The 56,259-nt window shown below is 73.9% G+C and carries 52 protein-coding genes and 2 tRNA genes (2 of these 54 only partly in view); 32 read left to right on the top strand and 22 right to left on the bottom strand.

Translation table 11 applies throughout. The annotated features are described in order from the left end of the window. The 6 genes from mscL to LG324_RS06230 form a co-directional block, all read right to left on the bottom strand. On the bottom strand, positions 1-258 hold the 5' portion of the coding sequence (gene mscL / locus LG324_RS06205) for a large conductance mechanosensitive channel protein MscL (RefSeq protein ID WP_207024979.1). 126 nt of this gene lie to the left of the window's left edge; 258 of the gene's 384 nt are visible here — the first part of the coding sequence; its start codon is at positions 256-258; its stop codon lies off the left edge, out of view. A gap of 129 nt (positions 259-387) precedes the next feature. Then, positions 388-1,050, bottom strand: a complete 663-nt coding sequence (locus LG324_RS06210) for an SAF domain-containing protein (protein ID WP_404352533.1) — start codon at positions 1,048-1,050, stop codon at positions 388-390. Between the two features lie 39 nt (positions 1,051-1,089). Continuing rightward, positions 1,090-1,443, bottom strand: coding sequence for an FmdB family zinc ribbon protein (locus LG324_RS06215; RefSeq protein WP_404352535.1), 354 nt, complete (start codon positions 1,441-1,443; stop codon positions 1,090-1,092). A gap of 173 nt (positions 1,444-1,616) precedes the next feature. Then, on the bottom strand, positions 1,617-2,456 hold the full coding sequence (locus tag LG324_RS06220) for an ABC transporter permease (RefSeq protein ID WP_404352536.1): 840 nt from the start codon (positions 2,454-2,456) through the stop codon (positions 1,617-1,619). Then, complete coding sequence (locus LG324_RS06225; RefSeq protein WP_030528687.1) at positions 2,453-3,352, bottom strand: ABC transporter ATP-binding protein; 900 nt, start codon at positions 3,350-3,352, stop codon at positions 2,453-2,455. The genes LG324_RS06220 and LG324_RS06225 overlap by 4 nt, the downstream gene beginning before the upstream one ends. Positions 3,353-3,470: 118 nt before the next feature. Continuing rightward, positions 3,471-5,015 (bottom strand): potassium/proton antiporter, encoded by a 1,545-nt coding sequence (locus tag LG324_RS06230; protein ID WP_404352538.1) that lies wholly within the window; start codon positions 5,013-5,015, stop codon positions 3,471-3,473. Between the two features lie 47 nt (positions 5,016-5,062). Between LG324_RS06230 and LG324_RS06235 the strand changes: the two genes are divergently transcribed. Beyond that, positions 5,063-7,678, top strand: a complete 2,616-nt coding sequence (locus tag LG324_RS06235; protein WP_404352540.1) for a penicillin acylase family protein — start codon at positions 5,063-5,065, stop codon at positions 7,676-7,678. Positions 7,679-7,693: 15 nt separating this feature from the next. On the opposite strand, the gene LG324_RS06240 is transcribed toward LG324_RS06235, so the two are convergent. After that, entirely contained in the window at positions 7,694-8,263 is a 570-nt protein-coding gene (locus LG324_RS06240; protein WP_404352542.1) for a 5-formyltetrahydrofolate cyclo-ligase, read from the bottom strand. 23 nt (positions 8,264-8,286) lie between these two features. Between LG324_RS06240 and LG324_RS06245 the strand changes: the two genes are divergently transcribed. Genes LG324_RS06245 through LG324_RS06270 form a run of 6 tightly spaced genes read left to right on the top strand, consistent with a single transcriptional unit; the run spans position 8,287 to position 13,619 of the window. Continuing rightward, the gene (locus tag LG324_RS06245; RefSeq protein WP_404352544.1) at positions 8,287-9,669 is read left to right on the top strand and encodes a UTP--glucose-1-phosphate uridylyltransferase; all 1,383 of its coding nucleotides are present in this window, start codon (positions 8,287-8,289) and stop codon (positions 9,667-9,669) included. Then, positions 9,669-10,889, top strand: coding sequence for a gephyrin-like molybdotransferase Glp (gene glp / locus LG324_RS06250; RefSeq protein WP_404352546.1), 1,221 nt, complete (start codon positions 9,669-9,671; stop codon positions 10,887-10,889). Before LG324_RS06245 ends, glp begins: the two co-directional genes overlap by 1 nt. Before the next feature lie 55 nt (positions 10,890-10,944). Continuing rightward, a complete protein-coding gene (moaC, locus tag LG324_RS06255; RefSeq protein ID WP_245616152.1) occupies positions 10,945-11,376 on the top strand; it encodes a cyclic pyranopterin monophosphate synthase MoaC in 432 nt (143 codons plus the stop codon). After that, entirely contained in the window at positions 11,373-11,870 is a 498-nt protein-coding gene (locus tag LG324_RS06260) for a molybdenum cofactor biosynthesis protein B (RefSeq protein ID WP_404352548.1), read from the top strand. The genes moaC and LG324_RS06260 overlap by 4 nt, the downstream gene beginning before the upstream one ends. Before the next feature lie 38 nt (positions 11,871-11,908). Further along, positions 11,909-12,592 (top strand): GNAT family N-acetyltransferase, encoded by a 684-nt coding sequence (locus tag LG324_RS06265; RefSeq protein WP_030528695.1) that lies wholly within the window; start codon positions 11,909-11,911, stop codon positions 12,590-12,592. A 25-nt stretch (positions 12,593-12,617) separates the two neighbouring features. Next, positions 12,618-13,619, top strand: a complete 1,002-nt coding sequence (locus LG324_RS06270; protein ID WP_404352550.1) for a hypothetical protein — start codon at positions 12,618-12,620, stop codon at positions 13,617-13,619. A 180-nt stretch (positions 13,620-13,799) separates the two neighbouring features. Here LG324_RS06270 and LG324_RS06275 read toward each other — a convergent pair whose 3' ends face one another. Further along, positions 13,800-15,098: an AI-2E family transporter gene (locus LG324_RS06275; RefSeq protein ID WP_404352552.1), complete on the bottom strand. Its 1,299-nt coding sequence runs from the start codon at positions 15,096-15,098 to the stop codon at positions 13,800-13,802. 149 nt (positions 15,099-15,247) lie between these two features. On the opposite strand from LG324_RS06275, the gene LG324_RS06280 reads away from it, so the two are divergent. After that, positions 15,248-15,320, top strand: a tRNA-Ala gene (locus tag LG324_RS06280). Positions 15,321-15,381: 61 nt separating this feature from the next. On the opposite strand, the gene LG324_RS06285 is transcribed toward LG324_RS06280, so the two are convergent. The 4 genes from LG324_RS06285 to LG324_RS06300 form a co-directional block, all read right to left on the bottom strand. After that, positions 15,382-16,464, bottom strand: a complete 1,083-nt coding sequence (locus LG324_RS06285; protein WP_404352553.1) for a tyrosine-type recombinase/integrase — start codon at positions 16,462-16,464, stop codon at positions 15,382-15,384. Then, on the bottom strand, positions 16,461-16,676 hold the full coding sequence (locus LG324_RS06290; RefSeq protein ID WP_404352554.1) for a helix-turn-helix transcriptional regulator: 216 nt from the start codon (positions 16,674-16,676) through the stop codon (positions 16,461-16,463). The genes LG324_RS06285 and LG324_RS06290 overlap by 4 nt, the downstream gene beginning before the upstream one ends. A gap of 38 nt (positions 16,677-16,714) precedes the next feature. After that, positions 16,715-18,184, bottom strand: coding sequence for a replication initiator (locus LG324_RS06295; RefSeq protein ID WP_404352555.1), 1,470 nt, complete (start codon positions 18,182-18,184; stop codon positions 16,715-16,717). A gap of 465 nt (positions 18,185-18,649) precedes the next feature. Further along, complete coding sequence (locus tag LG324_RS06300) at positions 18,650-19,894, bottom strand: MFS transporter (RefSeq protein ID WP_404352557.1); 1,245 nt, start codon at positions 19,892-19,894, stop codon at positions 18,650-18,652. Between the two features lie 950 nt (positions 19,895-20,844). On the opposite strand from LG324_RS06300, the gene LG324_RS06305 reads away from it, so the two are divergent. Continuing rightward, positions 20,845-21,384, top strand: coding sequence for a DinB family protein (locus tag LG324_RS06305; RefSeq protein ID WP_404352559.1), 540 nt, complete (start codon positions 20,845-20,847; stop codon positions 21,382-21,384). Between the two features lie 20 nt (positions 21,385-21,404). On the opposite strand, the gene LG324_RS06310 is transcribed toward LG324_RS06305, so the two are convergent. Both LG324_RS06310 and LG324_RS06315 read right to left on the bottom strand, forming a co-directional pair. Further along, positions 21,405-24,962 carry a TM0106 family RecB-like putative nuclease gene (locus tag LG324_RS06310; RefSeq protein WP_404352560.1) on the bottom strand — a complete coding sequence of 1,186 codons (3,558 nt, stop codon included), beginning with the start codon at positions 24,960-24,962 and terminating at the stop codon, positions 21,405-21,407. Positions 24,963-25,015: 53 nt separating this feature from the next. Then, entirely contained in the window at positions 25,016-26,575 is a 1,560-nt protein-coding gene (locus LG324_RS06315) for a dolichyl-phosphate-mannose--protein mannosyltransferase (protein WP_404352561.1), read from the bottom strand. Between the two features lie 56 nt (positions 26,576-26,631). On the opposite strand from LG324_RS06315, the gene rsmI reads away from it, so the two are divergent. The 4 genes from rsmI (at position 26,632) to LG324_RS06335 (ending at position 31,112) form a co-directional block, all read left to right on the top strand. Further along, the gene (rsmI, locus tag LG324_RS06320; protein WP_404352562.1) at positions 26,632-27,468 is read left to right on the top strand and encodes a 16S rRNA (cytidine(1402)-2'-O)-methyltransferase; all 837 of its coding nucleotides are present in this window, start codon (positions 26,632-26,634) and stop codon (positions 27,466-27,468) included. A 107-nt stretch (positions 27,469-27,575) separates the two neighbouring features. Beyond that, positions 27,576-28,283, top strand: coding sequence for a succinate dehydrogenase cytochrome b subunit (locus tag LG324_RS06325; RefSeq protein ID WP_030528934.1), 708 nt, complete (start codon positions 27,576-27,578; stop codon positions 28,281-28,283). Between the two features lie 11 nt (positions 28,284-28,294). Beyond that, positions 28,295-30,295 carry a fumarate reductase/succinate dehydrogenase flavoprotein subunit gene (locus LG324_RS06330; RefSeq protein WP_030528933.1) on the top strand — a complete coding sequence of 667 codons (2,001 nt, stop codon included), beginning with the start codon at positions 28,295-28,297 and terminating at the stop codon, positions 30,293-30,295. A 79-nt stretch (positions 30,296-30,374) separates the two neighbouring features. After that, a complete protein-coding gene (locus tag LG324_RS06335; RefSeq protein WP_030528932.1) occupies positions 30,375-31,112 on the top strand; it encodes a succinate dehydrogenase/fumarate reductase iron-sulfur subunit in 738 nt (245 codons plus the stop codon). A gap of 75 nt (positions 31,113-31,187) precedes the next feature. On the opposite strand, the gene LG324_RS06340 is transcribed toward LG324_RS06335, so the two are convergent. Next, positions 31,188-31,934 carry a CPBP family intramembrane glutamic endopeptidase gene (locus LG324_RS06340; RefSeq protein ID WP_404352564.1) on the bottom strand — a complete coding sequence of 249 codons (747 nt, stop codon included), beginning with the start codon at positions 31,932-31,934 and terminating at the stop codon, positions 31,188-31,190. 203 nt (positions 31,935-32,137) lie between these two features. On the opposite strand from LG324_RS06340, the gene LG324_RS06345 reads away from it, so the two are divergent. Next, positions 32,138-32,902 carry a hypothetical protein gene (locus LG324_RS06345; protein WP_404352566.1) on the top strand — a complete coding sequence of 255 codons (765 nt, stop codon included), beginning with the start codon at positions 32,138-32,140 and terminating at the stop codon, positions 32,900-32,902. 64 nt (positions 32,903-32,966) lie between these two features. On the opposite strand, the gene LG324_RS06350 is transcribed toward LG324_RS06345, so the two are convergent. After that, positions 32,967-33,152: a hypothetical protein gene (locus tag LG324_RS06350; RefSeq protein ID WP_030528930.1), complete on the bottom strand. Its 186-nt coding sequence runs from the start codon at positions 33,150-33,152 to the stop codon at positions 32,967-32,969. Positions 33,153-33,267: 115 nt separating this feature from the next. On the opposite strand from LG324_RS06350, the gene LG324_RS06355 reads away from it, so the two are divergent. Beyond that, positions 33,268-33,879, top strand: coding sequence for a TetR/AcrR family transcriptional regulator (locus LG324_RS06355; protein ID WP_404352567.1), 612 nt, complete (start codon positions 33,268-33,270; stop codon positions 33,877-33,879). Between the two features lie 38 nt (positions 33,880-33,917). Then, complete coding sequence (locus tag LG324_RS06360; RefSeq protein WP_404352568.1) at positions 33,918-34,685, top strand: hypothetical protein; 768 nt, start codon at positions 33,918-33,920, stop codon at positions 34,683-34,685. Between the two features lie 17 nt (positions 34,686-34,702). Here LG324_RS06360 and LG324_RS06365 read toward each other — a convergent pair whose 3' ends face one another. Both LG324_RS06365 and LG324_RS06370 read right to left on the bottom strand, forming a co-directional pair. Then, entirely contained in the window at positions 34,703-35,305 is a 603-nt protein-coding gene (locus LG324_RS06365) for a DUF4126 domain-containing protein (RefSeq protein ID WP_404352569.1), read from the bottom strand. 207 nt (positions 35,306-35,512) lie between these two features. Further along, positions 35,513-36,682, bottom strand: a complete 1,170-nt coding sequence (locus LG324_RS06370; RefSeq protein ID WP_030528926.1) for an RtcB family protein — start codon at positions 36,680-36,682, stop codon at positions 35,513-35,515. Positions 36,683-36,945: 263 nt separating this feature from the next. On the opposite strand from LG324_RS06370, the gene LG324_RS06375 reads away from it, so the two are divergent. The 7 genes from LG324_RS06375 to LG324_RS06405 all read left to right on the top strand — a co-directional run bounded on the left by LG324_RS06375 (position 36,946) and on the right by LG324_RS06405 (position 45,734). Next, the gene (locus LG324_RS06375; RefSeq protein WP_404352572.1) at positions 36,946-37,596 is read left to right on the top strand and encodes a GNAT family N-acetyltransferase; all 651 of its coding nucleotides are present in this window, start codon (positions 36,946-36,948) and stop codon (positions 37,594-37,596) included. 204 nt (positions 37,597-37,800) lie between these two features. After that, positions 37,801-39,600, top strand: coding sequence for a methionine--tRNA ligase (gene metG, locus LG324_RS06380; RefSeq protein ID WP_030528924.1), 1,800 nt, complete (start codon positions 37,801-37,803; stop codon positions 39,598-39,600). 6 nt (positions 39,601-39,606) lie between these two features. Continuing rightward, positions 39,607-40,461 (top strand): TatD family hydrolase, encoded by an 855-nt coding sequence (locus LG324_RS06385; protein WP_030528923.1) that lies wholly within the window; start codon positions 39,607-39,609, stop codon positions 40,459-40,461. A gap of 306 nt (positions 40,462-40,767) precedes the next feature. Then, positions 40,768-41,916 carry a transglycosylase family protein gene (locus tag LG324_RS06390; RefSeq protein ID WP_404352573.1) on the top strand — a complete coding sequence of 383 codons (1,149 nt, stop codon included), beginning with the start codon at positions 40,768-40,770 and terminating at the stop codon, positions 41,914-41,916. A 125-nt stretch (positions 41,917-42,041) separates the two neighbouring features. Then, complete coding sequence (gene rsmA, locus LG324_RS06395) at positions 42,042-42,929, top strand: 16S rRNA (adenine(1518)-N(6)/adenine(1519)-N(6))-dimethyltransferase RsmA (RefSeq protein WP_404352574.1); 888 nt, start codon at positions 42,042-42,044, stop codon at positions 42,927-42,929. Between the two features lie 55 nt (positions 42,930-42,984). Beyond that, positions 42,985-43,914, top strand: coding sequence for a 4-(cytidine 5'-diphospho)-2-C-methyl-D-erythritol kinase (locus LG324_RS06400; protein WP_030528920.1), 930 nt, complete (start codon positions 42,985-42,987; stop codon positions 43,912-43,914). Then, positions 43,914-45,734: an ABC-F family ATP-binding cassette domain-containing protein gene (locus tag LG324_RS06405; protein WP_404352576.1), complete on the top strand. Its 1,821-nt coding sequence runs from the start codon at positions 43,914-43,916 to the stop codon at positions 45,732-45,734. Before LG324_RS06400 ends, LG324_RS06405 begins: the two co-directional genes overlap by 1 nt. A 9-nt stretch (positions 45,735-45,743) precedes the next feature. Here LG324_RS06405 and LG324_RS06410 read toward each other — a convergent pair whose 3' ends face one another. Beyond that, positions 45,744-46,295: a PadR family transcriptional regulator gene (locus LG324_RS06410; protein WP_404352577.1), complete on the bottom strand. Its 552-nt coding sequence runs from the start codon at positions 46,293-46,295 to the stop codon at positions 45,744-45,746. Positions 46,296-46,330: 35 nt separating this feature from the next. Here LG324_RS06410 and LG324_RS06415 point away from each other — a divergent pair, with 35 nt between their 5' ends. Next, the gene (locus LG324_RS06415) at positions 46,331-47,143 is read left to right on the top strand and encodes a hypothetical protein (protein WP_404352579.1); all 813 of its coding nucleotides are present in this window, start codon (positions 46,331-46,333) and stop codon (positions 47,141-47,143) included. Positions 47,144-47,162: 19 nt separating this feature from the next. Here the strand turns inward: LG324_RS06415 and LG324_RS06420 are convergent, their stop codons facing one another. Next, complete coding sequence (locus LG324_RS06420) at positions 47,163-47,660, bottom strand: MarR family winged helix-turn-helix transcriptional regulator (RefSeq protein WP_207024950.1); 498 nt, start codon at positions 47,658-47,660, stop codon at positions 47,163-47,165. An 81-nt stretch (positions 47,661-47,741) separates the two neighbouring features. Between LG324_RS06420 and LG324_RS06425 the strand changes: the two genes are divergently transcribed. After that, complete coding sequence (locus LG324_RS06425) at positions 47,742-48,548, top strand: methyltransferase domain-containing protein (protein WP_404352580.1); 807 nt, start codon at positions 47,742-47,744, stop codon at positions 48,546-48,548. Positions 48,549-48,563: 15 nt separating this feature from the next. On the opposite strand, the gene LG324_RS06430 is transcribed toward LG324_RS06425, so the two are convergent. Next, positions 48,564-49,175 (bottom strand): TetR/AcrR family transcriptional regulator, encoded by a 612-nt coding sequence (locus tag LG324_RS06430; protein ID WP_030528914.1) that lies wholly within the window; start codon positions 49,173-49,175, stop codon positions 48,564-48,566. A gap of 174 nt (positions 49,176-49,349) precedes the next feature. Between LG324_RS06430 and LG324_RS06435 the strand changes: the two genes are divergently transcribed. The 6 genes from LG324_RS06435 to LG324_RS06460 all read left to right on the top strand — a co-directional run bounded on the left by LG324_RS06435 (position 49,350) and on the right by LG324_RS06460 (position 54,831). After that, positions 49,350-49,428: transfer RNA gene (locus LG324_RS06435), tRNA-Gln, on the top strand. Between the two features lie 259 nt (positions 49,429-49,687). Next, positions 49,688-49,936 (top strand): hypothetical protein, encoded by a 249-nt coding sequence (locus LG324_RS06440; RefSeq protein WP_030528913.1) that lies wholly within the window; start codon positions 49,688-49,690, stop codon positions 49,934-49,936. 282 nt (positions 49,937-50,218) lie between these two features. Next, positions 50,219-51,697 (top strand): MFS transporter, encoded by a 1,479-nt coding sequence (locus LG324_RS06445; protein ID WP_404352582.1) that lies wholly within the window; start codon positions 50,219-50,221, stop codon positions 51,695-51,697. Positions 51,698-51,711: 14 nt separating this feature from the next. After that, positions 51,712-52,254 carry a universal stress protein gene (locus LG324_RS06450; RefSeq protein WP_404352583.1) on the top strand — a complete coding sequence of 181 codons (543 nt, stop codon included), beginning with the start codon at positions 51,712-51,714 and terminating at the stop codon, positions 52,252-52,254. Between the two features lie 100 nt (positions 52,255-52,354). Continuing rightward, positions 52,355-53,830, top strand: a complete 1,476-nt coding sequence (glmU, locus tag LG324_RS06455; RefSeq protein ID WP_404352584.1) for a bifunctional UDP-N-acetylglucosamine diphosphorylase/glucosamine-1-phosphate N-acetyltransferase GlmU — start codon at positions 52,355-52,357, stop codon at positions 53,828-53,830. A 56-nt stretch (positions 53,831-53,886) separates the two neighbouring features. Beyond that, positions 53,887-54,831 (top strand): ribose-phosphate diphosphokinase, encoded by a 945-nt coding sequence (locus tag LG324_RS06460; protein WP_404353129.1) that lies wholly within the window; start codon positions 53,887-53,889, stop codon positions 54,829-54,831. A gap of 26 nt (positions 54,832-54,857) precedes the next feature. Here the strand turns inward: LG324_RS06460 and LG324_RS06465 are convergent, their stop codons facing one another. Continuing rightward, positions 54,858-55,415: a CGNR zinc finger domain-containing protein gene (locus tag LG324_RS06465; protein WP_030528908.1), complete on the bottom strand. Its 558-nt coding sequence runs from the start codon at positions 55,413-55,415 to the stop codon at positions 54,858-54,860. A 107-nt stretch (positions 55,416-55,522) separates the two neighbouring features. Between LG324_RS06465 and LG324_RS06470 the strand changes: the two genes are divergently transcribed. Beyond that, positions 55,523-56,259 carry the 5' portion of an EamA family transporter gene (locus tag LG324_RS06470; RefSeq protein ID WP_404352585.1) on the top strand. Its footprint extends 235 nt past the window's final position, so only the first 737 of its 972 coding nucleotides appear in the window; the start codon lies at positions 55,523-55,525; the stop codon falls past the right edge of the window.

Genomic DNA, 56,259 nt, shown 5'->3' on the forward strand with positions numbered 1-56,259 from the left:
CTTGACGACGAGGAAGTACACGACCGCGGCCATGAGGACGAAGGCCACCGTGGCCGTGACGAACGGCCCCACGGTCGTCCAGCCGCCCGGCTGCCAGTCGTCGAACTTGAACTCGGCGCCGCCGGTGACCTTGCCGATGAGCTCGACGACGATGTCGGTGAAGGCCTTGACGACCGCCGCGAACGCCGTGCCGATGATGAACGCGACGGCGAGCTCGACGAGGTTGCCGCGCAGGAGGAAGTTCTTGAAGCCCGTCATGGTGCTTCCCTTTCGCAGAAGTTGACGCGGCCACCGTATTGCGCTCCCGCGCAGCCCGCGACCCCCGTCCCGTCGTGTCGCGGCGCTGGATCGGTCGCGGGGCGCCGACGACCCGGCCGCCACGCCCGTTCACCCGCCGGTCGCCAGCAGGGTCACGGTGACGAGCCCGTCGGTGCCGCCGTGCCCGGTGAGCACCCGGTCGGCCGCCTCGGGCGTCAACGAGAGCACCGCCCCGGGTGCGGTCGGGGGCGCAGGCCCGGCCCCGAGGCCGACCTCGTCGGGCGGTGGGTCGACCGACAGCACGACCGCGTCGCGCGCCAGGACGGGACCACCCGGTCCGGGGTGGACCGCGACGACGCCGCCGGGGGTGAGCAGCCCGGCCGACCCCGGGTCGGCGAGGGCGACGTGCAGCGCGACGCGCCCCGAGGGCAGGCCCTCGGTGACACCCCGCGGGACCAGGCGCGTGGCGGTGACCGCCTCGCCGGCGGCCAGCGCCGCGGCGACCCGCCGGCCCGTCACCGCGCCGACGTCGGTCAGCGCCCCGGGCTGCCGCGCCGCCACCGGCACCCGGATGGACGTGACGTCATCGGTGCGAAGGACCGACCCGGCCGCGACCTCGCGCGCGGCGACGAGCACCGGGACGGTCGGCGGCGGGGGAGGCCGCACGACGTGCAGCACGGCGAGCACCGCCCCCGCGAGGCAGGCGGCCGCGAGCACCCGGCGCAGCACCGAGCGCCGCCAGCGGGCGGCGCGTCCGGGGCCGAGGAGGCCGGGCAGGAGGGCGAGGGGCATGCCGCGACGCTAGGTCGCGGCGCCCGGCGCCGGGAGGGGTCAGGCCGAGGTTGTGGACGACGACGCGCCCGCGGAGGCCCCTGTGGACGACGAGGTCGACGAGGAGGACGACGACGTCGTCCCGCCCGAGGACGAGCCCTCGGACGTCGAGGACCCGGAGGAGCCCGAGCTCCCCGTCGAGGACGACCCGGAGGACGACCCCGTCGAGCCGCTGCCCGAGCGCGAGTCGGTGCGGTAGAACCCGCCGCCCTTGAAGACGATGCCGACCGCGTTGAAGACCTTGCGCAGGCGCCCGCCGCACTCGGGGCACTCGGTGAGCGAGTCGTCGCTGAAGGACTGGACGGCCTCGAAGCGGTGGTCGCACTCGGTGCACGCGTAGGCGTAGGTCGGCACGGTGGTCCTCCTCGGACGACATCGGGGCGCCGCCGGACCCCTCACGGTGGTGCGGGTCTCGCGGCGGCGCGGTCCCCCCAAGGATACGGCCCGCGCCGCGTCCCCGGTGCCGCACCCCGACGGGCCCCCGGCCCCGTACACCGGGTCCGGGGGCCGCCGGCCCTGCCAGGGGTCTACTTCACCTCGGCCCGGGTGACCCACACCATCCCGACGAGGAGGGGCAGGAGCACCCAGACGCCGACCGAGGTGCCGAGCTGCGCCCACTGCTCGCCGGTGAGGCTCCCGCCGAACAGCGGCTGCATCGTGCGGTTGAGGTCGAGCCACTCGCCGGCGCTCGCCGCGGCGGACCACAGCGACCCGAGGATGGACCAGCCGGTCGGGAGCACGTAGTAGAGGACGACCGCGGCCGGGGTGTTGCGCAGGAGCATCCCGAAGGCCAGGCCCTGGAGCAGGCCGAGGAGCACGTAGCCGCCCGCGCCGAGCAGCACGGTGCCCTCGACGCCCCAGTCGCCGGTCGCGCCGCGCAGCCCGATGGCGGCGGCGTGCACCGCGGCGGCGAGCGCGAAGGAGAGGACGACCGCGACGACGCCGACCGCGAGGGCGGCGACGACCTTGGCCCACGCGACGCGGGCGCGGCGGGCCTCGAGGGTGAAGGTGACGAGGGCGGTGCGCTGCGACCACTCGGAGGTCACGGCGAGGATGCCGACCACGGGCAGCAGCAGCGCCATCGGCATCGCCGTCGCCTGGAGGTAGGCGCCGTACGGGTGGTCGCCGCCCTGCTGGACGAACAGGACGGTGAGCGCCCCGGCGATCACGACGCCGATCGCGACGAGCAGCCATCGCCCGGCCCGGGTGTCGGTCATCTTGCGCAGCTCGGCCCGGACCAGCCGGTCGAAGGGGATGCCCCGCGCGGGGCGCGGCCCGGCGAGCGGCTCGGGCAGGCGCGCGACGTGCGGCGTGCTGTCCGCCGGCGCGCGGCGGGTCGTCGTGGTGGTGGCCGTCGTGGTGCTCACGCCGCCACCTCCTCGCGGGCGGCGCCGGCCGTGAGCTCGAGGAACATCTCCTCGAGCCCGCGCTCGTCGCCGGCGCGCAGCTCGCGCAGCGCCACTCCGGCGCCCAGGGCGACCCGCCCGACGGTGTCGGCGTCGGTCTCGGCGACGAGCCCGCCGGTGGCCGACGGCGAGACGGCCACGCCGGCCGCCCGCAGCGCCTCGGCGAGGGCCGCGTCGTCGACCGAGCGCGCCACCGTGCCCGTGCCCGAGAGCAGCTCGTCGGTCGTGCCGGCGGCGACGACCCGTCCGTTGCCGATGACGACGAGGTCGTCGGCGACGCGCTCGATCTCGTTGAGCAGGTGCGAGCTGAGCAGCACCGTGCCGCCGCGCGCGGCGTACCCGCGCAGGACGTCGCGCATCCAGCGGATGCCGGCGGGGTCGAGGCCGTTGGCGGGCTCGTCGAGGACGAGGACCTCGGGGTCCCCGAGCAGGGCGTGGGCGAGGCCGAGCCGCTGGCGCATCCCGAGCGAGTAGTTGCGCACCCGGCGCAGGGACTCCTTCTCGGTGAGGCCGACGACGTCGAGCATCTCGTCGACGCGGCGGCGGTCGACGCCGGTGAGGATCGCGCCGAGCGTCAGCACCTCGCGGCCGGTGCGGCCCGCGTGCTGCGCCGAGGCGTCGAGGAGGAGGCCGACGTGGCGGCCGGGGGTCGGCAGGGCGGCGTACGGGCGGCCGAGGACGGTCGCGGTGCCGCTGCTCGCCGGGGTGAGACCGGCGACGACGCGCATCGCCGTCGTCTTGCCCGCGCCGTTGGGGCCGAGGAAGCCGGTGACCCGGCCGGGGCGCGCCGAGAACGACACGTCGTCGAGGGCGGTGAAGGCGCCGTAGCGCTTCGTGAGGTGGTCCACGGTGATCATGGGGACGACCCTTCCGCGGGCGGCCGGTCGCGGCCATGGGGGTCGGGCCCGATCCGACCCCGAGACCACCCCTGAGCCGACCCCGGGGTCCGCCCGGCGACGCCCCGGGGGCGCCGGCTCAGTCCTCGGCCCAGCCGGCGAGGCGGCCGCCCCGGCTCACGGCGTGCAGGCGCTCCTCGACCCGGGCGCGCACCGCGGTCGGGGTGATGACGAGCAGCTGGTCGTCGTGCCGCAGCACGTCGCCGTCCTTGGGGACGAACGAGGCGTCGTCGCGGACGACGAGCGCGACGTTGGCCCCGGCGGGCAGCCGCAGCTCGAAGACGCGCACGCCGGCGAGGCGCGACGCGGGGCCGATGTCGATCTCGAGCATCTCGGCCCCGAGGTCGGTGAGGGGCGTGGCCTCGACGGCGAGGTCGACGCGGTGGTGCAGCGCCCCCACCCCGAGCCGGCGCGCGACCCACGGCAGCGTCGGCGCCTGGATGATCGTGAAGACGACGACGAGGACGAAGACGAGGTCGAACATCCACTCGACCCCCGGCGTCCCCATCGTCACGGGGACGGTGGCGAGGACGACGGGGACCGCGCCGCGCAGGCCGGCCCACGAGAGGAAGGCCTGGACGCGCCACGGGATGCCGAAGGGCGTGACCGACACGAGGACCGAGAGGGGCCTCCCGAGGAGCAGGACCGCCGCCCCGACGACGAGGGCAGGCACGAGCTGCTCGGCGAACCCGCTCGGGCTGGCGAGCAGCCCCAGGAGCACGAAGAGCCCGATCTGGGCGAGCCAGCCGATGGCCGTCGCGAACCCGGTGACGGCGGGGCGGTGGGGCATCGGCAGGTTGCCGAGGACGAGCGCCGCGAGGTAGCAGGCGATGAAGCCCGAGGTGTGGATGCTGTCGGCGGCGGCGTAGGCGAGCACCGCGACGGCGAGGACACCGATCGCGAAGAGCGCCGACGACGTCGTGGCGACCAGCCGCATGACGCGCGCGCCGAGCCAGCCCACGCCGAGCCCGACGACGGCGCCCCCGGCGAGCTCGAGGCCGGCGACGAGGAGCAGGTGCCACCACGGCTCGGGCTCGGCGCCCGGCGTCAGCTGCGCCGCGAGCGCCGTGACGAGGAGGACGACGGGCGCGTCGTTGAAGCCCGACTCGGCCTCGAGCATCCCGGAGATCTGCCGGGGCAGCGGGACGCGACGCAGCACCGAGAACACGGCGGCGGCATCGGTCGAGGCGGTGACGGCACCGATGAGCAGCGAGACCTCCCACGACCACCCGAGCACCCCGCGCGTCACGCCGGCGACGACGATGACGCTGACGAAGACGCCGACGGTCGACAGGGCGATGGCGGGGGCGACCGACCGGCGGATGCCGGACCACTGCGTCGTGATGCCGCCCTCGACGAGGATGAGGACGAGCGCGGCGTAGCCGAGGACCTGGGTCAGCTCCTCGGAGTCGTAGCGGATGCCGAGGCCGTTCTCGCCGAGGGCGAGCCCGATCGCCAGGTAGACGAGGAGCGATGGCAGGCCCGAGCGCAGCGAGAGCCGGACGGCGGCGACCGCGACGACGAGGACGACGCTGCCGACGAGCAGGACGCGCGAGAGGTCGTCGACCGTGAACCCCGTGGGCGCGACGGCCTCCGCGAGCAGCGTCGACCACGCCTGCGTCACGGGGGACCGTCCTCGTCTCGTGGGGGGAGGTGTCCTAGTCTCGCAGGGTGAGTCGCCTCGTCGTCGCCCGCCGGGTCCTGGTGGGACTCCTCGCCGTCATCGTCGTCGTCGCGGTGGTCGCCGGCGTGCTCGTCGTGACGGCGCTGCGCAGCTCGCTGCCGACGCACTCCGGCGAGGCGACCCTCCCGGACCTCTCGGCCGCCGTCACCGTCAAGCGCGACGACAGCGGCGTGCCGCACATCTACGGCGACTCGGTCACCGACCTCGCCCGCGCGCAGGGGTACGTCCACGCGCAGGAACGCTTCTTCGAGATGGACCTGCGCCGGCACATCACCGCCGGACGGCTCGCCGAGCTCGTCGGCCCGGCCGGCGTCCAGACCGACAAGGTGATCCGAACGATGGGGTGGCGCCGCATCGCCGAGGAGGAGCTGCCGACCCTCGAGCCCGAGACCCGTCAGGTGCTCCAGGCGTACGCCGACGGCGTCAACCGCTACCTGCGGGGTCGCAGCCCCGGCGACGTCTCCGCCGAGTACACGGTCCTCGGCCTGCAGAACCCGCTCGGCGACATCGAGGAGTGGACGCCCGTCGACAGCCTCGCGTGGCTCAAGGCGATGGCCTGGGACCTGCGCGGCGACTACTCCGACGAGCTCGCGCGCGCCCGCCTCACCGGCCGGGTCTCGCGCGCGCAGATCGCCGACATCTACCCGACCTACGACGCGGAGGCGCACCCGCCGATCCTCTCGACCGACGAGTGGTCGCCGGGCGCCACCTCCGCGGCCCCGGCCGCCGCCTCGGCGCCGGACGAGACGACCGGCCCGCGCGCGCGGGCGGCCTACGCGCAGGTCGAGAAGGCGCTGCACGCCGTCCCGCAGCTCGTCGGCCGCGGCGAGGGGGTCGGCTCGAACTCGTGGGTGGTCTCCGGCGCGAGGACGGCCAGCGGCAAGCCGCTGCTCGCCAACGACCCGCACCTCGGCGTCAGCCAGCCCGGCATCTGGATCCAGAACAGCCTCTCGTGCCGCACCGTCGGCCCCGAGTGCCCCCTCGACGTCTCGGGCTTCTCGTTCGCCGGCGTGCCGGGTGTCGTCATCGGCCACAACGGACGGATCGCGTGGGGCTTCACCAACCTCGGGCCCGACGTCACCGACTTCTACCTCGAGCGCGTCGTCGGCCAGACCTACCTGCGCGACGGCGACTGGGAGCCGGTGACCACCCGCGAGGAGACGATCAAGGTCGCCGGCCACGCGGACCAGCGGATCACCGTCCGCGCGACCGCGCACGGGCCGATCATGTCCGACGTGCTCGCCTCCGCCCGTGACGCCGGCAGCCGGGCGCCGACCGCGGCCGAGGGCGACGAGAACCAGGACTACGCGGTCTCGCTCGCCTGGACGGGGCTGCAGCCCGGCAAGACCGCGGACGCCATCCTCGGGTTCAACCTCGCGTCGAACTTCGACGAGTTCCGCACCGCGGCACGCTCGTTCGCCGTCCCCGCGCAGAACCTCGTCTACGCCGACACCGACGGGCACATCGGGTACCAGGCCCCGGGGCTCGTGCCGATCCGCCGCGCGGCGGTCGCGAAGACCCCGCCCGGCTACTGGCCGGCGCCCGGGTGGGACTCCTCGTACGACTGGAAGGGCTACGTGTCCTTCGACGACCTCCCGTGGGTGCTCGACCCCGAGGACGGCGTGGTCGTCGCCGCCAACCAGGAGGTGACGAGCAGCCGCACGCCGTTCCTCACGACCGAGTGGGACCACGGCTTCCGGTCCACCCGCATCGCCCAGCGCCTCGAGAAGCTGGAGAAGGCGACGCCGGCCGACATGGCGTCCGTGCAGATGGACGACGAGGACCTCTTCGCGCGGACCCTCGTCCCGGCGCTGCTCAAGGTGCCGCTCGAGGTGCGCGAGGGCGAGACCGGCGAGCAGGACCTGCTCGACTTCACCGAGGGCGCCCGGGACCTGCTGCGCGACTGGGACTACTCGACCCCCGCCTCCGACTCCGACGCCTCCTCGGCGGCGGCGTACTACAACGCGGTGTGGCGCAACCTCTGCGAGCTGACGTTCGACGACGAGCTGCCCGCCGACATGAAGTCCGACGGCGGCGCCCGCTGGCGCGCGGCCGTGACGCGCCTGCTCGAGGACCCCGACAACGCCTGGTGGGACAACCGGCTCACGCCGAACATCACCGAGGGGCGCGACGAGATCCTGCGCCAGGCCCTCGTCGAGGCGCGCCTGGAGCTGACGACCGAGCTCGGCAAGGACCCCCAGGGCTGGGACTGGGGCAAGCTGCACCGGTTGACCCTCCAGCACCGCGTCCTCGGCGGCGACGCCGTGCCGGGACCGGTGCGCTGGCTGTTCAACGAGGGGCCCTACGACATGCCCGGCGGCTCGGCCATCGTCAACGCCAACGGCTGGAGCACCAGCGAGGGCTACCGGGTCAACTGGGCGCCGTCGATGCGGATGGTCGTCGACCTCTCCGACCTCGACCGCTCGACGTGGGTCAACCAGACCGGCGTGAGCGGCCACGTCCTCGACGACCACTACGCCGACCAGGTCGGCGACTGGGTCGCCGGCCGTCAGCGCGCCTGGCCGTTCACGGCGGGCGCGGTCGACGCGACCGACCCGGACGTGCTCACCCTGCGCCCGGACAGCGCACCGAGCGGTCCCTGACCGCGACCTCCGGTCTCAGCGGTCGAGCACCTCGTCCCGCAGGACGGTCAGCCCGTCGGCGGTGAGGACCGCGTCGACGGGCACGTCGTGCTCCTCGCGGGGCAGCGGCTCGTCGTCGAGCTCGCCCGGGTGGAGGAGGACGACGACGGGCACCCCCGCGCGCCGGCGGGGGAGCGCCTTGTCGTAGCAGCCGCCGCCCTGCCCCATCCGCGTGCCGTCGGCGTCGACGGTGAGGCCGGGGGCGAGCACGAGGTCGGCGCGCGCGGGGGTGTCGAGGCCGAGGCGGACCGCCGCCGGGTCGACGAGGTCGTGCCAGTCGAGGTCGAGGTCGGCGAGGGTGTCGGGGACGAGCACCCGCGCGCCGCGCGCCACGAGGGCGTCGTTGAGGGCGGCGGTCGGCGGCTCGCCGGGCACCGACTCGTACGAGAGCACGACCGCGCCGGACCCGAGCCCGAGCCGGTCCAAGAGGTCGAGGGCGCCGCGCGCGAGGGCCGCGGCGTCGGCCTCGACGGAGCGCTCCGCGGCGATCGTGCGGCGGCGGGCGCGCAGCTCCTTCCGGCGCACGGACTTCGGGCTCTGCGGCATGTCGGCATCGTAGGGTGGGCGCCATGACCAGCGAAGCCCTCCGGGCCGCGACGGCCAGGATGCGCAAGGCCGGGGTCGACGAGCTCGCCGTCCGCGTCTTCGCCCGCTACCACGAGCAGCTCGCCGACGACGTGACGGGGACGATCCCCGAGTCGAGCGTCGACCCGCTGCCGGACCCGCCGTCGCTCGAGGACCTCGACCTGACGCCGGAGGCCGTGCGCGAGGCGCTGGCCGGCACCGTCGTCGTCAAGCTCAACGGCGGCCTCGGCACGGGCATGGGCATCCAGGGCCCGAAGTCGGCGCTCGAGGTGCGCGAGGGGCGGACCTTCCTCGACGTCATCGCCGAGCAGGTCCTGGCGCTGCGGCGCGAGCAGGACGTCGAGGTCCCGCTCCTCCTCATGAACTCCTTCCGCACCCGCGACGCCTCGCTCGAGATCCTCCGGCGGCACCCGGGGCTCGAGGTCGACGGGCTGCCGCTCGACTTCCTCCAGAGCAAGGAGCCCAAGCTCCGCGCCGACGACCTCTTCCCGGTCGACCACCCCGCCGACCCCGAGCTCGAGTGGTGCCCGCCCGGCCACGGCGACGTCTTCGTCGCGCTGCGCACGACCGGCTTGCTCGCCGAGCTGCGGCGGCGCGGCTTCCGTCACCTCTTCCTCTCCAACGCCGACAACCTCGGGGCCACGTGCGATGGCGCGGTCCCGGCGTGGATGGCGGCCGAGGGCATCCCCTACGTCGCGGAGATGAGCGCGCGCACCGTCAACGACCGCAAGGGCGGCCAGCTGGTGGTCCGCGACACCGACGGCCGTCTCGTGCTGCGCGACTCGGCCGCCGTGGCCCCGGGGGAGGACGAGTACTTCCAGGACCTCGAGCGCCACCGCTGGTTCCACACGAACAACCTCTGGATCGACCTCGAGGTGCTCACCGAGCGGCTCGACGAGCACGACGGTGTCCTCGGCCTGCCGATCATCGTCAACCGCAAGACCGTCGACCCCACGGACCCCTCGTCCACGCCGGTCGTCCAGGTCGAGTCGGCGATGGGCGCCGCCGTCGAGCTCTTCGACGGCGCGCGCGCGATCGCGGTGCCCCGCAGCCGCTTCCGGCCGGTCAAGACGACCAACGAGCTGCTGCTCATCCGCAGCGACCTCTACCGGCTCGCCACCGACGGCACGGTCGAGGCGGCCACCGACCGTCCCGACCCGTTCGTCGACCTCGGCCCCGCGTACAAGCTGGTCGACGACTTCGAGGCCCGGTTCCCGTCCGGCGCACCGTCGCTGCGCGAGTGCACGAGCCTGCGGGTCGAGGCCGACATCACCTTCGGGGCCGACGTCGTGTGCGTGGGCGACGTGCACCTGTCCGGCGAGGACCGGCACGTCCCGGACGGCGCCCACCTCGGACCGGAGGCCTGATGCGCGCCGTCGCCGAGCACCGCGCGGTCGTCCTCTCGCTCGTCGAGCCGCTGCCGGCCGAGCGCGTCGCCGTCGGGTCCGCCCTCGGCCGTGTCCTCGCCGAGGACGCCGTCGCGGCCGTCGACCTCCCCGGCTTCGACAACTCGGCGATGGACGGGTACGCCGTCCGCGCCGCCGACCTCGCCGGCGCCGGCGAGGAGACCCCGGTCGTCCTGCCCGTCGACGGCGACGTCGCCGCCGGCGACACCGCACGGCACGTCCTCGCCCCGGGGCACGCGCTGCGCATCATGACCGGCGCCCCGCTGCCCGAGGGCGCCGACGCCGTCGTGGCCGTCGAGATGACCGACGGTGGCGCGCACCGGGTCTCGGTGCGCCTGGAGCCCGAGGTCGGCCGCCACCTGCGCCACCGCGGGGAGGACGTGCGCACGGGCACCGTCGTGCTGACCGCCGGGACGCGGCTCGGGCCCGGCCACGTCGCGCTCGCCGCGGCGTCCAACGTCGCCGAGGTCGTCGTGCGCCGCCGTCCGCGCGTCACCGTCGTCTCGACCGGCGACGAGCTCGTGCCCGTCGGCGGTCACCTCGAGCACGGGCAGATCGTCGACTCCAACCACCTGATGCTCCGCGCCCTCGTCGAGGCGGCCGGCGCCGAGGTGGCGGCCGGTGTCCACCTGCGCGACGAGGCCGACGCCGTCCGGGCCTTCCTCGCGGCGCCCGACGGCGACCCCGACCTCGTCATCACGACCGGCGGCGTCTCGATGGGCGTCTACGACACCGTCAAGGAGGTGCTGACCGCCGACGGCGGGGTCGAGTTCACCAAGGTCGCGATGCGCCCGGGGATGCCGCAGGGCTGCGGCCGGGTCACCGCCAGCGGCCTGCCCGTCGTCACCCTGCCGGGCAACCCGGTCAGCTCCTTCGTCTCCTTCCATGTGTTCGTCCTGCCCGCGCTGCGCCGCCTGGCCGGGCTCGACCCCGACGACGACGGATCCTTCGAGGCCGTCGCCGGCGCCTCCTGGTCGGCCGCCCCCGGCCGCACGGAGATGACGCGCGTCGTCGAGCGCGACGGCGTGGTCGTCCCCTCGGGCGGCCAGGGCTCGCACGTGCTCGGCGCGCTGGCCGGTGCCACCGCCCTGGCGGTCGTCCCCGCCGACGTCGCGACGGTCGAGGAGGGGCAGGCGCTCCGCTGCCTCCCGCTGCTGGGGCATCATCGGGGCTGTGGCTGACCCCCAGCGCCCGGTGAGCGGGCTGACCCACGTCCGGGCCGACGGCACGGCGCACATGGTCGACGTCTCGGCCAAGGCCGTCACGGCCCGTCGCGCCGAGGCCCGCGGGCGGGTGCTGCTCTCGGCTGCGGCCGTCGCGGCGCTGCGCGACGGCACGGTCCCCAAGGGCGACGCCCTCGCGGTCGCGCGGATCGCCGGCATCCAGGCGGTCAAGCGCACCCCGGAGCTCGTGCCGCTGGCGCACCCGGTCGCCGTCCACGCCGTCGAGGTCGACCTCGACGTCGTCGACGACGGCGTCGAGATCCGCGCGGAGGCGCGCACGGCGGACCGCACCGGCATCGAGATGGAGGCGCTGACCGCCGTCACCGTCGCCGCGCTCGGCCTCGTCGACATGGTCAAGGCCGTCGACAAGCACGCGCGCATCACCGACGTCCGGGTCACCGCCAAGTCCGGTGGGCGCTCGGGCGACTGGGAGGAGGGCCGATGAGCGGCGGACCCGACCTCTCCGGTCGCCGCGCGGCGGTCGTCACGTGCTCGACGCGCGCGGCGCAGGGCGTCTACCCCGACCGGGGCGGCGCCCTGATCGTCGAGGCGCTGCGCGGGTGGGGCATGCAGGTCGCCGAGCCGCGGGTCGTCCCGGACGGCCCGGCCGTCGCCGAGGCGCTCGCCGCGGCGCTGGCCGACGGCCCCGACCTGCTCCTCACCACCGGCGGGACAGGGCTGACGCCGACCGACGGCACGCCGGAGGCCACCCGCCCGATGCTCGACCGCGAGGTGCCCGGGCTCGCCGAGGCGCTGCGCTCGCGCGGTGTGGCGCAGGGGGTCCCGACCGCGGTGCTGTCACGGGGGGTCGCCGGCCTCGCGGGGCGCACGCTCGTCGTCAACCTGCCGGGCTCGAGCGGCGGGGTGCGCGACGCCCTGGCCGTGCTCGCCGAGGTCCTCCCGCACGCCCTCGACCAGGTCCGCGGGAGCGACCACTGATGTTGCGCCGGCTGCGGCGCGCGGAGGGGGGCGCGCCGGTGGCCGGGGCACCACCGGAGTGGGTGTGGCCGCTGCGGCTCGCGGGCACCACGCCGACCGGCACGGAGGTCCTGATGCGCCCGCTCGTCCGCGAGGACGGGCCGGTCTTCCAGTCCGTCCGCCGGGCGAACGCGGCCTGGCTCGAGCCGTGGGACGCGACGTCGCCGGACCCCGACGCGCCGGCGCGCACGTTCGACGAGCTCGTCTCCACCTACGAGGCCGACGCCGCCGCCGGGCGCTCGCTGCCGCTCGCGCTCGAGTCCGGGGGGCGGCTCGTCGGCCAGGTCAACGTCGGCACGGTCGTCTTTGGGTCCTTCCGCTCGTGCACGGTCGGCTACTGGGTGAGCCGGGCGGTCGCCGGCCAGATGGTCGTGCCCACCGCCGTCGCGCTCGTCGGCGACCACCTCCTGCGCCGGGTCGGGCTGCACCGCCTCGAGATCAACATCCGGCCCGAGAACACGGCGAGTCTCGCGGTCGTCCGCAAGCTCGGGTTCCGGTCCGAGGGACGGCGACCCAGGTACCTCCACATCGACGGCGAGTGGCGCGACCACCTCGCCTTCGCGCTCACCGTCGAGGACCTCGGCGGCGAGCCCCTCACGGCCCGGCTCGCCCGGATCACGGCGACGGAACAGCCGTCACAGCAGTCACTTCCGCGACACACCGACCCGGGTGCGGAATCCTGAGGCCGCGCGCACCTACCGTCGGACCGTGCGGTCCCCGTCGAGCCTGATCTTCCTCGTCCTCCTCGGGGTCTGGGCTGCCTACTTCGTGCAGTACTGGATCCGTCGGCGCGACCACCTCTCGACCGCCCGTTCGGTCGAGCAGTTCAGCGCCGCCATGCGCGTCCTCGAGCGTCGCGCGCCGATTCCTCGCACCGACCTCTCGGACCCGGCGCCGCGCACCTACGCGGTGCACCCTGCGCGCCCGACCCGGCCCGAGGTCGTCGTCAAGCGGGCCGCGGCCGCCGAGGGTGGTTCTGCCCGACCGGTGCCCGCCGCGCCGCGTCCGCGCACCGCGCCCGTCGTGCACCAGGGCGCCCCGCGCCGGGTGCGCGCTCTCGCGCTGCTCGCCGCCTTCGCCGTCCTCCTCGTCACGGGCCCCCTCGCCGCGTTCTCGCTCCTCGCCGGCTGGGTGCCGGCCCTCGTCGGCATCGCGCTGCTCGCCGCCTTCGGCTGGGTCCGCGCCGGCGTGCGCGCCGAGCAGGCCGCCCGGTCCGCCCGCCGCCGCCGCGACGCCGAGGAGGCCCGCCGGCGCGCGAGCGCCGCCCCCACCACCGCCGGCGCCCGCCGCCGCCCGGCCGCCGCGCAGGGCCGCCCGGCCGTCCCGGCCGCCCGCGCCACGGCGTCCGCCGCGCGTCCGGCCGCTCCGGCCGAGGTCGCTCCGACGGAGCAGGACGCCGGCACACAGGCGCCGGTCGTCGCCCCTCCCGCCGCGGAGGCCGACCCGCAGCCCGTCACGGCGGACGAGCCCGTGGCCGAGGTCGCCCCCGGGCCGGAGCCCCAGCCGCAGCTGGAGTACGTGCACCTCGTCGACGAGGACGACATCCCGCTCACCTGGGAGCCCGTGCCGGTCCCGCGCCCCACGTACACGATGAAGGCCAAGGCCGAGCGTCCCGCGGTCGCCCCCGCCGCGACGGCCCCCGAGGCCGCCCCGGTCGAGGCACCGGCCCGCGAGGACGACCTGCAGCAGCGCCGCGCCGCCGGCGCCTGAGGCCCCCCTCCGGGCGTCCAGCCCGGGCCCCCGTCCGCGGACGTGTGTGAAGACCGTCGGCATGCCGACGGTCTTCACACACCTTCGGGGAAGGAACGACGGCACCCGGTCGACTCCCGGACGCGTGTGAACCCGCCGGAAGACACCGGCGGGTTCACACGCGTTCGTGCTGAGGGGGGGTCAGTCCTCGTCGGGCTGGGACTCCGGCGGCGCGTCCCGGCCGAGGCGTCGGGCCTCGGACTCGGCGGCGTTGCGCTCGGCGCGGTCGGCCGCCTCGTCGCCGAGCACGGCGCGGGCGGTCATGTCCTCGTCGTGGTCGACGTCCTGAGCCGGTGACTCGGGGTTGTCGAGGAGGTGGTGCCCGACCGCGTTGAGCACGGCCACGGTCGGGACGGCGATGAGGCCGCCGATGATGCCCGCGAGGATGAGCCCCGCGGCGATGGCGAGGATGACGGCGAGCGGGTGCAGGCTCATGGCCCGGCCGATGAGTAGCGGCTGGAGCAGGTGGCTCTCCATCTGCTGCACGCCGATGACGATGGCGAGCATGATGAGGGCCTTGACCGGGCCGAGCGCGACGAGGGCGAGCAGCACCGCGACCGCCCCGGAGACCGCGGCCCCGACGATCGGGATGAACGCGCCGAAGAAGACGAGCAGGGCGATGCCCGAGGCGAACGGCACGCCGAGGATCGCGGCACCGACGCCGATGCCGATGGCGTCGGCCGCGGCGACGAAGATCGTCGCGCGCGTGAAGGCGGCCAGCTGGCCCCACGCGATGATCCCCGAGGAGTGGACGCGCTCGCGGGCGCCACGGGGCGAGAGCCGCACGACCCAGCCCCAGATGCCGGCGCCGTCGTAGAGGAAGAAGAAGAGGGTGAACAGGGCGAGGAAGAACCCCGTCAGGAGGTGGCCCACGGTGAGGCCCGCGGCCGCTGCGGTGTCGCCGATGCCGGCGGAGCTCATCGACTCACGGGCCCTGGCGATGTAGTCGGTCAGCTGCGTGTCGGTGATGCCGAAGGTCGTCTGCACCCAGCTGCGCACCTGCTCGATGCCGTCGGTGACCTTGGTCGTGATGTCTCCGAGCTGGCTGGTCAGCTGCGAGCCGACGAACGAGATGAGCCCGAAGACGACACCCATCGTGCCGATGACCGTGACGAACGCCGCGAGGCCGCGGGGCAGGGCCCGCGCGAGGACGTTGTGCACCGGGTGCAGCAGGGCGCTGAGCAGCAGCGAGACGACGATCGGGATGACGACCTCGGACAGCACCGTGGTCAGCCAGAGGACGACCCCGAGCGCCGCGCCGATGACGATGCCGCGCCAGGCCCACTCGCTGGCCGTGCGCACCCCCAGCGGGACGCCCCACTCGGCGCGTCCCCGGGGGTCGTGGGCGGTGAGGGGCTCGACACCCGTCACGGGCAGGCTCCTCGGCAGGTCGCTGGGCCCACCGCTGGTGGTGGGGCGGCCGGGCCGGGGGAGTCTCATGCGTCGACTCTAGGGGGTCGTGGAGGGCTCGAACCCGCCGCGCCACCCTCGACGACCAGCCCCGACGCCGCCCTCGCCGCCGGCCGTCGCCACGGGGGCGGGCCGGTTTCGGGCGACGGGTCCGACGGTGTTATCGTTTCTCCGCACTCGGGGCTGTGGCGCAGTTGGTAGCGCGTCTCGTTCGCAATGAGAAGGCCAGGGGTTCGAATCCCCTCAGCTCCACCCGATGGGAACCCCGTCCGACCAGCGCAGACGCGCCGGCCCGGGCGGGGTTCTCTCGTTGTCATTCACCGCCGATGCCCTTTCGTGTCCCCCCGGCGCCCCCCGGTGTCGCATTCAGGCGGTCCAGCCCCGCCAGATCGGCCCCCGTCCCGAGGAAGTGCAGGTACCGGTTCGTCGTCGCGATCGACTCGTGGCCCATCCACGCCTGGACCGTTCCCGGGTCGACCCCGCGGGCCAGCCAGAGGCACGCCGCCGTGTGCCGCAGGTCGTGGATCCTCCGGCCGTGACCGGTCGTCGACCACTGCACGGAGCGCAGGACCGAGGTGCGGTGCAGGCGGCCGCCGCCGGCCGAGGTGAACAGCAGCTCGCGCGGGTCCTTGCCCTCGCTCAACCGAAGGACGATGGGCAGGACCCGGTCGGCCAGCGGCACCCGACGCGTCCTCCTGCCCTTCGTGGCCTTGACAGTCTGACCCTCCGGCTGGGATCGGCGCACGAGCAGGCCAGGAGTCGGCACCTGCATGACGTCCTCGATACGCATCGCCCGAGCCTCCGCCCACCGCAGGCCGGTCCAGCACAACACGAGCAGGACGTCCGCCAGGTGCGGCGACCGTTCGGCCCACTGCGCGTGCACCACCTCGACCTCGGCCTCGGTGAACGGGTCCATCTCGTCGACCTCCCGAGACTGCCTCGGAACCCGGACACCGAGAACGGGGTTGGTCAGGATGACCTTCTCGCGGACGCACCAGGCGAAGAACGACGACAGGCTCGCCCGGTAGCGGACCACCGAGCTCTCCGCCATCCCGGCGGCCAGCAGCTGCTCGAACGCCCGAGCCACCTCGCGGCCAGACACCGCAGAGGCGTGCACAGCCAGCAGGCTCGTCGGGCTCAACCGCAGGAGGTCGAGGTCCGCTCGGTAGGTCTTGCCGGCGACAGTCGTCCGGCGCACCACCAACCAGCGTTCCATCAGGGATCGGACCCGCTCCCGGCCCGCGCGAGGGTCGACCCCGCCGTCGAGTGCAGCGCGTTCGCGCGACAACCACGCCCTGGCCTCACGTTGCGTGTCGAACACCCGACTCGCCACGTCGACGCGCCCGCTCTTCAGCTTCGCCCGGAACCGACCGTTCGGAAGCCGCTGGATGCTCACGCCGCGACCCTCGACACCCACGCCTCGACGTCCTGGCGTCGATATCGCGGACAGGACGGCGACAACCACACCACTCGCGGGCCGTGGCCCGTCTGCCGCCAGCGGCAGAGCGTCGACGGCGATACCCGCAGCGCCCGCGCCACTTCCGCCGACGTCAGCAGACGTTGCAGCACCTCCGGGCCGGGCCCGGCCACCTGACTCTTCTGCTCCATGCCACGTTCCTCTCTCCCACGCCCATCACGATGCTGGATTACCGGCGACTCTGCGACCGCCACTGGTCGTACTCACGGGCGCGGGCGGCGGCGGCGAGGGCGAGCGCTTCCTCGGCGGCGTCGCGCCAGCCGGTGCCGAGGTAGGTCCACGAACCGATCACGACGGTGGTCTCCTCGTCGTCAGCCAGGAGGCGGCGCTCGAGGTCGCGGGTGTCGATGGGTTCCCCGGTCCGGCGTGACTCGGCCGTGACCCGCTGCCAGCGCACGCGCGCTCGGCGCAGGGCTCCGAGGGTGACGGAGTAGCGACGGGACTTGGTGCCGAAGTGGCCTCGGAAGCCGAGCATGTGCACCCAGCGGCGCATCCGCTGGTAGTCGTGGCCCTCGGGGTGGTGGCGGGCGGCGCGGGCGGCCAGGGCGGCGCAGGCGGCACGGAAGGCGGCGATGTGTGGGCGCTGCTGGCCCTCGCCGTGCAGGCCGGAGACGTCCTTGGTGGCGTACTTCGCGAGGTAGCCGGCCACCTGACCGGGCGTCAGGGCTGCGGTCGGGTCGTCGACGCGGTGCCCTGCGGTGACCACGCGCACGTCGAGCTGCGCGCCCCAGGCCAGGACGCGCGGGCTGTCCTGGTCGTCGACCGGTTCGGCCAGGACCGTCACGTCCGGAGCGGTGTCGCGCACCAGCGCGGCGAGCGTCGGCCCGTCGAGAGCGGCAGGCGCAGGTGCACCAATCCCGGCGGCGGCGGGCCCGTCGAGGCGGATCAGGGCGTGGAAGTGCACCAAGCCGCGGTCTTGGTACTCCGCGACCTTGGCGTACTGGATCGACGCCTGCTCACCCAGGCCCGACTCCGTCACCCCCAGATCGGCGGCGACGGCTCGGCGGAGGGCGATGGTCGTGCGCCGCCACAGCTCGGGGGCGTGCCACTGCCAGAGGACCGCCGACGCGGTGTCGTAGCAGTCCGGGCACAAGGGGGCACCCGAACGCGCGTCGCCCGGCTCGTGGATCGCGGTGCACCATTGCGGTCGTCCGTGGAGGCAGCGGGTCCGGTCGTCCCGACGTCGCGGGCGACACGGCTTTCCGCCGCGGTGCCCGTGCACGAGCCCGAACGAAGGGGCGGTGAACGTCGCGAACAGCAGCGGGTTGTCCGCGACCTGCTCGGGGACGGTCTTGCCCCCGGCGACTCCGGCACTGATGAGTGCGAAGGTGTCGCGGGCGTAGGTGCGCGAGCATGCCGGGCAGACGTGGGCGCGGCGGTTCCCGCACGGCCGGTACAGCACCCCCAACGGCGCGTCCGCCGAGCGGAACGTCGAGAGCACTTCGCCGGTGCGGGCGTCGATGGTCGTGGAGGACCCGGCGAGCCGGACCGGGCGGGCGCAGTTGTGCACCGCGGTCATCGTGTCGAGCAGGGCCTCGTTGGTGCCGTCCCGGAAGCGATCCACGAGCCCGGACAGATCCAAGCCCGCGGCGAGCTCCAGCGGCGCGTCCTGACCGAAGCCACCGAATTCCGAACGCATACGCGAGTTCGCAGGGTGTGTCACGGGTGGCCACCCCTTCCCGAGGGTGTGCCGGGTGACTAGTGCGACCCCGTCACCCGGCACACCCGGTCCAGGGCGGCCAGTTCGCCGATACGTCTCTAGGCTCCTGGGGGTCGCTCAGGAGACGAAGCAGCAGGAGCGATAGAAACCATGTGCGGCGTTGATCCACTGGCCACTGGCCAGGCCGGGGGAGCCGATCCCCGGGCGATGCCATCGAGTGCGTGTGCACCTGCGTGCTCCAGCCAATGTGACCCTCGGCCGAGCCTTCGTTCAAGGAGAAGCCGATCTCACCTGCCCGGAATCGGGTCCTTCGCAGGGAAGGAAGGGCCGCGTTGGAAGTTCGCACATCCGGATGAGCGCCAGTTTCCGCGCCATCCGAGTGATGGCGCGGTCGTTCGGAGCCCCGCACCCATCTGTTGCTATGTGAGTCCAATTGGATCGAAGTTAGTCGGGTCGCGCTTCGGGGGCCTGCACAGCCAGGAGCCGGGGTCGCACCCGGAACAGGCCGCTGACCAAGATTCCGATGGCGCTCACCCAGAGGGCGTGGCGCAGGCCGAGCCCGTCGGCGAGCAGCCCGCCCAGGGCGGCGCCGACTGGCCGGACGCCATAGTTGACCGTGCGGTAAGCACCTGCCACTCGGGAGCGCAGCTCGTCGGGGACCTCTTGGGCAAACACGGCGCCGAGACCGATGTCGAGCCAGATGACGAACACCGCGGACAGTGCCTCGCCGGCGGCGACCCACGCCGCGCCCTCAAGCCCGGTGCCGGTGGCGAGCGGGTAGAGGAATCCGGCGGCGGGGAACGCGATCGATGCGAGGACAATCGCGCGGCCGAGCCCGAGGAGCTGCTGCACCCGGGCAAAGGTGGTCGCTCCGATGAGGCCGCCCACGGCGCCGACCGCGAAGGAAAAGCCGATGAGGCTCGCGCTCATGCGAAGCGTCTGGCTGGCGTAGACCACGAGCATCGCGTTGGCGACGAACGCGAACAGGTTCATCGCGCCGGACGTCAGGAGCATGGTCCTGACGACAGGATGCCGCCAGATCCACGCCAATCCGTCGCCCAGGTGGAGTGCTGAGCTCCGTCTCGGAGCAGGCGGAGCTTCATGGACGCGGACGCGCGCCAGCTGCATCGCGCTGACCACAAAGCTGAGGCCGTTGATTGCCAGAGCGACCGGCGCCGTCAGTGCGCTGACGACGACTCCGCCCAACGACAGTCCACCGATCTCCGCGCCAGCCCGGCTGACGTTGAGCAGCCCCATCGCGGGGATGAACTCGGCTGGCCTCACCAGGGCCACGACGAAGGCGTTGTAGGCCACGAAGAACACGACGTCGCACGTGCCGACGACGAACGCAACGACAAAAAGGTGCGGCAGCGAGAGCCCATCAGCGAAGTACGCGAGGGGAAGGCTGAGGACCGCGACCGCGCGCGCCACGTCGGCACCCAGCATGACCCGACGCCTACTGCCGGACCGATCCACCAACCCGCCAGCAACTAACGCGAACAGCACGTTGGGCACGAGCGCGACTGCGGTGAGCCAACCCACCTGAGCCGGCGTCGCATCCAGCACGTACAACGCGGTTAGGGGGATGGCGATCGCCGCGACCTGGTCGCCGACCAAAGACGCCGTCTGGCCCACGAAGAACCGCCGGAAGGGCTCCTGCCCCAGCAGGCCCGGGAACACCACGGCCACGACCCCCTCATCCGTCTCCGTCAGATTGCCATACGAACGGGCCGTTCAAACCGTATGGGATCCGACCAGCGCACTGCCAGGACTCGAGTCTGGGCGCGATGTCCTGTTCGCGGTCGCACCGCGAGGGGCGTCACGCGCACGGGGCGGCAAGGCTCCGTCGCGGCTCGGCGCGGGCGTGGGGTGTTGGGCCAAACGTCCGCTCAATCCGCTTGCGCGGGTGCATCGACCGGGGTTCGAGACTCTCCCGGATCGCGGGTCGAGTCGCCAAAGTCTCGGCCCGGGAGGACTTTCTGTACTGGCTCAAGGCGGCGCTCCGCGCCGCGGCGCCGCTCGGCGGCGGGGCCCCGCGACAGGGACCCCCGCGCTCCGGGCGCTTCGCGCCCTCGGCGCACCCCCGTCGCACCCCACCCCCTCGCCGCGCACACCATCGAGCAAGCCGGCTGACCTCGCATGGACGTCCTCACCTCCGTGGCGCCGACCCGACGCAGAGCATCCGCCCGACTCCAGACCGCATCAAGGGCGGCTGCGCCGTCGCTCCGCGATGACCTACGGCCACCCTTGACCCGGTCACTCCGCCGAGCTCCTGTACTCCGCTACGGGTCGGTGCCACTCCCTGCCGAATCCGTGCCCCCCCGATGCCCCCCGCGTTCGGCGCCGGCCCGCTCTCGGGCAACTCCTGCAACGGGGAAGCACCTATCGCGAAAGGCCCACTACGGCACGAATCGCCTTCGCAATGAGAAGGCCAGGGGTTCGAATCCCCTCAGCTCCACTCGAGAGAAGGGCCGGCGCCAGCCGGCCCTTCTCTCGTGTGGAGTGGGGATTCGGGAGCGGCGCGGGGTCCCCTCAGCTCCACCGATGACGAAGGACCCGGCACGCCTGTCCGCCGGGTCCTTCGTCGTTCCCGGGGAATGTGGTTGCCGCTCGTCGCCCGCCCGGGTTGGGTGGGTGGCATGAGCGACATGTGGAGCGACCCCGCGTCCGACCCCCGCCCCGTCGGCACGCCGGTCGAGGAGCTGGCCGTGCTGCGTCACTACCTGACCTTCCACCGCCTCACCCTCCGGCTCAAGTGCGAGGGGCTCGACGCCGAGCGGCTCGCGCGCCGGTCGGTCCCGCCGAGCAGCCTCAGCCTGCTCGGACTCGTCCGGCACCTGGCCGTCGTCGAGCAGTACTGGTTCCGGCACGTGCTGCAGCAGCTCGAGGTGCCCGACCCGCTCTACGCGGACGACGACGACCCGGACTTCGAGCTAACGAGCGCGACGGGCGACCCCGCCATGGTCGAGGACTCGTTCGCCGCCTGGCACCACGAGATCGAGGCCGCCGACGCGTGGCTCGACACCCTCGCCCCGGAGGACCTCGGCTCGACGGTCACCCGGCGCGACGAGGAGCTGGCGGTGCGCGACGTGCTCGTCCACCTCGTCGAGGAGTACGCCCGGCACAACGGCCACGCCGACCTGCTGCGCGAGTGCATCGACGGGCGCACCGGCGAGTAGGAGGTCGGCCTCGGACGTGCTCAGGCGACCGGCTGCGGCGCCCCCACGGTCCGGGTCGTGACCGCGGCCTCGCACAGGCGGAGGAAGGCTCCGAGCGCGACGAGCTCGTCGGCGCTGCGCGGCGAGAAGTCCGTGAGCACGCGGGAGCGGACGACGAAGGCCGAGTGCTGCCCGCGCGAGACCGCGACGTTGAGCCGGTGCCGGTCGAGGAGGAACCCCATCCCGCGGGAGACGTCGGAGTGCGACGACGCGGCCATCGACAGGATGGCGACGGCGGCCTCCTGCCCCTGGAAGCGGTCGACCGTGCCGACGGCGACGTCGGGCAGGCCGGCGTCGTCGAGGACCCGGCGCAGCAGGGTGACCTGCGCGTTGTAGGGCGTGATGACGACGACGTCGCGCTGGCCCAGCGGCCGGGCCCCGACGGAGGTGCCGTCGGCGTCGCGGGCCCCGGGGTCGGTCCACTCCCGGCCGAGGAGGTCGCGGACGAGGTCGACGACGGCGTCGGCCTCCTCGGGCGAGTGCGTCGAGTTGTCGCGGTGCTCGACGAGGCGCACGTGCAGGCCGGGCTCGACCCCCTCGAGGACCCGACCGGCCGTCACCTCGGCGTTCGAGACGAGCCGCCCCTCGTAGGCGAGGTCGGAGACGCGCGCGGTGAGCGCGGGATGCATCCGCCAGGTCGTCGCGAGGAAGTACCCGAGCTCGGCGGGCAGGACCGAGGCCCCGCCGGCGAGCCAGACGAGGGCGGCGGTGTCGACGGGCTCGGCGTGGACGCCCGTCGTGACACCGGGCAGCTGCTGCGGGTCGCCGAGGAGCAGCAGGCGCTGCGCCGCCACCGACACGGCGAGCGCCTTCGCCAGGGAGAACTGCCCGGCCTCGTCGATGACGAGGAGGTCGAGCTCGCCGCGACCGACGCGCTTGGTGTTGGTGAGGTCCCAGGCCGTGCCGCCGACGACGTACCCGCGCCCGGCGGCGCGGTGCTCGGCCGCGAAGCGGGCGAGGTCGTCGGCCTTCTCCAGGGCGGTCCACGGCGGGTCGGCCGACCGGGCACCCGCCTTGCCGACCTGGTCGGCCGGCACCCCTGCGGACGCGACGAGTGTCGTCAGCACGTTCTCGATGGCGGCGTGGCTCTGGGCGGTGACCCCGACGGCCCAGCCCTGCGCGACGAGCCGGGCGATGACGTGCGACCCGACGTAGGTCTTGCCGGTCCCGGGTGGCCCCTGGACCGCGAGGCAGGAGTCGTCCATCTGCCGCAGCGCGGTGGTGATGGCGTCGACGTAGCCGCCGGGCCCGTCGGCGACGGGCAGGGGGGCGCCGCCGCGCAGCCGCGGCGGGCGGCGCAGCAGGAGGTCGGCGCCGGCCGAGGTGGGGAGGCGACCGTCGGGACGCACCCGCTCGGCGACCTCGGCGAGCGCGTCGTCGATGCTCGCCGTCATCACGTGGTCGCTGGGGACGAGGGCCACGGGGCCGACCTCGTGCGGCGACGGCCCCGGCTGGGTCTCCTCGACCTCGAGCACCTGGCGCACCCACCCGGATGCGGTGAGCGAGTCCTCGGCGGCGCAGACGGTCAGGCCGGAGCCGCTCGCGCCGTGCGCGTCGTGGACCCCGGCGGTGACACCCTCGGGGGTCGGGGTCGCGTACACGGCCGCGACCTTGGCGCCGACCGGCAGCGGGAGGTTGCGCGTCGGTTCGCCGTGCAGCCGCAGCCGACGCCGGGCCTTGCGGGCGCGCGGCGGACGGTGCCAGTCGTCGACGACCTCGACGTCGTCGACGACGAACACGCCCTCGGCGGAACGCCACTCGCTGATGGGCAGCCGCAGGCGCTCGAAGTGCTCCTGCCACTTCGGCTTGTCCTCCCGGGCGTGGAAGAGCACGGCGGAGCCGACGAGCGCGACCCCCTGCTGCTCGGCGGACCGGTCCGCGGCCACGACGCCGTCGACGTGCGCCCGCACCGCGGCCTCCAGCTCGAGGGCGGCCCGCCGCCGGTCGCTCACCGGCGCCTCCTCGACCTGCTCCGGGGGCGGGGTCGGGGCGTCACCCCACACCTCGCGCCGGCGGGCCAGCAGCCACTCGCGCAGCAAGTAGGTGGACTCGCAGTCCTTCTCGTTGTAGTCGGCGATGGACCGCAGGCGCTGCGCGGCCTCGTCGAGGCGTCCGTCGACGAGTGCCTGCTCGTACTCGTGGTACGCCACGATGCTCTCGGCGCCGCCCTGGACGTCCTCCTCGCGCTCACCCATGTAGAGCGGCTCGAGCTTCTTGATCGAGTACGAGCGCTGCGAGACGCGCAGCGCGGCCCGGACGACGGCGTAGAGGTCGACGAACACGCCGTCGCGCAGGAGCTGGTCGACCTCGTCCTCGCAGACCCCGTGCCGGGCGGCGAGCCGCAGCAGCGCCGAGGTCTCGTACGGGGCGTAGTGGTAGACGTGCAGGCCGGGGAAGCGGCGCCGGCGCTGCGTCACGTGCTGCACGAAGTCGATGAGCGCCTGCTTCTCGCCGGCCCGGTCGTGCGCCCAGAAGGGCCGGAACTCCTGCTCGCCGGTGTCGACCTCGACCATCCCGAAGAGGTACTCCAGCCCCCAGTCGCCCGAGCCGCGCTCGTGCCACAGCGGGTCGCCCTCGAAGTCGAAGAACACGTCACCGGGATCGGGCGGAGGCATCCGGCGCAGCGCCTCGGTGTCGACGAGCTCGTACGACACGGCGCCCTCGGGGTCGGCGTCCTGGCGCAGCTGCAGCCGCGCCTGGGCGACGAGCCGCTCGAGCTGCGCCGGCCGGACGTCGGGCACCGGCTCGGTCCGCGTCGCGAGCTCCTCCACCGTGTGGACGCCGGCCTCGTGCAGGCGGGCCCGGGTCGGACCCCGCATCCCCGCGACGAGCAGCAGGTCGCGTGAGGCCTCGACCTCGGGGGTGCACGTGGCGCACCGCCCGCACGCCAGCCAGCGCTCGTCGCCCCACCGTGCCGGGCCGTCGCCGGCGAGGTGGTCGGTGAGCAGCTGCTCGAGGCGAGCCCGCCGGACCCGGTAGACCGACAGCACGTCGCCGAGCGGCACGTCGCGCACCTCGCCGTCGCCGAGCACCAGCCGGGCGACCGGTGCGACCGGGACGCCGGCCCCCTCGAGCAGCGCCGCGTAGGCCGCGACCTGCAGCAGTGCGGGGACGTTCTCGTGGCGGGCCAGCTTGGTGTCGCTGACGACCCATCCCGCGTCGCTGCGCTCGAGGAAGTCGGCGCGCCCGACGAACGAGCCGTCGAACAGCGTGGCCTGCGACAGCACGGCGGCGTCGGAGGCCAGCGCCTCGAGCGTTGCGTCCATCGCGGCGGCCAGCCCGGCCGGCGTGTACGCCGGCGACGGCAGCTGCCGCACCCGCCCGCGGTGCAGGTCGTGCAGCCGCCGCAGCTCGGCGTTCTCGTGCTGGTCGCCGAGCTGGGAGACGCGGCGCAGCATCGCGTCGTCGGGGTCCTCGACCGCCTCGCGCAGCCCGCGGACGACGTCGAGCCCCACGACGAGGGCGAACTCGCACTGCGACGCCGTGCGCAGGTCGCTCGCGCTGAGCACGAGCCGCTGGTCGTCGCCGAGGAGGAACATGGCGGCAACCTACGCCGGGCCCCTGACAGCCCCGTCGACGCCGGCGCCGGCGCTCAGATCCAGCTGGGGAACCACATCCGCCAGTGCCAGTGCTCGTACGGGATGGTGTCGGCGACGTACACCGGGTGGAAGAACGCGAAGAGCGCGAGGGTCAGCAGGAGGTAGCCGCCGACGACGAGCACCCGCGTCCTCCAGCGCACGGGGTCGTGGGCGCGCCGACCCACCCACAGCCCGAGGAGGAAGGTGACGGCGAGCACGACGTAGGGCTCGAAGGCGACCGCGTAGAAGGTGAAGATCGTCCGGTCCTGGAAGAGGAACCAGGGCAGGTAGCCCCCGGCCATCCCCGCGGCGATGGCCCCGGCCCGCCAGTCGCGGCGCACGAGCCACCACCAGAGGACGACGAGCAGCGCGAGGATGCCGAGCCACCACACCGAGATCGTCCCGATCGGGTTGATGGCCTGCGAGCACTGGTCGACCGTGCAGCCGTCGACACCGCGGGTCGGGCTCTCGTAGTAGAAGGACGTCGGTCGCGTCTGGACCATCCACGACCACGGGTTCGACTGGTACGGGTGGGGGCTGCTCAGCGTGGTGTTGAAGTCGAACTGCTGGCGGTGGTAGTCGACGAGGCTGCGCAGCGCCGGCGGGAGCCACTGGACGCCCTGCCCGGGGTTCGCCTCCGCCCACTGCCGGTTGTAGCCGACACTCGTGGCGAACCAGCCGGTCCACGAGACGAGGTAGACCGCCGCCGCCGTCACGACCGTCTGGACCACCGCGAACGGCGCGTCGACGAGCAGCGCGCCCCGGGCCCAGTGCCGCACCCCCGCGGTCCGGCGCGCGCCCATGTCCCACCAGACCGTCATGAGGCCGAACGCGGCGATGAAGAACAGCCCCGAGATCTTCGTGCCGGTGCACAGCCCGAGCGACACCCCGGCAACCCAGCGCCACGGCCGCCAGCCGAGCCACGGGCCGCCACCGCGCGGCCACTCGCCGCGGGCCAGCGCCCCGACCTTCGTCGCGAGCACCTCGCGGCTGCGGTCGCGGTCGACGAGCAGCGCCCCGAACGCGCAGAGGGCGAAGAACATGACGACGATGTCGAGGATGCCGGTGCGCGACATCACGAAGTGCAGGCCCTCGAACGCGAGGAGGAACGCGGCGACGCACCCGAGCGCGGTCGACCCGAACATCCGCCGCGCGACCCGCCCCACGACGAGGATCGACAGCGTCCCGAGCAGCGCGACCGAGAACCGCCAGCCCCAGCCGTTGTCGGCGCCGAGCAGCCACTCGCCGGCCCCGATGACCCACTTGCCGACCGGTGGGTGGACGACGTAGTCGCCCTCGGTGGACGAGAACACGTCCGGGTTGCCCTGCGCGAAGGGCACGTCCGGCTTCTGCAGCGAGCGCAGCGTGTGCATCTCGACGCCGTAGCGGACCATCGACCAGCCCTGCTTGACGTAGTACGTCTCGTCGAAGACGAGGGCCTGGGGCCGGTCGAGCCGCCAGAACCGCAGCAGGCCGCCGACGAGGGCGATGAGCCCCGGGCCGAGCCAGCCCCAGAGGACGTCGGTGGGCCGGTACCCGAGCAGGCGGTGGCGCAGCTCCTCGGTCCGGGTCACCGGCACATCGTAGGTGGGTGGCCTGCGGGTTCCCGGCAGCGTGGGAGACTCGCGGGATGAGCGCCGGCGTCCTCGTCCTCGCGGCCACCCCGATCGGCGACCCCCGCGACGCGGCCCCGCGCCTGCGCGAGGAGCTGGCCACCGCCGACGTCGTCGCCGCCGAGGACACCCGCCGGCTGCGTCGGCTGTGCGCCGAGCTCGACGTCACCCCGGCCGGCCGGGTCCTCTCCTTCCACGAGCACAACGAGTCGGGCAGGGCGGCCGACCTCGTCCCCGAGCTGGTCGCCGGCGCACGCGTCCTCGTCGTCACCGACGCGGGGATGCCGTCCGTCTCCGACCCCGGCTACCGGCTCGTGGCCGCCGCCGTCGAGGCCGGCGTCCGCGTCACGGCCGTCCCGGGACCCTCGGCCGTCCTCACGGCGCTCGCGGTGTCGGGGCTGCCGGTCGACCGCTTCTGCTTCGAGGGGTTCCTGCCCCGCAAGGAGGGCGAGCGCGCCCGCGCCCTCGCCGCGCTCGCCGCCGAACCGCGCACGATGGTCTTCTTCGAGGCGCCGCACCGCCTCACCCGCGCCCTGGCGGCGATGGCCGAGGCGTTCGGCGGCGAGCGGCCCGCGGCCGTCTGCCGCGAGCTGACCAAGACCTACGAGGAGGTCCGCCGCGGCGGGCTGGCCGAGCTCGCGGGGTGGGCGGAGGAGCACGCGCGCGGGGAGATCACGGTCGTCGTCGCGGGGGCGAGCGGACCGTCGGCGAGCCTCGAGGACGCCGTGGCCGAGGTCGTCGCCCGCGCCGCCGCCGGTGAGCGGCTCAAGGACGCGTGCGCCGAGGTCGCCTCCGCCACGGGGCTGTCGAAGAAGGTCCTCTACGACGCCGCGGTCGCCGCCCGGCGCACCTGAGGCCGCCGCGGGGCCCGGTCTACCTCGGGGTAACCGGGCGCATCTCACACCGGCCCACCCTCGACACCGCTCGATCCCGTCGGAGGCCGGGGATAGGGTTTCCGTTCGTGGCCACCAAGACATCCTCGCGACCTGCAGCGACGGCCCGGCGCACCACCATCGGCCTGAAGATCCTCATGGCGGGGACCGGCCTGGTGTTCATCGGGTACGTGCTCCTGCACATGTACGGCAACCTCAAGGCACTCGGCGGTGAGGAGTCGTTCAACACCTACGCCGAGCACCTGCGCACCCTCGGCGAGCCGATGCTCCCGTACGCCGGCCTGCTCTGGGTCATCCGCGTCGTGCTGATCCTCAGCCTCGTCGGCCACGCGTACGCGGCCTTCACGCTGTGGAGCCGGGCCGGCAACGCCCGCCGCACCAAGTACGCGGCCGTCAAGACCGCGATGCGCACCGCGTGGATGCGCTGGGGCGGGGTCTTCCTGCTCCTCTTCCTCGTGTGGCACCTGCTGCAGTTCACGATCCTCAAGTTCTCGGTCAACGGCGACAAGCAGGGCGCCTCGATCCAGAACAACCCCTACGAGCTCGTCGTCGCGAGCTTCCAGGTCCCGTGGAACACGCTCATCTACGTGCTCGCGATGGTGGCGCTCGCCTTCCACCTCTCGCACGGCACGTTCAGCGCGCAGCAGACCCTCGGCTGGACCGCCACCCCGCACGCCTACCGCCGCGCCAAGACCATCGGCCACGTCGTCGCCGCGGTGATCGTCGTCGGGTTCCTGATCCCGCCCCTGTCCATCCTCTTCGGCCTGATCAAGTGAGGCACTGACCGATGACCGAGACCACCGTCAACGCCGGCATCGCCCACGGCCTGTACCGCGAGGGCGAGCCCGTCGCCGACAGCAAGGCCCCCGCCGGCCCCATCGCCGGCAAGTGGCGCCAGCGCCAGTTCGAGGCCTCCCTCGTCAACCCGGCCAACCGCCGCAAGCTCGACGTCATCATCGTCGGCACCGGGCTCGCGGGCGGGTCGGCCGCCGCGACCCTCGGCGAGGCCGGCTACAACGTCAAGGTGTTCTGCTTCCAGGACTCCCCGCGCCGGGCGCACTCGATCGCTGCCCAGGGTGGCATCAACGCGGCGAAGAACTACAAGGAGGACGGCGACTCCGTCTTCCGCCTCTTCTACGACACGGTCAAGGGCGGCGACTACCGCTCCCGCGAGACCAACGTCTACCGCCTCGCCGAGGTGAGCGCGAACATCATCGACCAGTGCGTCGCGCAGGGCGTCCCGTTCGCCCGCGAGTACGGCGGCCTCCTCGACAATCGCTCCTTCGGCGGGGTCCAGGTCTCCCGCACGTTCTACGCCCGCGGCCAGACCGGCCAGCAGCTGCTCATCGGCGCCTACCAGGCGCTCGAGCGGCAGGTCGCCGCCGGCACCGTCGAGCAGTTCACCCGCCACGAGATGCTCGAGGTCGTCGTCGTCGACGGCCGCGCGCGCGGCATCATCGTCCGCGACCTCGTCACCGGCGAGATCGAGACCCACCTCGCCGACGCGGTCGTCCTCGGCTCCGGCGGCTACGGCAACGTCTTCTTCCTCTCGACGAACGCGATGGGCAGCAACGTCACCGCCACGTGGCGCGCGCACCGCAAGGGCGCCTACATGGCCAACCCCTGCTACACGCAGATCCACCCGACGTGCATCCCGGTCTCCGGCGAGCACCAGTCGAAGCTGACCCTCATGTCGGAGTCCCTGCGCAACGACGGCCGCATCTGGGTGCCGAAGAACCGCGAGGACTGCGACAAGGACCCGCGCGACATCGCCGAGGAGGACCGCGACTACTACCTGGAGCGGATCTACCCCTCGTTCGGCAACCTCGTCCCGCGCGACATCGCCTCCCGCCAGGCGAAGAACGTCTGCGACGAGGGCCGCGGCGTCGGCCCGATGGTCGGCGACTTCCGGCGCGGGGTCTACCTCGACTTCGCCGACGCCATCCAGCGCCTCGGCCGGGACGCGGTGGAGTCGAAGTACGGCAACCTCTTCGACATGTACGCCCGGATCACGGGCGAGAACCCGTACGAGACGCCGATGCGCATCTACCCGGCGGTCCACTACGTCATGGGTGGCCTCTGGGTCGACTACGACCTCCAGTCGACGATCCCCGGCCTCTTCGTCATCGGCGAGGCCAACTTCTCCGACCACGGCGCGAACCGCCTCGGTGCCTCGGCCCTCATGCAGGGGCTGGCGGACGGTTACTTCGTCCTGCCGAACACCATCCGCGACTACCTCGCGAAGGGGCCGTTCGACAAGCTGACGCAGGAGCACCCGCAGGTCGTCGAGGCCCGCACCTCGGTCGAGCAGCGCACGAAGCGGCTCCTCGAGATCCGCGGCGAGCGCAGCGTCGACTCCTTCCACCGCGAGCTCGGCAACATCATGTGGGAGTACTGCGGGATGGAGCGGAGCGAGGAGGGCCTGCTCAAGGCCATCGACCTCATCCGCGGCCTGCGCGAGGAGTTCTGGCGCAACGTCCGGGTCCTCGGCTCGGGCGACACGCTCAACCAGAGCCTCGAGAAGGCCGGCCGCGTCGCCGACTTCCTCGAGCTCGGCGAGCTCATGTGCATCGACGCCCTGCACCGGCGCGAGTCGTGCGGCGGCCACTTCCGGGCGGAGAGCCAGACCGAGGACGGCGAGGCCCTGCGCCACGACGACGAGTTCCTCTACGTCGCCGCGTGGGAGTTCGGCGGCGGGGACGCGCTGGGCGAGATGCAGCAGCCGGTCCTGCACAAGGAGGACCTCGTGTACGAAGCGATCGAACTCAAGCAGCGGAGCTACAAGTGATCACCCCACGAAGTTCTACGTTCGTCCCTCCCACGCAGAGCGTGGGACCCGACTCCGATACTTCGCGAGGACCCCGATCATGAACCTGACCCTCAAGATCTGGCGCCAGGCCGGGCCCCGGCACACGGGGGAGCTGATGACCTACAAGGTCAGCGACATCAGCCCGGACATGAGCTTCCTCGAGATGCTCGACGTCCTCAACGAGCAGCTCAACGCCAAGGGCGAGGAGCCCATCGCGTTCGACTCCGACTGCCGCGAGGGCATCTGCGGCATGTGCGGGCTCATGATCTCCGGCGAGGCGCACGGCCCCGAGAAGACGACGACCTGCCAGCTGCACATGCGCAGCTTCCGCGACGGCGAGGTCATCACGATCGAGCCGTGGCGGGCCAACGCCTTCCCGGTCATCAAGGACCTCGTCGTCGACCGCGGCGCGTTCGACCGGATCATCCAGGCCGGCGGCTACGTCTCGGTCAACACCGGTGCGGCCCCCGACGCCCACGCGACCCCGGTCCCGAAGCCGGCGGCCGACCGCGCGTTCATGGCGGCCGAGTGCATCGGGTGCGGCGCCTGCGTCGCGGCCTGCCCGAACGCCTCGGCGATGCTCTTCATGGGCGCCAAGGTCACCCACCTCTCCGAGCTGCCCCAGGGGCAGCCGGAGCGGATGGCCCGCGTCGTCTCGATGGTCGACCAGCACGACGAGGAGGGCTTCGGCGGCTGCACCAACGTCGGTGCCTGCTCGCAGGCCTGCCCCAAGGGCATCCCGCAAGACGTCATCTCCACGCTCAACAAGGACCTGCGCGCGGCCCTGCGCGGCTGAGGTCTCCCGGGAGCTCCCGCGGCACGCACGACCTCGTGCGCGCCGCGGGAGCTCCTGCGTGTGCGGGGTGGCGCGTCAGAGCCAGGAGACGTGGGGCTTGACGAGGGCGTACCCGACGAACGCGACGACGTCGAGGATCGTGTGCGCGACGACGAGCGGCATGACGCGCTTGGTCCGCGTATAGAGCCAGCCGAAGAGCAGGCCCATGACGACGTTGCCGACGAAGCCGCCGAAGCCCTGGTACAGGTGGTAGCTGCCGCGGATGACGGCGGAGGTGACGATGACCCGCCAGGTGCCCCAGCCGGCCTGCCCCCACCGGCGGAAGAGGTAGCCGACCATGATCGTCTCCTCGAGCACGGCGTTCTGGGCGGCGGCGAGGACGAGCAGCGGCACGGTGAACCACGCGGCCCCGACGAGGTTGGCGGCGGCCACGGTCGTGTTGAGCCCGACCGCCTTCGCGACGAGGTAGAGCCCGAGACCCGGGATGCCGACGACGGCCGCGAGCGCCGCCCCGCGCCACAGGTCCTGGGCGGGCCGCCGCAGGTCGAACCCCATCGTGTGCGGCTCGTCGGGGTCGTCGCGCCGCAGCAGGTGGAGGGCCAGCAGCACCGGGACGAGCGCGAGGCCGATGCCGACGAGCTGGTAGGTGACGTCGAGCCAGGGCCGGTCGGGGGTGACCGAGGTGTTCATCGCGGCGGTCTGCTGCGAGAGCGCCTCGGGGCGGGTCAGGCGGTCGACGATGCGCAGGAGCGCGTAGATCGCGGAGGACCCGAGGGAGACACCGAGCACCAGCCAGGTCTCGGTGAGGTGGCGGCGCGGCATGCGGGCCAGCGTAGGTCTCCTCCCCGCGCGCGGGCCTGCACGGTCGCTGGGAGGTCGCTGGACGCCGGCTCCCCCTGCGAGTTCCCGCAGTTCGTGACGGGCGCCGACCCGCGTGCCGGATACAGTGACGCCGCTCGCCCGCGTGGGGCGGGCCGCCACGACCGCCGTCCCCTCCGACGGCTCGCACCCCGAAGGTTCTTCGCATGTCCTCGATCCGTCCTGCCCGCCGCGCCGCCGCCGGCCTGGCCACCGCCTCCGTCGTCGCGCTCGCCCTCGCGGGCTGCGGCGGCTCCTCCACCGACGCCTCGACGACGGCGGCCTCCGCCGCCGCGAGCTCCTCGGCCCCCACGACGTCGGCCCCCGCGGAGCCGGAGCAGCCCTCGATGGGCGAGCTCTACACCAAGGTCCGCACCGCCTCCCTCGCCGCGAAGTCCGGCCACCTCGACGGCAAGGTCACGCAGGGCGGCGAGACGGTCGCCCTCGAGATCGAGGGGCAGGCCGACGGCTCGAACCAGAAGACGACCATCGGCATCGGCCAGGGCACCGCCGAGATCCTCACCGTCACGAAGAAGTACTACATGTCGGCCGACAAGGCCTTCTGGACCGAGCAGACCGGCGACGCCTCGGCGGCCAAGCTGCTCGTCGGCAAGTACGTCGCGATCTCCGGCTCCGACGCCAAGCAGTTCGGGGACCTCACGCTGGGCGCGCTGCTGGACCAGATGTTCGAGGAGAGCGAGCTCTCGACCCTCGAGAAGCTGACGAGCGAGGTCGAGACGCGCACCGAGGACGGCAAGGAGGTCTGGGTCGCCTCGGACGGCTCGGGCAGCGAGATCTGGGTGGACCCGAAGACCGAGCGCCTCGTGAAGATCGTCGTCGGCGGCAAGGACGCCGGCGAGCTCACCTTCGACAGCTGGGACGACGTCGACACCTTCTCCGCGCCGCCGGCCTCCAAGGTCGTCACGCCCTGACCTCGGCCCGCACGCCCGGAGGGCCCCCGACCACGTGGTCGGGGGCCCTCCGCGTCGGGGTGGGTCAGTGGGCGGCGGCCAGGCCGTAGTAGGCCGGGATGCCCAGGTGGCGCCGCCGGCGGTCCTCACGGGTGCGGCCGAGGGCGGGCAGGACGACGGCGAGGGTGAGCCCGACGACGACGACCCCGAGCACGAGGCTGGTCCAGAGGAGCGTGGTGGCGATGACCGAGAGGCCGGTGAGGGTTCCCATGGTGGTGTCCTTTCCTTCTACTTCTGTAGACGATTCTACTGATGTAGAAGGCGCGGGGGCAAGCCGTTGTTCCCGGGTCCTCGGCGACCGGGTGGCGGGAGGCACAATGACGCCGATGACCCCCACCGCCGCGACGCCCCCGCCCGGTCGCCCCGCCGTGCCGACCGGCCGCCGCGCCGAGCTGCTCGCCGCCGCCGTCGACGTCGTCTCCGAGAGCGGTCTGCGCGGTCTCACCCACCGGGCCGTCGACCGCCGGGCGGGTCTGCCGGAGGGCACCTGCTCGGCCTACCTGCGCACCCGGGTGGCCCTCCTCGTCGCCCTCGCCGAGCACGTCGGCGGCACGCTGGAGCGCCGCGTCGAGGAGCTGGGGGAGGAGCTCGCCGACTGCGCGGGGGACGCCGACGCCGTCTCCGCCGCGGTGACCGACCTGACCGTCGGCTGGGTCCGCGAGCCGGCGCTCGTGCGCGCCCAGGCCGAGCTGTCGCTCGAGGCCGCCCGCCAGCCCGACCTCGTCGAGGTGTTCGGGCGGTGGCGCCGCGGCCTCCTCGGCACGGTCGAGCGGATGGGGGTCCTCGCCGGCAAGGCGTCCCCCGCCGAGGACGCGGTCGTCGTCGTCGCGGCGGTCGAGGGCCTGCTCGTCACGGCGGTGCGGATGCCCGCCGTGGAGCGCGAGCCGTTCCTGCGCTCGGCCGTCCCCCTCCTCGTGCGGGCGCTGCACGACCGGTGAGCGGAGCGGGGGGAGCGGTGACACGAGGGGAGTGGCCGGTGGTGACGCGGCGCTCGGCGCTCGCGCTCGCCGGGACGGGCGTGCTCGGCGGGTGCGCGGGGCTGCGGCTGGAGCAGCCCACGTCCGCGGCCCCGACCCCGACGCCGCAGGCGCCCCCGCCCACCGAGTCGCAGGTGCTCGCCGACGTGCGCACCTCCGCGCTGTCGGCCGACTCCGCCCGGGTCGTCGGCTCTCTCGGGGCCGGGACGGCGACCGTGCGCGTCGCGCTCGAGGGCGCGGCCGACGGCACCGACCAGCGGCTCGTCCGGGCCGCCCGCGGGCGGGGCGTCGGGGCCGTCCTCACCGTCGCCGGGGCGCACTGGCTGGCCGGTGACGAGGAGTGGTGGCGCGCCCTGGTCCCGCGCTCCGCGGCAGCGTCCCGCGTCGGGCGCTGGGTGCCGGTCGACGCCGCGCTCGCCGCGAGCGCGGGCGGCGAGACGCTGCGCGCCCTCCTCACCGGGCTGCTCGACGCGCCGGCGGTGGCCCGCCTCGGCGCCAGCACCCGCACCGTCGTGCCGCTCGACCTCGACGGGCGAGCGGTGTGGCGGCTCGGGGAGGCGCGCACCGGGGCCCGGCTCTACGTGGCGGCCGACGGCAGCGCCGAGCTGGTGCGGGCCGTCGTCACCGGCACCGGGGCCGTCGACCTGGCCTTCGGGGCGTGGGGCTCCGCCACCACGTGGGCCCCGCCGGCCGCGGGGGAGCGCCCCGACCTGCCGACCCCCGAGGTCCCGCCGACCCCCGAGGTCCCGCCGGCCCCGGAGGGCTGACCGCGGCTGAGCCCGGCTCAGGGACCGGCGTAGGTCGGAGGGCGCCGGGACCGTCGCCACTCGCGGACCCGCAGCCACATCCACACGAGCAGCCAGGCGAGCAGGCCGAGGGCGACGACGACGAAGACCGGCGCGAGGATCGCGACGACCGACAGGCCGATCGACGCGCCGTCCTCGACGGTCGAGACGACCGGGGCGCCGAGCCCGACGGTGGCGCCGTTGACCACCGGGCGGGCGGCCATCTTCCCGGTGTGGACCAGCCCGGCGACGACGACGCCGAGCACGACGCCGACCCACGGGTGGTCGGCCATCCACGTCGACCGGTCGATCTCGGACGCCGCGCTCGTCGCCGAGAAGATCAGCCCGCCCACGCTCGGGCGGATGAAGGTCTGGATCGCGTCGTTGACGGTGTCGACGGCCGGGATCTTGTCGAGGACGACCTCGGCGAGGAGCAGCAGCGAGCCGACGCCGATGGCCCAGCCGCTCGTCATCCACTCGTAGCCCGCGGGCAGGACGATCAGGTCGGTGAAGCGCGCGACGAGGGCGACGACGAGGAAGGGGATGTAGGCGTTGAGGCCGGCGGCGGCCGACAGGCCCGTCCCGGTGAGGGCAGCCAGCACGGCGTCCTCCTTCGGCGTGGGGGCGACCGGGGCCACCCGGGTGGGAACAGCGCTGCTCCGACGTCAGGGTAGCCCCGGCGGTTCCGGCGCCCCCGGACCCACCGGGCCCTCCCCGTCGCGCGCTACACCGCAGGACGTGTCGCTGTGACGACACGTCCTGCGGTGTAGCCGGGTGCGGGCTCGGGGCCGGGGAGGCCTGGCCCCGCGTCAGTCGCCCTTGACGTTGACGAGCTGCCGCAGCGTGTGCCGGACCCGGACCAGGTCGGCGGCGTCCGCCATCACCGCGTCGATGTCCTTGTACGCCGCGGGGATCTCGTCGAGGAACGCGTCGGTGTCGCGGTACTCGATGCCGGCCATCGCGGCCCGCAGCTCCTCCGGCGTGAACCGACGCCGGGCCGCCGACCGCGAGTACGCCCGTCCCGCGCCGTGCGGCGCGGAACAGAGCGACATCCGGTCACCGAGCCCTTCGACGACGTACGACCGGGTCCCCATCGACCCCGGGACCAGGCCGGGCTGGCCCTCCCGGGCCTCGATGGCGCCCTTGCGGGTGACCCAGAGCGTCCGGCCCCAGTGCTCCTCCTGCTGGGTGAAGTTGTGGTGGCAGTTGACCCGCTCGTGCTCGACGAGGTCGGTGCCCGTGAACTCCGCCACCTGGCGCAGGACCCGGTCCATCATCTCCTCGCGGTTGAGCAGCGCGTAGTGCTGCGCCCACCGCAGCTCCCGCAGGTAGGACCAGAACTCCGGGGTGTCCTCGACGAGGTACGCGAGGTCCCGGTCGGGCAGCTCGATCCAGAACTTCTCCATGAGGCGCCGGGCGACCGCGATGTGGTGCTGCGCGATCTTGTTGCCGACGCCCCGCGACCCGGAGTGCAGGAAGGCCCAGACCCGGTCCTGCTCGTCGAGGCTGACCTCGATGAAGTGGTTGCCGGAGCCGAGCGAGCCCAGCTGCAGCCGCCAGCGGCCGGCGCGCGCGTCCGGGTCGAACGCGGCCTCGGCGGCGAGCGCCTCGAGCTCGGCGACCCGCGGCTGCGCGGTCGCGACGACCGTGCGGTTCGCGGCGCCCGCCGACAGCGGGACGGCCCGCTCGATGCTCCGCCGCAGCGGCGCGAGGTCGCGGCCGACCAGGTCCTCGCGCGTCAGCTGGGTGCGGACGGCGATCATCCCGCAGCCGATGTCGACACCGACCGCGGCCGGCACGACGGCCCGCTCGGTCGGGATGACCGAGCCCACCGTCGCGCCGAGGCCCAGGTGGGCGTCCGGCATGAGCGCGAGGTGCGGGAAGACGAAGGGCAGGCGCGAGGTGCGCTCGGCCTGCTCGAGGGTCGAGGGCTCGAGCAGCGAGGCCCAGCTGACGAGCCGTGGGGTGATCTTCTCCATCGGTGACGCACCTCCTTGTCCTGTCGTGTGCGTCATGGCGGCCCGGACCGTCCGGGCCGTGGAGGAGCCTGGCAGGCCGATGCCGCAGCGCGCCAACGATTTCCGTCGAGCCCCGAGCAGCGGAAACCCGGTGGCTCGGACCCGCCGGACCCTCCCCGGTCGCGGGCTACACCGCAGTACGCGTCGCTGTGGCGACCCTTACTGCGGTGTAGCCGGCCATGAACTCGGTGGCCTGCTCGACGGCCGCGGGGGAGGATCGCGGCATGGACACCGACCCGGCCGCGCTGCTGCGCGTCTACGACGACCAGCTGCGCACCGACGCCGAGACCCCCGGCGCGGTCTCGGTGGAGCGGCTCGGCCCGCTGCGGCTCGCGACGTTCCCGGGGGGTCGCGGGTTCGTCAGCTACCGCGACCTCGGGGGCGCCGACGCGGCGACCGTGCGCGCCTGGGTCGGCGCGGCGCTCGAGCGCTTCCGCGCCGACCCGGCCGTCGTCGACGTCGAGTGGAAGACCCGCGGCCACGACGTCGCGCCCGGGCTGCACGAGGCGCTGCTCGCGCACGGCTTCGTGCCGGGCGAGGTCGAGTCCGTGATGATGGGCCCCGCCGCCGGCCTCGCCGTCGAGGTCCCCCTGCCCGACGGAGTGACGCTGCGCCGGGTGACCGGCGAGGCCGAGGTGCGCCGGATGAGCGCCGCCGCCGACGAGGCCTTCGGCGACCCCGTCTCGACACGGCGGGCCGACGACCTGCTCTTCCGGCTCGCGCGCGACCCCGACATGGAGCTGTGGGTGGCCGAGGCCGACGGACTGGTCGTCAGCTCCGGTCGGCTCGAGCCCGTGCCGGGGACCGAGGTCGCCGGGTCTGGGGCGGCGCCACGCTCCCCGCGTACCGGGGCCGAGGCATCTACCGGGCGCTGACCGCCGTCCGCGCCCGCTCGGCCCTGCGCCTGCGGAAGACGGTGCTGCACAGCGACTCGACCGAGTACTCGCGGCCGATCCTCGAGCGGTCCGGGCTCGTGCGGGTCACGACGACGACGCCCTACGAGTGGACGCGGTGACACCGGCCCCGCTCGCACGGTGGTCGGCGCGGACGCCGGGGCGCCGACGCCTAGGATTCGGGGCATGAAGGTCCTCTCCGCCGTCGCCTGGCCGTACGCCAACGGGCCCCGTCACCTCGGCCACGTCGCCGGGTTCGGCGTGCCCTCCGACGTGTTCAGCCGGTACATGCGGATGGCCGGGCACGACGTGCTCATGGTCAGCGGCTCCGACGAGCACGGGACGCCGATCCTCGTCCTCGCCGACCAGGCCGGCGTCACGCCGCGGGAGTTCGTCGACCGCAACCACGCGGTCATCGCCGGCGAGCTCGCCGACCTCGGCTGCACCTACGACCTCTACACGCGCACGACGACCGCGAACCACTACGCGGTCGCGCAGGAGCTGTTCCGGCAGAACTGGCTCAACGGGTACATGGTCGAGCGCACCCAGCAGGGGGCGATCTCGCCGTCGACCGGCCGGACCCTGCCCGACCGCTTCATCGAGGGCGAGTGCCCCATCTGCCACTACCCCGACGCGCGGGGGGACCAGTGCGACAACTGCGGCAACCAGCTCGAGCCCGAGGACCTCATCGACCCGCGCAGCAAGATCAACGGCGAGACGCCGGAGTTCGTCGAGACGCAGCACTTCTTCCTCGACCTGCCGGCGCTCGCGGACGCGCTGCGCGAGTGGCTCGAGGGCCGCGACGCGTCGGGCACGTGGCGGCCGAACGTCATCAAGTTCAGCCTCAACATCCTCGACGACATCAAGCCGCGCGCGATGACCCGCGACATCGACTGGGGCATCCCGGTGCCGCTCGACGGCTGGGTCGACAACCCCGCCAAGCGCCTCTACGTCTGGTTCGACGCCGTCATCGGGTACCTGTCGGCCTCGATCGAGTGGGCGCGCCGGCTCGGCGAGCCCGAGCGCTGGCGCGAGTGGTGGAACGACCCCGAGGCCCTGACCTACTACTTCATGGGCAAGGACAACATCACCTTCCACAGCCAGATCTGGCCGGCCGAGCTCCTCGGCTACGCCGGGAAGGGTTCTCGTGGAGGCGAGCCCGGGACGTTCGGCGAGCTCAACCTGCCGACCGAGGTCGTCTCCAGCGAGTACCTGACGATGGAGGGCAAGCAGTTCTCCACCTCGCGCGGCTACACGGTCCTCGTGCGCGACGTCCTGGACCGCTACGGGCCCGACGGCATCCGCTACTTCATCTGCGCGGCCGGCCCGGAGAGCCAGGACTCCAACTTCACCTGGCGCGACTTCGTCCAGCGCAACAACTCCGAGCTCGTCGCCGGATGGGGCAACCTCGTCTCGCGCACCGCGGCGATGGTCGCGAAGAACTTCGGCGAGGTACCGCAGCCCGGCACCCTCGAGCCCGTCGACGAGGAGGTCCGAGCAACGGTTCTCGCCGGGTTCGACTCCGTCGGAGGGCTGCTCGAACGGCACCGGCAGAAGGCGGCCATCGCCGAGGCCATGCGGGTCGTCGGCGAGGTCAACGCCTACGTGTCGCGCACCGAGCCCTTCAAGCTCAAGGGCGAGGACCAGCGCGAGCGACTGGCCACGGTGCTGCACACGCTCGTCCAGTGCGTCAGCGACCTCAACACGATCCTCGCGCCGTTCCTCCCGCACGCGGCCAACCGTGTCCACGGGGTCCTCGGCGGCGAGGGCGAGCTCGTCCCGATGCCCCGGCTCGAGACGGTCACCGGCCTCGACCCCGAGGACGAGGGCCGCTCGTGGCCGGTCATCACCGGCGACTACTCGGGCTTCCCCCGCTGGGAGTCACGCCCGGTCGTCGTCGGCACCCCCATCAGCAAGCCGGCCCCGGTGTTCACGAAGCTCGACGAGTCCGTCGTCGACGACGAGCTCGCCCGCGCCGGCGGCTGAGCCCGGATGACGTCGCAGCCGAGCCGTCGGGGCGAGCCCGAGGCGCCGGACCCGCTGCCGATCCCGGTGGTGGACAACCACACCCACCTCGACATCAGCCGGGAGGGCGAGACGGTCGGGGTCGACGACCTCGGGCCGGTCCTGCGGGCCGCGGCGCGCGTCGGCGTCGACCGGGTCGTCCAGGTGGGCTGCGACCCGACCGGCAACGAGTTCGCGGTCGCGGCGGCCGAGGCGCACCCGTCCGTGCTCGCCGGCGTGGCGCTGCACCCCAACGAGGTCCCCGGGCTCGCGGCGCGCGGTGAGCTCGACGCGCAGCTCGCGCGTGTCGAGGAGCTGGCCGGCCGGCCCCGGGTGCGGGTCGTCGGCGAGACCGGCCTGGACTTCTACCGCACCGGCCCCGACGGGCACGCGGTGCAGGAGGAGTCGTTCCGCGCGCACGTCGAGATCGCCAAGCGCACCGGGCTGGCCCTCCAGATCCACGACCGGGACGCCCACGACGACGTGCTCCGTGTCCTGGCCGACGCCGGCGCCCCCGACCGCACGGTCATGCACTGCTTCTCGGGTGGCGTCGAGACCGCCCGCGAGTGCGTGAGCCGGGGCTACCACCTCTCCTTCAGCGGCACCGTGACGTTCAAGAGCGCCAAGGAGCTGCGCGACGCGCTCGCCGTCACCCCGCTCGAGCTGCTCCTCGTCGAGACCGACGCGCCGTACCTGACGCCGCACCCCTGGCGCGGGGCGAGCAACAGCCCGATGCTCGTGCCGCTCACCGTGCGGGTCATGGCCTCGGTGCTCGGGGTGGCCGTGCCGACGCTCTGCGAGGCGCTGTCGGAGAACGCCGAGCGGCTCTACGGCCCCTGGTGACGGCGCCCGACCGAGGGTGACACATCCCACAGTGGTGGATGTGGCTCGTGTGACTGGTGTGACGGATCCGGGTTCCCCGAACGGGTCTTCCTGAGAGACCCCCGTTACCGAAACTTGACCTGTCCGTGGGGCGTCCGTCACGGTGGAGGCAGATGGCCGGGGTCGGAACGCCCCGGACGTCGTGTGTCAGGCCAGGATCCGGCAGTGCCGCCGGGGCCCGGGACGGCACACCCGACCCCACCGGTCGGGGCCCGATCGGGTCGACGTCCGGCGCCGGTGCCCGGGACGTTCAACCCTGGAGTCCTCTTGCTCTCTCGCACGATCCGCCATGCCGCCCAGGGCGTGGCCGCCCTCGCCGTCGCCGCAGGCTCGATCGGGGTCGCCCACCTCGACAAGGCGGTCGCGCTGACCGTCGACGGGTCCCCCCGGTCGGTCCACGTGTTCGGCGGCACCGTCCGCGACGCCCTCGAGAAGAGCGACATCTCGGTCGGTGAGCACGACGTCGTCGTGCCGTCGCTCGACGCCGCCATCTCCGACGGCGACCACATCTCGGTCCGCTACGGGCGCAAGCTCGTCGTGACCGTCGACGGCCAGCGCCGCGAGTACTGGACGACGGCCACGACCGTCGACGCCGCGCTGCGCGACGTCGGGGTGCGCGCCGACGGCGCGGTCCTCACCGCGTCCCGCTCGCAGACCCTCGGTCGTGAGGGCCTCGCCCTGTCGGTGACGACGCCGAAGGACGTGACCATCCTCGACGGCGGCAAGCGCCGCACCGTGACGACGACCGCCCCGCAGGTCGCCGCGGTCTTCGGCCAGCTCGGCATCGAGCACGACGCCGACGACACCGTCGACCCGGGGGTCACCACCGCCGTCCGCGACGGGATGACCATCACCCTCACGCGCATCGAGACGAAGACGCAGACCAAGACCGAGTCCGTCTCCTTCAAGACCACCCGGACGAACGACTCCTCGATGGCCGCGGGCACGACGAAGACCGTCACCGCCGGCAAGGCCGGCTCGAAGAAGGTCACCCGCGAGCTGCGCTACGTCAACGGCAAGCTGAGCGGGACGAAGGTCGTCAAGACCGTCGTCACCAAGAAGCCCGTCGCCGCCGTCGTCAAGGTCGGCACGAAGAAGGCCGCCGTCTCCTCGTCGTCGTCCTCCTCGTCCGCCCCGCGCAGCGCCGGCAACACCTCGGGCGCCGGGATCAACCTCGCCAACGCGGCGATGTGGGACCGCATCGCCCAGTGCGAGTCCAGCGGCAACTGGTCGATCAACACCGGCAACGGCTACTACGGCGGCCTGCAGTTCGCCACCGCGTCGTGGCTGGCCTACGGCGGCGACGACTTCGCCCCGCGCGCCGACCTCGCGAGCCGCGCCGAGCAGATCACGGTCGCCAACCGCTACTACGCCAAGGCCGGGCTCTCGCCCTGGGGCTGCGCGCACGCGGCCTGACACCGCACCGTGGCGCCCCCGCCGGCGCCGCGGACCGTCCGAGGACCCCGGGTCGAGCGACCCGGGGTCCTCGCGCGTCCGGGACCGCGGCGGACGTCGCGCCGCGCCGTGGCTAGGGTGACCGCGTGAGCGAGCCCGAGAACGCCCCCGACGCCGCCCTCCTCGGGGCCGCGGACGTCCGGGAGGTCGCCGCGCGCCTCGGCATCCGGCCGACGAAGCAGTGGGGGCAGAACTTCGTCGTCGACGGCAACACCGTGCGCCGCATCGTCCGGGTCTCGGGCGTCGGCCCCGACGACGTGGTCGTCGAGGTCGGGCCGGGCCTCGGCAGCCTGACCCTCGCCCTCCTCCCCGTCGTCCGGCGGGTCGTGGCCGTCGAGGTCGACCCGACCCTGGCCGGCGCCCTGCCCGCCACCGCCGCGGCGCGAGCGCCCGGCCTGGCGGACCGGCTCGAGGTGGTCCCCGCCGACGCCCTCGCCGTCACCGACCTGCCCGGGCCGCCGCCCACCGCGCTCGTCGCGAACCTTCCCTACAACGTCTCCGTGCCCGTCGTGCTGCGGATGCTCGAGCTGTTCCCCTCGCTGCGGACGGTCCTCGTCATGGTGCAGCTCGAGGTCGCCGAGCGGCTGGCCGCCCCGCCCGGCTCGCGCACCTACGGCGTGCCGAGCGTCAAGGCCGCCTGGTACGCCGACGTCCGCCTGGCCGGTCAGGTGCCACGCAGCGTCTTCTGGCCCGTGCCCAACGTCGACAGCGGGCTCGTCGCGTTCACGCGGCGCCCGGCGCCGGAGACGACCGCGACCCGCCCGGAGGTGTTCGCCGTCGTCGACGCCGCGTTCGCCCAGCGGCGCAAGACCCTGCGCGCCGCGCTCGCCGGGTGGGCGGGGTCGCCCGCCGCCGCCGAGGAGGCCCTCGTCGCCGCGGGCGTCGACCCGCGCACCCGCGGCGAGCAGCTCGACGTCGCGGCCTTCGCGCGGATCGCGGCCGCCCGCACCGCGTCGCGCGCCGTCGAGGGCTGAGCCTGCGCCGCGCACTGCGCGCGGCGCACGCCCCGGCTCTGACTAGGGTGAAGCCATGACCTCGGCCCCCACCGCGCCCGGCGCCGTCACCGTGCGCGTCCCGGCCAAGGTCAACCTCGAGCTCCTCGTGGGTCCCGTCCGCGACGACGGCTACCACGACCTCTCCACCGTCTACCAGGCCGTCAGCCTGTACGACGAGGTCACCGTCGCGCCGGCCGACGCGTGGGGCGTGTCGGTCTCGGGCGCGCTCGCCGACGGCGTGCCGACCGACGGCGACAACCTCGCGCTGCGCGCCGCACGCTTCCTCGCCCGCCGCTGCGACGCCGACCCGGTGCACGTGAGCATCCGCAAGGGCATCCCCGTCGCCGGGGGGATGGCCGGTGGGTCCGCCGACGCGGCCGCGACGCTCGTCGCCCTCGACCAGCTGTGGGAGCTCGACCTCGAGCGCGACGAGCTCGAGGCCGTCGCCGCCCAGCTCGGCAGCGACGTCCCGTTCCTCGTCGCCGGCGGCACCGCGATGGGCAGCGGCCGCGGGGAGCTCCTCGCGCCGGTGCTGGCCCGCGGCACCTACCACTGGGTCCTCGCGCTCGCCGACGGCGGTCTCTCGACCCCGGCCGTCTACGCCGAGTGCGACCGGCTGCGCGCCGGCTCCGACGTCCCGGCCCCGGTCGCGACCCCGGCGCTCATGGCGGCGCTGCGCACCGGCGACCCGCACGAGCTCGCGCCCCAGCTGACCAACGACCTCCAGGACGCCGCCGTCAGCCTGCGCCCGGACCTCGGCGAGGTGCTCGCGGCCGGGATGGAGTACGGCGCGCTCGGCGGCATCGTCTCCGGCTCCGGCCCGACCATCGCCTTCCTCGTCGACGGCTCCGAGGCCGGCATCGACCTCGCCGTGGCGCTCACGGCGAGCGGGGTCGTCCGTGACGTGCGGCGGGCCACCGGCCCGGTGCACGGCGCCCAGGTCCTCCACCACCGGGTCGACTAGTGGCGAGCCTCGTCTCCGTCGAGCGCGCCTCCCTGGCCCTCGGCACGACCCAGGTGCTCGACGCCCTCTCCCTCGGCGTCGCCGGTGGCGACCGGATCGGCGTCGTCGGCCGCAACGGCGGCGGCAAGACGACCCTGCTGCGCGTCCTCTCCGGCGACCGCGAGCCCGACGACGGCCGCGTCGCGCGGGTCGGCGGGCTGCGGACCGGGGTCCTCACCCAGGCCGACACCCTCGACCCCGCCTCGACCGTCCGGGAGTCCGTCCTCTCGGGGATGGCCGAGCACGAGTGGGCCGCCGACGCCCGGGTCCGCGACGTCCTCGTCGGGCTGCTCGGCGGCCTCGACGCGCCCCTCGTCGGCGGTCTCGACGGCCCGGTCGCCCCGCTGTCCGGCGGCGAGCGGCGCCGGATCGCCCTCGCGGCGCTCCTCGTCGCCGCGCCGGACCTGCTGCTCCTCGACGAGCCGACCAACCACCTCGACGTCGAGGGCGTCGCCTGGCTGGCCGAGCACCTCGTCGAGCGCTTCGCGGGGCCCTCGCGCGGCCTCGTCGTCATCACCCACGACCGCTGGTTCCTCGACGCGGTGGCGACCCGGACGTGGGAGGTGCAGGACGGCGCCGTGCACCAGTACGAGGGCGGGTACGCCGCCTACGTGCTCGCCCGGGCCGAGCGTGAGCGGATGGCCGGCGTCGTCGCCGACCGGCGTGACAACCTGCTGCGCAAGGAGCTCGCGTGGCTGCGCCGGGGCCCGCCCGCGCGCACGAGCAAGCCGAAGTTCCGCATCGACGCCGCGAACGCGCTCATCGCCGACGAGCCGCCGGCGCGCGACGACGTCGAGCTGATGCGCTTCGCGACGACGCGCCTCGGCAAGGACGTCGTCGACCTGCTCGACGCGCGCCTCACCGTCGGCGACCGCGTCCTGCTCGACCGCTTCACGTGGCGGCTCGGGCCGGGCGACCGCGTGGGCCTCGTCGGGGTCAACGGCGCCGGCAAGTCGACGCTCCTGCGGGCCCTCGCGGGCGAGGCGGAGCTCGCGGCGGGTAAGCGCAAGGTCGGGGTCACCGTGCGGCTGGCGCACCTCACCCAGGAGGTCCGCGAGCTCGACGCGTGGGCGGACCGCCGCGTCATCGAGGCGGTCGAGGACGTCCGTGCCGTCGTGCGCCTCGGCCCCAAGGAGCTGACGGCCTCGCAGCTCGCGCAGCGCCTCGGCTTCACCGGTCCCAAGCAGCAGACGCGCGTCGGCGACCTCAGCGGCGGCGAGCGCCGTCGCCTCCAGCTGACCCGCCTGCTCATGGACGAGCCGAACGTCCTCCTCCTCGACGAGCCGACGAACGACCTCGACATCGACACGCTCACCTCGCTCGAGGACCTGCTCGACGGCTGGGCCGGCACGCTCGTCGTCGTCTCGCACGACCGGTACCTCCTCGAGCGGGTCTGCGACCGGCAGCTCGCGCTGCTCGGCGACGGTGTCCTGCGCGACCTGCCCGGCGGCGTCGAGGAGTACCTGCGCCTGCGGCACGCCCTCGTCGAGAGCGGCGGCGGGGTGCGCGAGGTGCCCGGTGGTGCGGCGCCCGCTCCCGCGGCGGCGGCCGCCCCCGGCCCGAACCCGGCCGAGGTGCGCGAGGCGCGCAAGGTGATGGCGCGCGTCGAGAAGCAGCTGCAGCGCCTCGCGACGCGCGAGGAGCGCCTGCACGCGGCGATGGCCGAGGCCGCGACCGACCACGGGCGCGTCCTCGAGCTCAACCGCGAGCTGCGCGAGGTCGTCGACGAGCGCGAGGTCCTCGAGCTCGAGTGGCTCGAGGCCGCCGACGTCGTCGGCTGACGCCGGGGCTCAGCGCGGCCGGCGCAGCTCGGCGAGCATGAGGTCGCACCACTCGAGGGCCGCGCGGCGGGTCAGCCGCCCGCCCTCGAGCGTCAGCCGGCTGGCGAAGGCGGGGGAGTCGGGCTCGAGCGCGGCGGGGTCGCCCGCGAGCGAGGCGAGGTCGGCCTCGTAGGCGGCGAGACGTTCGGCGTGGCCGGCGCGCACCCGCTCGACGAGCCCGGCGGCGGCCTCGGGCTCGACGACCCAGAGCGACCACAGGCGCAGCACCTCGAGGTCGCGCACCGGCTGGGGCGCGAGGTCGGCGACCACCCAGGTGCGCAGTGCGTCCAGCCCCGCCGCGGTCGGGCGGTAGCGCTTGGTGGGCAGCGGCCCGCGCCCCGGGACCTCGTCGTGCTCGACGAGACCGTCGTCCTCGAGCCGGGCGAGCTCCGGGTAGACCTGGCTGTGGCCGGCGGTCCAGAAGAAGCCGACGGGACGCTGCATCCGCCGCGCGAGCTCGTAGCCGGTCGACGGACGCCGGGCGAGCAGCCCGAGGAGGGCGTAACCGAGGTCCGAGGGCATGGACGCAGGCTAGCCCGATATGTCACAGTCGACATATGAGGCGGGGCGGTCGTGGTCGGCGGGTCGGGGCGGTCGCGGCGGTGCTCGTCGCCGCCGGGTGCGCGGGCGGAGGCCCCACGACGGCGACGTCGCCGACCACCCCGGCCCCGCTGCCGACGGCCGCCGTCACGACCGTCGCCGAGCGCTGTCTGAGCAGCGCCCCGGGCCGGATCGTCACGGTCGAGGCGCCGGACGGGTCCGGGATGACCGGGGCCACCTACGGCTCGGGGCGGCGGGCCGTCGTCCTGCTGCACCAGACGGGAGCCGGCGGGTTCTGCGGCTGGGTGCCGTACGCGCGCTGGCTCGGGGAGCACGGGATGCTCGCGCTCGCGGTCGACGACTGCGTCCACGGCGCGTCCCGGTGCACGGACGCCACCACGGCGGACGGACGGGCCCAGGTGGCGGCCGCGGTCGACCGGGCCCGCGCGAGCGGGGCCGAGCGGGTCGCGGTCGTCGGCGCGTCGATGGGCGGCGCCCGCGCCCTCGGGGTCGGTCAGGCCGCCGGGGCCGACGCCGTCGTCGACCTGTCCGGGCCGGAGCGGTGGGAGGGCGTGCCCGACGCCGTGACGGCGGCCCGCGCGACGACCGTCCCTCTCCTCGTCGTGTCGTCCGACGGGGACGACGGCATCGACGGCGACGTGCTCGACGCCGCGGTCGAGGCCTCGCCGAGCGCGCACAAGGACCGCGTGCGGCTCGAGGGGTCGGCCCACGGCTGGGACGTCGTCACCGAGGGCGTCGGCGACGCCGCCGAGGTCACCGACCGCGGGCCGTGGCTGCTGCGCTGGGTGGAGGGGGCGCTCGACCACTGACCGTGGCGGCCCCCGCCGGTCAGCGCTCGGTCTCGAAGGGGCGCAGCAGGCGGCGCAGGAGGGCGGCGAGCCCGTCGCGCTCGTCGGGGCCGAGCTCGGCGAGCAGCTCGCGCTCGCTCGCGAGCAGCCGGTCGAGCGCGGCGTCGACGACGGCCGTGCCCTCGGGGGTGAGGCGGACGATGACCCCGCGGCGGTCGCCCGGGTCGGGGCGCCGCTCGACGTAGCCGCGCGCCAGCAGCCGGTCGACCCGGTTGGTCATCGTCCCGCTCGTCACGAGCGTCTCGGCGACCAGCTGCCCCGGGCTCAGCTCGTAGGGCTCGCCGCGGCGGCGCAACGCCGACAGCACGTCGAACTCCCAGCCCTCGAGGCCCGTGCCGGCGAAGGCGCGGCCCCGGGCGAGGTCGAGGCGCCGGGCGAGCCGCGAGACGCGGGAGAGCACCTCGAGCGGCGTGACGTCGAGGTCGGGTCGCTCGCGCCGCCAGGCGGAGACGATACGGTCGACGTCGTCAGCGGCCATGGCGCGATGCTACTCCTCGTCAAACTTCTTGACGTCGAGAAACCGGCGTGCCGGGCCGTCGCCCGTGTCGAGGAGGCCGCGATGAGCACGTCGAGCTGGGACCCGTCCGCCTACGGGCGCTTCGCCCGCGAGCGCTCGCGGCCGCTCTCGGACCTCGTCGCCCAGGTCGGGGCGCAGGACCCCGCGCTCGTCGTCGACCTCGGGTGCGGCCACGGGCCGGCGACCCTCGCGCTCGCCGCGCTGTGGCCCGACGCGCGCGTCGTCGGGGTCGACGCCGCCGAGTCGATGCTCGAGGCGGCCCGCGACCTCGACACCGCCGGCCGCGTCGAGTGGGTGCAGTGCGACCTGCGCGACTGGGACCCCGCCTCGCTCGGCCAGGCGCCCGACGTCGTCGTCACGAGCTCGACGCTGCAGTGGGTGCCCCGGCACCTCGACCTCGTCGTCCCCTGGGTCGAGGCCCTCGCGCCCGGCGGGTGGTTCGCGCTCCAGGTCCCCGGCAACTTCGACGCGCCGAGCCACCGGCTGATGCGCGACGTCGCGGAGGGTCACCTGCGGGCCGGCGAGCTGACGGCCGCCCTCGACGTGCCGGCGGTGGGGGAGCCGGCCACCTACCTGCGGATGCTCTCGCGGCTGGGCTGCGAGGTCGACGCGTGGGAGACCACCTACGTCCATCTGCTCGACCCGAACGCCGAGGACGAGAACCCGGTGCTCACGTGGGTCACCGCGACCGGGCTGCGCCCCGTCCTCGACCTGCTCGAGGACGAGGACGAGCGGGCGGCGTTCCTCGAGCCGTACGCGGCGGCCCTGCGCGAGGCCTACCCCCGCAGCTCGGCCGGTGTCGTCTTCCCGTTCCGCCGCGTGTTCGCCGTCGCGCACCGCGTCGACTGAGGCACGTCCCGGGCGTCAGTCCAGGGCCAGCGTCTCGGGTGTGAGGGACGGCTTCGGCTCGAGGCCGGTCAGCCCGTTCCACGCGAGGTTGACGACGTGCGCCGCCACCTCCTGCTTCTTGAACTTGCGGTTGTCGAGCCACCACTGACCGGTCAGGGCGACCATCCCGACGAGCATCTGCGCGTACATCGGGGCGGCCTTGGGGTCGAGCTTGTGCTTCTTGAACTGCGCCGCGAGGATGTGGTCGACCTGGCTCGAGATGTCGCTCATCAGGCTCGCGAAGGAGCCGGTGGCCTGGCCGGTCGGGCTGTCGCGCACGAGGATCCGGAAGCCGTCGGAGTTGTTCTCGACGTACGCGAGCAGGGCGAGCGCGGCCCGCTCGATGAGCTGGCGGGAGGTGCCGCCGGAGTCGAGGGCGGCGGCGACGCCGGCGAGCAGCGACTCGATCTCGCGGTCGACGACGACCGCGTAGAGGCCCTCCTTGCCGCCGAAGTGCTCGTAGACGACGGGCTTGGACACCCCGGCGGAGGCGGCGATCTCCTCGATGGTCGCCCCCTCGAAGCCACGGTCCGCGAAGTGCTTGCGGCCGACGCCGATGAGCTGCTCACGCCGCTCGCGGCCGGTCATCCGCGCGCGTGCGGTCCGAGACTTCTTGGCCCCCGTGTCGTCGCTCACCCGCGCCATTGTGCCGCCTCGCCCGCCCCTGCCGTGCCGCGCCCCGGCCGTGGGTGCGCCCGAGCGCGTGCGGGGGGGAGGCCGCCGAGCGACTACCCTCGGGCCCAGCCGTCCTGCGGGCGGCGGTCCCCGGTTGGTCTGCTGGTAGGGCCCGCCTGACTTTGAATCAGGACAAGCGACGTAGGTTCGATTCCTACCCGGGGAGCAGGCGATGCGGAGCGAGCCGGCTCCCCGGGGAGGAATCCGGGGAGCGGCACCGCACGGGTGACGAAGGAACCCGGGCGGAGACGCGGCGCCTACCCGGGGAGCCCTTCGGGAGAGAGCATCGGGGGCGAGCAGGAACGGCGCCCGGGACGGGGTCGGCCATCCGGCCAGAAATCGTCGAACATTCGGCTCGGATCTTCCCGAAACCCTCGCCAACCGGGCAAGATCGTGCTAACCGCACCGAGCCGGAGGAGCAGGGCATGACGATGGACACGATCACCTCGGCCCTGCGCTGGACCTTCTGGTCCCTCGTGTACCTCGCGGCCGCCCTCGTCGCGATGATCGTCTCCCTCGGCATGGCGGGCCCGTACCTCCCCCTTCCCCTGCGCTTCGCGCTCCTCGGCGTGTTCTACGTGGGCATCGCCCTCGACGTGCGCCACAAGCTCCGTGGTGGGCGCGACGGCGCGCCCTCCGACGGCGAGCCGGTCCGGGTGACCCGCCGCCGCTGACAGCTCGACCCCGCGACGCCGCGCCCCGACCAGACGGCACCCCCTGCACCGCCGCTCGTCGGGGCGCGGTCATGTCCGCGCCCGGTGACCCATGATATTCGTCATGGGTCCGCAAAGCGACTGAGGCGCAGCCAGATCCCGTGCGCACCGCAGCCCCACCGGCGGGCCCCGCCGGGTCTACGTTGCAGGGATGCCCGGCTCCCTCGCCGTCCGGCTTCCCGTGGGGAGGACGACGTCGTCCGGGTTAGTAGCACTGCCCGGACGCACCAGGAGGGACGTGACGTGACGGCGACGGAGTCGACGCAGACGCAGGAGAAGCCGGTCAAGAGCCTCATCCCGGCCCGGATGCACGACATGCCGTGGGTGAAGTTCCACTGGCTCGTGATCTTCGGCCTCGGGACGGCGTGGATCCTCGACGGGCTCGAGGCGCAGATCGTCGCCGCGGGAGGTTTCGAGAAGACGCTCGACATGTCGGCGGCCGACGTCGGCCTGGCCGGCACGGTCTACCTCGTGGGGCAGGTGGTCGGGGCCGTGCTGTTCGGCCGCCTCACCGACTCCTGGGGGCGCAAGCGGCTGTTCACGCTGACCCTGGCGCTCTACCTCGTCGCCGCGGCGGCCGCCGGTCTCGCGCCGAACATGACGCTCTTCCTCGTCTTCCGCTTCATCTCCGGGATGGGCATCGGCGGCGAGTACTCGGCGGTCAACTCCGCCGTCGACGAGCTGATCCCGGGGCGCTTCCGCGGCCGGGTCGACCTCGCGATCAACGGCACCTACTGGGCCGGCGCGGCGATCGGCGCGTTCGCCTCGACGATCCTCCTCGACACCGACCGCTTCGGCCAGGACGTCGGCTGGCGCATCGCGTTCTTCATCGGCCCGGTGCTCGGCCTCGGCATCATCTACCTGCGCCGCCACATCCCCGAGAGCCCGCGGTGGATGGTGACGCACGGCCGGACGGAGCAGGCCGAGAAGGTCGTCGGCGACCTCGAGGACGAGGTGCGCGCGGCGGGCAAGGAGCTGCCGCACCACTCGGACGACGACGCGATGTGGATCAAGGCGCGCGAGGGGCTGACGTTCAAGCAGCTGCGCTACGTCTTCTTCCACATGTACCCGACGCGCACGGCGCTCGGCGCGACGCTGATGATCACGCAGAGCTTCCTCTACAACGCGATCTTCTTCACCTACGCGCTCGTCCTGCAGAACTTCTACGACAAGACCCCGTCGCAGGCGGCGCTCTACTTCTTCCCCTTCGCGATCGGCAACCTCCTCGGGCCGCTGCTCCTCGGGCCCCTGTTCGACACGATCGGGCGCCGGCGGATGATCACCGGCTGCTACGCCTTCGCGGGTGTCGTGCTGGCGATCTCGGCCTGGCTGTTCCAGCAGGACGCCATCGGGGCCGGCGTGCACACCGCGTTCTGGTGCGTGGCCTTCTTCTTCGCCTCGGCCGGTGCGTCGGCGGGGTACCTCACGGTGTCCGAGATCTTCCCGCTCGAGGTCCGCGGCCAGGCGATCTCGTACTTCTTCGCCATCGCGCAGGTCTTCGGCTCGATCGGGCCGGTCTTCTACGGCTGGCTCATCGGCGACGGGAAGGACCGCACGCCGATGTTCTGGGGCTACATGATCGCGACGGGCATCATGCTCGTCGGCGCGCTCGTGGCCCACGTGTGGGGCGTGGACGCCGAGAACAAGAGCCTCGAGGAGATCGCGCCGCCGCTCACGAGCTACGACGAGCAGGGCAACGAGACCATCAAGCTGCCGGTGTGATCGGAGGGCCTGGGATGACCGAGCACGTGTACACCGTCATCGTCGGGGTCAGCCCGCGGTCGAGCTCGCCGACCGCCCTGCGCTGGGCCCACAAGCAGGCCCGCGCGCACGGCGGGAGGGTCGTCGCCGTGCGGGCCTGGCGCACCCCCAACCCGCAGGCCACCCCCTCCGGGACCACCGCCTCCCGCGTGGCGAGCGTCACCGACACCGAGCACGACGCGATGGCGCGCCTCGCCGCCGACGTCGGCTCCGTGCTCGGCGAGGGCCACGACGTCGACGTCCGCGTCGTGCGCGGCGACCGGCGCAGGGCCCTCCTCGACGCGGCCGAAAACGCGGACCTGCTCGTCGTCGACGCGCCCCGCTCGCTCGCGTCCGCGCCGCTGTTCGCCCACCGGCTCGTCTACGCCGCGCCCTGCCCGGTGGTCGTCATGCCCCCGCGCATCTCGGGTGAGCCGCAGACCGGGCTGGAGCGCGCCGGCTGGGCCGCGGTCCGGGCGGCCGGGAGCGCCGGCCGGCCGGGTCTCGGCACCTCGCGCGCCGACCGGGGCCGGGGCTGAGGGACCGGCGGGCCGGGTCACCCTGGCGGGCGGGGTCCCTCCCGCCCGGCGGTAGCATGGCGCCCGGCCCGTGGCACCGACCTCACCTGGAGCACAGCGCGTGAACGCGACTCGACCGGCCGCCGTCATCGTCCTCGCCGCAGGCGAGGGGACGCGGATGAAGTCCTCGACCCCCAAGGTCCTCCACCGCATCGGGGGCACGACCCTCCTCGGGCACGCCGTCCGGGCGGCGCGGGCCACCGCCGCCGAGCACGTGTCGGTCGTCGTGCGCCACGAGCGCGACCGGGTCGTCGAGTTCTGCTCCGGCTTCGACGCCGGGCTCCTCATCGCCGACCAGGACGACGTCAAGGGCACCGGCCGGGCGGTCGAGTGCGGGCTCGAGGTCCTGCCCGCCGACCTCGACGGCACCGTGCTCGTCACCTACGGGGACGTGCCGCTGCTCACCGGCGAGACGCTCGTCGCCCTCACCGAGGCGCACACGTCCTCGGGCAGCGCGGTGTCCGTCATCACGGCCCACCTCGAGGACCCCACCGGCTACGGCCGCATCGTCCGCGACGCCGACGGACACGTCGCGCGCATCGTCGAGCACAAGGACGCGAGCGAGGCCGAGCGCGCCCTCACCGAGATCAACTCGGGCATCTACGCCTTCGACGCCGCGCTGCTGCGCGAGGCGCTCGCGCAGGTCGGCACCGACAACGCGCAGGGCGAGAAGTACCTGACCGACGTTGTGCAGATCGCCCACGAGGCCGGCCGCGTCGTCAGCGCGCACGTCGTCGACGACCCGTGGCAGACCGAGGGCGTCAACGACCGCGTCCAGCTGGCCGAGCTCGGGCGGGTCCTCAACCGCCGGGTCTGCGAGCGGCACATGCGCGCCGGCGTGACGATCGTCGACCCGGCGACCACGTGGGTCGACGTCGACGTGACGATCGGCCGGGACGCGACGATCCTGCCGGGCACGCAGCTGCTCGGCGCGACGAGCATCGGCGCCGGCTCCGTCATCGGCCCGGAGGTCACGCTCACCGACACCGAGGTGGGGGAGGGGGCCGAGGTCACCCGCGCCGTCGCGAACCTCGCCGTCGTCGGCGACGGCGCCACGGTCGGCCCGTACTCCTACCTGCGGCCCGGGACGCGCCTCGGGGCGCACGGCAAGATCGGCGGCTTCGTCGAGACGAAGAACGCCGACATCGGCGAGGGGGCCAAGGTCCCCCACCTCACCTACGCCGGCGACGTGACGATCGGCGAGGGCGCGAACATCGGCGCCGGCACGATCTTCGCCAACTACGACGGCGTCGCCAAGCACCACACGACGATCGGGGCGCACAGCTTCGTCGGCTCGCAGTCGGTCGTCGTCAGCCCGGTGCACGTCGCCGACGGGGCCTACGTCGCGGCGGGCAGCGCGCTGACCGGGGACGTCGCGCCGGGGCAGATCGCCGTGGCCCGGGGGCGCCAGCGCAACGTCGACGGATGGGTCGAGCGCGCCCGCGCCGGCACCCGCACCGCGCAGGCCGCCGCGCGCGCCCGCGCCGCCGAGCAGAGCACGGACACCGACCCCACCCCGGAGGGCCCCACCTCGTGAGCAGCAGCAACCGTCCCCCCTCGGCCAACATCCGCAAGCGGCCGAAGAAGCAGCTCATGGTCTTCTCGGGCCGGGCCAACCCCGGCCTGGCGCAGGAGGTCGCCGCGCAGCTCGGCACCGAGCTCGTGCCGACGAGCGCGTACGACTTCGCGAACGGCGAGATCTACGTGCGCTTCGAGGAGTCGGTGCGCGGCTCGGACGCCTTCGTCATTCAGAGCCACACGAGCCCGATCAACGAGAACATCATGGAGCACCTGCTCATGGTGGACGCGCTCAAGCGGGCCAGCGCCAAGCGCATCACGGTCGTCATGCCGTTCTACGGCTACGCCCGCCAGGACAAGAAGCACCGTGGCCGTGAGCCGATCAGCGCGCGCCTCGTCGCCGACATGTTCCGCACGGCCGGTGCCGACCGCCTCATCTGCGTCGACCTCCACACCGACCAGATCCAGGGCTTCTTCGACGGCCCCGTCGACCACCTCATGGCCATCCCCGTGCTCTCGGAGTACGTGGCGCGCAGGTACGGCGACGAGGACCTCGCGGTCGTCTCGCCGGACGCCGGCCGCATCAAGGTCGCCGAACAGTGGTCCAAGCGGCTCGGCGGCGCGCCGCTGGCCTTCATCCACAAGACGCGCGACATCAACCGGCCGAACGAGACCGTCGCCAACCGCGTCGTCGGTGACGTGCGCGGCCGGGTCTGCGTCCTCGTCGACGACATGATCGACACCGGCGGCACCATCACCAAGGCCGCCGACGCGCTGATGGCCGACGGCGCCAAGGACGTCGTCATCGCCGCGACGCACGCGATCCTCTCGGAGCCGGCGGTCGAGCGCCTCGAGGCGTGCGCGGCCCGCGAGGTCATCGTGACCAACACGCTGCCCATCGCGCCCGAGAAGGAGTTCGAGGGGCTGACGACGCTCTCGATCGCGCCGCTCATCAGCGCCGCGGTCAAGGAGGTCTTCGAGGACGGCTCGGTCACGAGCCTCTTCGGCGGCCGCGCCTGAGCCTCCCCCCGCGGGCGCCGGCCGGGTCAGGACCCGGCGGCCGCCCGGCGGGCACGGTAGGCGGCGACGTTGGCGCGGGTGCCGCACGTGCCGTCGCAGAACTTGCGCGACCGGTTGCGCGAGAGGTCGACGTAGACGTCGTCGCAGTCGTCGGCCGAGCAGACCGCGAGCCGTTCGCGCTCGTCGGCGCGGATGACGTCGACCATCGCCATCGCGAGCTCGACGGCGACGCGCTCGGCGAACGGGGCGTCGTCGTCGGTCGCGTGGACGTGCCAGCCCTGGCCGTCGTGCTCGACGAGCCGGGGCGTCGCGCCGGCGTCGGCGAGCAGGGCGTTGACCTCGGTGACCTGCTCGGCGAGCGGGGCGGTCCACAGCCGCTCGATGCGGGCCCGGACGCGGTGGAGGGCGCCGACCTCGTCGGGGCCGTCGGGCCGGCCGCCGCTCCACTGCCACGCGTCCATCCACGCGAGGACGGCCGCGACGTCCGGCAGGTCCTCGTCCTCGCTCGACCCGTGCCCGGGTGCGGTGTTGACCAGGGCCGCCGCGTGCCGCAGCACGAGGTCCGTGTCATGGGTGAAAACCATCTTGACTCCTGACAGGTCGCGGCCCTACTGTCAGGTGCAACATAGCAGTTGACTCCTGACATCCCGGTGGGCGCCGGGCGAGGGGTCCGGGCGCAGGAGGCAGCGGGATGGTCGAGGCGGTCCGTCGGCACGTCGGGGTCGGGCTCGTCGCGCTGCTCCTCTCGAGCGCCGCGTTCGGCACGTCGGGGCCGTTCGCGAAGTCGCTCATCGGGGCCGGCTGGTCGCCGGGGGCCGTCGTGCTGCTGCGCATCGCCGGGGCCGCGGTGCTCCTCCTGCCCGTCGGGCTGTGGCAGGTGCGTCACCGGCTCCGCGAGGTGCGGCGCGAGCTCCCCCTCGTCGGCGCCTACGGCTGCCTCGCGGTGGCCGCCGCCCAGCTGGGCTACTTCCAGGCCGTCGAGCGGCTGGCCGTCGGCGTCGCCCTGCTCATCGAGTACCTCGGCATCGTCCTCGTCGTCCTGTGGGTCTGGCTCCTCACCCGGCGGGCGCCGCACCGGCTCACCGGTCTCGGCATCGTCCTGGCCCTCACCGGGCTGGCGCTCGTCCTCGACGTCACCGGGCAGCGGACGCCCGACCTCGTCGGCGTCGCGTGGGGCCTGCTCGCGGCGGCCGGGCTCGCCGGGCACTACGTCCTCGCCGCGCGCGAAACGACGCTGCCCCCGTTCACCTTCGCCGCCCTCGGCCTCTCGGCCGGCGCGGTCGTGCTCGCCGTCCTCGGCGGCACGGGCGTGCTCCCGATGAAGGTGGGAGCCGGACGCGTCGACGTCGCCGGCGCGAGCGTGCCGGCGTGGGTCGCCCTCGCCGAGCTCGTCGTCGTGGCCGCGGCCGTCGCCTACGTCCTCGGTGT

This window comes from Phycicoccus jejuensis, assembly GCF_044797865.1.
GTDB lineage: Bacteria > Actinomycetota > Actinomycetes > Actinomycetales > Dermatophilaceae > Phycicoccus > Phycicoccus jejuensis.

What these genes read in the sequence shown, in the direction of transcription:
- LG324_RS06210 (WP_404352533.1), bottom strand. Translation starts at nt 1,050, where the DNA reads ATGCCCCTCGCCCTCCTGCCCGGCCTCCTCGGCCCCGGACGCGCCGCC.
- LG324_RS06225 (WP_030528687.1), bottom strand. Translation starts at nt 3,352, where the DNA reads ATGATCACCGTGGACCACCTCACGAAGCGCTACGGCGCCTTCACCGCC.
- LG324_RS06240 (WP_404352542.1), bottom strand. Translation starts at nt 8,263, where the DNA reads ATGCCGCAGAGCCCGAAGTCCGTGCGCCGGAAGGAGCTGCGCGCCCGC.
- LG324_RS06245 (WP_404352544.1), top strand. Translation starts at nt 8,287, where the DNA reads ATGACCAGCGAAGCCCTCCGGGCCGCGACGGCCAGGATGCGCAAGGCC.
- glp (WP_404352546.1), top strand. Translation starts at nt 9,669, where the DNA reads ATGCGCGCCGTCGCCGAGCACCGCGCGGTCGTCCTCTCGCTCGTCGAG.
- moaC (WP_245616152.1), top strand. Translation starts at nt 10,945, where the DNA reads ATGGTCGACGTCTCGGCCAAGGCCGTCACGGCCCGTCGCGCCGAGGCC.
- LG324_RS06260 (WP_404352548.1), top strand. Translation starts at nt 11,373, where the DNA reads ATGAGCGGCGGACCCGACCTCTCCGGTCGCCGCGCGGCGGTCGTCACG.
- LG324_RS06275 (WP_404352552.1), bottom strand. Translation starts at nt 15,098, where the DNA reads ATGAGACTCCCCCGGCCCGGCCGCCCCACCACCAGCGGTGGGCCCAGC.
- LG324_RS06290 (WP_404352554.1), bottom strand. Translation starts at nt 16,676, where the DNA reads ATGGAGCAGAAGAGTCAGGTGGCCGGGCCCGGCCCGGAGGTGCTGCAA.
- LG324_RS06295 (WP_404352555.1), bottom strand. Translation starts at nt 18,184, where the DNA reads ATGCGTTCGGAATTCGGTGGCTTCGGTCAGGACGCGCCGCTGGAGCTC.
- LG324_RS06305 (WP_404352559.1), top strand. Translation starts at nt 20,845, where the DNA reads ATGAGCGACATGTGGAGCGACCCCGCGTCCGACCCCCGCCCCGTCGGC.
- LG324_RS06310 (WP_404352560.1), bottom strand. Translation starts at nt 24,962, where the DNA reads ATGTTCCTCCTCGGCGACGACCAGCGGCTCGTGCTCAGCGCGAGCGAC.
- rsmI (WP_404352562.1), top strand. Translation starts at nt 26,632, where the DNA reads ATGAGCGCCGGCGTCCTCGTCCTCGCGGCCACCCCGATCGGCGACCCC.
- LG324_RS06330 (WP_030528933.1), top strand. Translation starts at nt 28,295, where the DNA reads ATGACCGAGACCACCGTCAACGCCGGCATCGCCCACGGCCTGTACCGC.
- LG324_RS06335 (WP_030528932.1), top strand. Translation starts at nt 30,375, where the DNA reads ATGAACCTGACCCTCAAGATCTGGCGCCAGGCCGGGCCCCGGCACACG.
- LG324_RS06340 (WP_404352564.1), bottom strand. Translation starts at nt 31,934, where the DNA reads ATGCCGCGCCGCCACCTCACCGAGACCTGGCTGGTGCTCGGTGTCTCC.
- LG324_RS06345 (WP_404352566.1), top strand. Translation starts at nt 32,138, where the DNA reads ATGTCCTCGATCCGTCCTGCCCGCCGCGCCGCCGCCGGCCTGGCCACC.
- LG324_RS06350 (WP_030528930.1), bottom strand. Translation starts at nt 33,152, where the DNA reads ATGGGAACCCTCACCGGCCTCTCGGTCATCGCCACCACGCTCCTCTGG.
- LG324_RS06355 (WP_404352567.1), top strand. Translation starts at nt 33,268, where the DNA reads ATGACCCCCACCGCCGCGACGCCCCCGCCCGGTCGCCCCGCCGTGCCG.
- LG324_RS06370 (WP_030528926.1), bottom strand. Translation starts at nt 36,682, where the DNA reads ATGGAGAAGATCACCCCACGGCTCGTCAGCTGGGCCTCGCTGCTCGAG.
- LG324_RS06375 (WP_404352572.1), top strand. Translation starts at nt 36,946, where the DNA reads ATGGACACCGACCCGGCCGCGCTGCTGCGCGTCTACGACGACCAGCTG.
- metG (WP_030528924.1), top strand. Translation starts at nt 37,801, where the DNA reads ATGAAGGTCCTCTCCGCCGTCGCCTGGCCGTACGCCAACGGGCCCCGT.
- LG324_RS06385 (WP_030528923.1), top strand. Translation starts at nt 39,607, where the DNA reads ATGACGTCGCAGCCGAGCCGTCGGGGCGAGCCCGAGGCGCCGGACCCG.
- LG324_RS06400 (WP_030528920.1), top strand. Translation starts at nt 42,985, where the DNA reads ATGACCTCGGCCCCCACCGCGCCCGGCGCCGTCACCGTGCGCGTCCCG.
- LG324_RS06410 (WP_404352577.1), bottom strand. Translation starts at nt 46,295, where the DNA reads ATGCCCTCGGACCTCGGTTACGCCCTCCTCGGGCTGCTCGCCCGGCGT.
- LG324_RS06415 (WP_404352579.1), top strand. Translation starts at nt 46,331, where the DNA reads ATGAGGCGGGGCGGTCGTGGTCGGCGGGTCGGGGCGGTCGCGGCGGTG.
- LG324_RS06420 (WP_207024950.1), bottom strand. Translation starts at nt 47,660, where the DNA reads ATGGCCGCTGACGACGTCGACCGTATCGTCTCCGCCTGGCGGCGCGAG.
- LG324_RS06425 (WP_404352580.1), top strand. Translation starts at nt 47,742, where the DNA reads ATGAGCACGTCGAGCTGGGACCCGTCCGCCTACGGGCGCTTCGCCCGC.
- LG324_RS06430 (WP_030528914.1), bottom strand. Translation starts at nt 49,175, where the DNA reads ATGACCGGCCGCGAGCGGCGTGAGCAGCTCATCGGCGTCGGCCGCAAG.
- LG324_RS06440 (WP_030528913.1), top strand. Translation starts at nt 49,688, where the DNA reads ATGACGATGGACACGATCACCTCGGCCCTGCGCTGGACCTTCTGGTCC.
- LG324_RS06450 (WP_404352583.1), top strand. Translation starts at nt 51,712, where the DNA reads ATGACCGAGCACGTGTACACCGTCATCGTCGGGGTCAGCCCGCGGTCG.
- LG324_RS06460 (WP_404353129.1), top strand. Translation starts at nt 53,887, where the DNA reads ATGGTCTTCTCGGGCCGGGCCAACCCCGGCCTGGCGCAGGAGGTCGCC.
- LG324_RS06465 (WP_030528908.1), bottom strand. Translation starts at nt 55,415, where the DNA reads ATGGTTTTCACCCATGACACGGACCTCGTGCTGCGGCACGCGGCGGCC.